This is a genomic window from Pseudomonadota bacterium (genome assembly GCA_030859565.1).
Classification (GTDB): domain Bacteria; phylum Pseudomonadota; class Gammaproteobacteria; order JACCXJ01; family JACCXJ01; genus USCg-Taylor.
This window is the reverse complement of sequence record JALZJW010000007.1, coordinates 1-52,386: the sequence shown is the minus strand read 5'-3', so window position 1 is coordinate 52,386 and position 52,386 is coordinate 1. Positions and strand designations below refer to the sequence as shown.

At 56.4% G+C, this 52,386-nt stretch carries 38 protein-coding genes and 2 pseudogenes; 31 read left to right on the top strand and 9 right to left on the bottom strand.

Annotated elements, in window-relative coordinates; all coding sequences use genetic code 11:
• From M3436_02285 to M3436_02260, 6 genes are all read left to right on the top strand, one after another.
• The coding region (locus tag M3436_02285; protein ID MDQ3562997.1) for a hypothetical protein at window positions 1-282 on the top strand (282 nt) is incomplete at its 5' end.
• A 197-nt stretch (window positions 283-479) separates the two neighbouring features.
• Window positions 480-1,526, top strand: coding sequence for a nitrogen regulation protein NR(II) (gene glnL / locus M3436_02280; protein MDQ3562996.1), 1,047 nt, complete (start codon window positions 480-482; stop codon window positions 1,524-1,526).
• Window positions 1,523-2,920, top strand: coding sequence for a nitrogen regulation protein NR(I) (ntrC, locus tag M3436_02275; GenBank protein MDQ3562995.1), 1,398 nt, complete (start codon window positions 1,523-1,525; stop codon window positions 2,918-2,920). The genes glnL and ntrC overlap by 4 nt, the downstream gene beginning before the upstream one ends.
• Before the next feature lie 95 nt (window positions 2,921-3,015).
• Window positions 3,016-3,723, top strand: coding sequence for a DUF2442 domain-containing protein (locus M3436_02270; protein MDQ3562994.1), 708 nt, complete (start codon window positions 3,016-3,018; stop codon window positions 3,721-3,723).
• Window positions 3,724-3,821: 98 nt separating this feature from the next.
• Window positions 3,822-4,631 carry a hypothetical protein gene (locus M3436_02265; GenBank protein MDQ3562993.1) on the top strand — a complete coding sequence of 270 codons (810 nt, stop codon included), beginning with the start codon at window positions 3,822-3,824 and terminating at the stop codon, window positions 4,629-4,631.
• Window positions 4,618-5,127, top strand: coding sequence for a PIN domain-containing protein (locus tag M3436_02260; protein MDQ3562992.1), 510 nt, complete (start codon window positions 4,618-4,620; stop codon window positions 5,125-5,127). Before M3436_02265 ends, M3436_02260 begins: the two co-directional genes overlap by 14 nt.
• Before the next feature lie 523 nt (window positions 5,128-5,650).
• On the opposite strand, the gene hemB is transcribed toward M3436_02260, so the two are convergent.
• Both hemB and aas read right to left on the bottom strand, forming a co-directional pair.
• Complete coding sequence (hemB, locus tag M3436_02255; GenBank protein MDQ3562991.1) at window positions 5,651-6,661, bottom strand: porphobilinogen synthase; 1,011 nt, start codon at window positions 6,659-6,661, stop codon at window positions 5,651-5,653.
• Window positions 6,661-8,787, bottom strand: a complete 2,127-nt coding sequence (gene aas, locus M3436_02250) for a bifunctional acyl-ACP--phospholipid O-acyltransferase/long-chain-fatty-acid--ACP ligase (GenBank protein MDQ3562990.1) — start codon at window positions 8,785-8,787, stop codon at window positions 6,661-6,663. Before aas ends, hemB begins: the two co-directional genes overlap by 1 nt.
• Window positions 8,788-9,008: 221 nt before the next feature.
• Here aas and M3436_02245 point away from each other — a divergent pair, with 221 nt between their 5' ends.
• Both M3436_02245 and M3436_02240 read left to right on the top strand, forming a co-directional pair.
• Window positions 9,009-9,725 (top strand): VWA domain-containing protein, encoded by a 717-nt coding sequence (locus tag M3436_02245; protein MDQ3562989.1) that lies wholly within the window; start codon window positions 9,009-9,011, stop codon window positions 9,723-9,725.
• A 5-nt stretch (window positions 9,726-9,730) separates the two neighbouring features.
• Window positions 9,731-10,477: a DnaJ domain-containing protein gene (locus M3436_02240; protein MDQ3562988.1), complete on the top strand. Its 747-nt coding sequence runs from the start codon at window positions 9,731-9,733 to the stop codon at window positions 10,475-10,477.
• 180 nt (window positions 10,478-10,657) lie between these two features.
• Here M3436_02240 and M3436_02235 read toward each other — a convergent pair whose 3' ends face one another.
• Complete coding sequence (locus M3436_02235) at window positions 10,658-10,840, bottom strand: hypothetical protein (protein MDQ3562987.1); 183 nt, start codon at window positions 10,838-10,840, stop codon at window positions 10,658-10,660.
• Between the two features lie 265 nt (window positions 10,841-11,105).
• Entirely contained in the window at window positions 11,106-12,659 is a 1,554-nt protein-coding gene (locus M3436_02230) for an AbiV family abortive infection protein (GenBank protein MDQ3562986.1), read from the bottom strand.
• A 638-nt stretch (window positions 12,660-13,297) separates the two neighbouring features.
• On the opposite strand from M3436_02230, the gene M3436_02225 reads away from it, so the two are divergent.
• Window positions 13,298-16,195 (top strand): UvrD-helicase domain-containing protein, encoded by a 2,898-nt coding sequence (locus M3436_02225; GenBank protein ID MDQ3562985.1) that lies wholly within the window; start codon window positions 13,298-13,300, stop codon window positions 16,193-16,195.
• A gap of 134 nt (window positions 16,196-16,329) precedes the next feature.
• Here M3436_02225 and M3436_02220 read toward each other — a convergent pair whose 3' ends face one another.
• The 5 genes from M3436_02220 to M3436_02200 all read right to left on the bottom strand — a co-directional run bounded on the left by M3436_02220 (window position 16,330) and on the right by M3436_02200 (window position 23,356).
• Window positions 16,330-19,521 carry a CusA/CzcA family heavy metal efflux RND transporter gene (locus M3436_02220; protein MDQ3562984.1) on the bottom strand — a complete coding sequence of 1,064 codons (3,192 nt, stop codon included), beginning with the start codon at window positions 19,519-19,521 and terminating at the stop codon, window positions 16,330-16,332.
• Window positions 19,522-19,567: 46 nt separating this feature from the next.
• A complete protein-coding gene (locus M3436_02215) occupies window positions 19,568-21,154 on the bottom strand; it encodes a FixH family protein (protein MDQ3562983.1) in 1,587 nt (528 codons plus the stop codon).
• Between the two features lie 7 nt (window positions 21,155-21,161).
• A complete protein-coding gene (locus M3436_02210; GenBank protein ID MDQ3562982.1) occupies window positions 21,162-22,625 on the bottom strand; it encodes a TolC family protein in 1,464 nt (487 codons plus the stop codon).
• Complete coding sequence (locus M3436_02205) at window positions 22,622-22,831, bottom strand: hypothetical protein (GenBank protein MDQ3562981.1); 210 nt, start codon at window positions 22,829-22,831, stop codon at window positions 22,622-22,624. The genes M3436_02210 and M3436_02205 overlap by 4 nt, the downstream gene beginning before the upstream one ends.
• Before the next feature lie 84 nt (window positions 22,832-22,915).
• A complete protein-coding gene (locus M3436_02200; protein MDQ3562980.1) occupies window positions 22,916-23,356 on the bottom strand; it encodes a hypothetical protein in 441 nt (146 codons plus the stop codon).
• A gap of 762 nt (window positions 23,357-24,118) precedes the next feature.
• Between M3436_02200 and M3436_02195 the strand changes: the two genes are divergently transcribed.
• From M3436_02195 to M3436_02090, 22 genes and pseudogenes are all read left to right on the top strand, one after another.
• Complete coding sequence (locus M3436_02195) at window positions 24,119-25,486, top strand: TIGR03013 family PEP-CTERM/XrtA system glycosyltransferase (GenBank protein MDQ3562979.1); 1,368 nt, start codon at window positions 24,119-24,121, stop codon at window positions 25,484-25,486.
• Between the two features lie 7 nt (window positions 25,487-25,493).
• Complete coding sequence (gene rfaH / locus M3436_02190; GenBank protein ID MDQ3562978.1) at window positions 25,494-26,042, top strand: transcription/translation regulatory transformer protein RfaH; 549 nt, start codon at window positions 25,494-25,496, stop codon at window positions 26,040-26,042.
• Window positions 26,043-26,512: 470 nt separating this feature from the next.
• Complete coding sequence (locus M3436_02185) at window positions 26,513-27,808, top strand: glycosyltransferase family 4 protein (protein ID MDQ3562977.1); 1,296 nt, start codon at window positions 26,513-26,515, stop codon at window positions 27,806-27,808.
• A gap of 32 nt (window positions 27,809-27,840) precedes the next feature.
• On the top strand, window positions 27,841-29,733 hold the full coding sequence (gene asnB, locus M3436_02180) for an asparagine synthase (glutamine-hydrolyzing) (GenBank protein MDQ3562976.1): 1,893 nt from the start codon (window positions 27,841-27,843) through the stop codon (window positions 29,731-29,733).
• Window positions 29,734-29,898: 165 nt separating this feature from the next.
• On the top strand, window positions 29,899-31,059 hold the full coding sequence (locus tag M3436_02175) for a glycosyltransferase family 2 protein (protein ID MDQ3562975.1): 1,161 nt from the start codon (window positions 29,899-29,901) through the stop codon (window positions 31,057-31,059).
• A 2-nt stretch (window positions 31,060-31,061) separates the two neighbouring features.
• Window positions 31,062-32,258: a glycosyltransferase gene (locus M3436_02170; protein ID MDQ3562974.1), complete on the top strand. Its 1,197-nt coding sequence runs from the start codon at window positions 31,062-31,064 to the stop codon at window positions 32,256-32,258.
• Between the two features lie 63 nt (window positions 32,259-32,321).
• Window positions 32,322-33,578: a class I SAM-dependent methyltransferase gene (locus M3436_02165; protein MDQ3562973.1), complete on the top strand. Its 1,257-nt coding sequence runs from the start codon at window positions 32,322-32,324 to the stop codon at window positions 33,576-33,578.
• An 87-nt stretch (window positions 33,579-33,665) separates the two neighbouring features.
• On the top strand, window positions 33,666-34,751 hold the full coding sequence (locus M3436_02160) for an SDR family oxidoreductase (GenBank protein MDQ3562972.1): 1,086 nt from the start codon (window positions 33,666-33,668) through the stop codon (window positions 34,749-34,751).
• Window positions 34,752-34,815: 64 nt separating this feature from the next.
• Window positions 34,816-35,094 (top strand): annotated as a pseudogene (locus M3436_02155) (IS3 family transposase).
• Between the two features lie 146 nt (window positions 35,095-35,240).
• The gene (locus M3436_02150; GenBank protein MDQ3562971.1) at window positions 35,241-36,062 is read left to right on the top strand and encodes a sugar phosphate nucleotidyltransferase; all 822 of its coding nucleotides are present in this window, start codon (window positions 35,241-35,243) and stop codon (window positions 36,060-36,062) included.
• Window positions 36,050-36,703, top strand: coding sequence for a PIG-L family deacetylase (locus M3436_02145; protein MDQ3562970.1), 654 nt, complete (start codon window positions 36,050-36,052; stop codon window positions 36,701-36,703). Before M3436_02150 ends, M3436_02145 begins: the two co-directional genes overlap by 13 nt.
• 71 nt (window positions 36,704-36,774) lie before the next feature.
• Window positions 36,775-38,082 carry a glutamate-1-semialdehyde 2,1-aminomutase gene (locus M3436_02140; protein MDQ3562969.1) on the top strand — a complete coding sequence of 436 codons (1,308 nt, stop codon included), beginning with the start codon at window positions 36,775-36,777 and terminating at the stop codon, window positions 38,080-38,082.
• Between the two features lie 324 nt (window positions 38,083-38,406).
• Window positions 38,407-39,891: a DUF4038 domain-containing protein gene (locus M3436_02135; protein ID MDQ3562968.1), complete on the top strand. Its 1,485-nt coding sequence runs from the start codon at window positions 38,407-38,409 to the stop codon at window positions 39,889-39,891.
• 428 nt (window positions 39,892-40,319) lie between these two features.
• Window positions 40,320-41,648 carry a polysaccharide pyruvyl transferase family protein gene (locus tag M3436_02130; protein ID MDQ3562967.1) on the top strand — a complete coding sequence of 443 codons (1,329 nt, stop codon included), beginning with the start codon at window positions 40,320-40,322 and terminating at the stop codon, window positions 41,646-41,648.
• Complete coding sequence (locus tag M3436_02125) at window positions 41,649-42,632, top strand: glycosyltransferase family 2 protein (GenBank protein ID MDQ3562966.1); 984 nt, start codon at window positions 41,649-41,651, stop codon at window positions 42,630-42,632.
• Between the two features lie 151 nt (window positions 42,633-42,783).
• Window positions 42,784-44,139, top strand: a complete 1,356-nt coding sequence (locus M3436_02120) for a hypothetical protein (GenBank protein MDQ3562965.1) — start codon at window positions 42,784-42,786, stop codon at window positions 44,137-44,139.
• Window positions 44,140-44,257: 118 nt separating this feature from the next.
• Window positions 44,258-44,444 (top strand): annotated as a pseudogene (locus M3436_02115) (hypothetical protein).
• Window positions 44,445-44,493: 49 nt separating this feature from the next.
• Window positions 44,494-45,357, top strand: coding sequence for an ABC transporter permease (locus tag M3436_02110; protein MDQ3562964.1), 864 nt, complete (start codon window positions 44,494-44,496; stop codon window positions 45,355-45,357).
• A gap of 5 nt (window positions 45,358-45,362) precedes the next feature.
• Window positions 45,363-46,622, top strand: a complete 1,260-nt coding sequence (locus M3436_02105) for an ABC transporter ATP-binding protein (GenBank protein MDQ3562963.1) — start codon at window positions 45,363-45,365, stop codon at window positions 46,620-46,622.
• Between the two features lie 330 nt (window positions 46,623-46,952).
• Entirely contained in the window at window positions 46,953-47,975 is a 1,023-nt protein-coding gene (locus tag M3436_02100) for a hypothetical protein (GenBank protein ID MDQ3562962.1), read from the top strand.
• 879 nt (window positions 47,976-48,854) lie between these two features.
• A complete protein-coding gene (locus tag M3436_02095; protein MDQ3562961.1) occupies window positions 48,855-49,904 on the top strand; it encodes a hypothetical protein in 1,050 nt (349 codons plus the stop codon).
• 3 nt (window positions 49,905-49,907) lie between these two features.
• Window positions 49,908-52,386 (top strand): DUF1929 domain-containing protein (locus M3436_02090; GenBank protein ID MDQ3562960.1); only part of this gene is annotated, 2,479 nt, incomplete at its 3' end.

The window sequence follows — 52,386 nt, the reverse complement described above, 5'->3', positions numbered from 1 at the left end:
GCGCCGGCCAATGACGAGACGATTTGGGACAATATTGGCACTGTCCGTGTCGAAGTGGGACTGGCGCCCGAACTGGAGGTCGCTCTCGGGCATAAAGTCGTGCTGTCGGTTGATGGAAATCCGTCTGAGGGGGCTGCGGCGACTGACTTCACGCTCCCGAAGATGAATCGTGGCGCACACAGCGTTCAGGCAACCGTCGTCGACAAAAGTGGCGCCGCATTATCCACCTCGCCCACGGTGACCTTTCATTTAAAGAAGCACTCCGTCCTGCTCGGCAATTAAAAGGCGGCGCGGCGCGCGCCGTTCCTTTTTAGAAATTGGTCTGGAAGTTGCCGGGCTTCTATGGTCAGGCCGGAAACCTGCAGCGTTTCATCGGACCTGGCGTAGATTCTTGGGGACATGTTGTTAAGCACTCGACTTTAGGAGTCGGGGGGTGCACTATAATGGTGCGTAGTCACGCGGGATCGCCGCCGACGTCCGTGACCGCGGGTTGGATCGTAGAAAACCTATCCACCGCGATACTGCTGTTTGACAGCAAGCTGCGGCTGCAGCTCGTCAACTCGGCGGGCGAAAACCTTTTATCCGCAAGCGTTAAGAAAATGGCTGGCCAACGCGTCGACCAGATATTCGGTAACGACGCGTTGGCCAAGGCGTTGCAACATGCACTCGACGCCGGCCAGGTGGTCACCGAATGGGATCTCGAAATTGTATCCGCCAACCACATAACGCAATGTGTTGATTGCACGCTCACCCCGTGCGGTAACGGCCACGGGGAGACCGGCGTTCTCGTCGAGATGTCAAGCAGCGACGGACTACGCCGCGTACTCCGCGATGAAGCGGCGGTCGGGCAGCAGAATGTCTTGCGCACGCTATTAAAGGAGATGGCGCACGAAATTAAGAACCCGCTGGGCGGGATCCGCGGCGCGGCGCAGCTCCTTGAATGCGAATTGGCCTCGCCGGCCCACAAGGAATACACCCGGCTCATCGTCGGTGAGGTGGACCGGTTGCGTAAGCTGATGGACCGGATGCTGGTGCCAAACGCGGACCCGCGCGTGACGGCGGTCAATATTCACGAGGTGTTAGAGCACGTGAGCTCGCTGTTGGACGCGGGCACGGACCCTGCGCTGACCATCGTCCGCGATTACGACCCGAGCCTGCCCGATCTTCTGGCCGATCGCGACTATTTGATCCAAGCCTTCTTGAATATCGCCCAGAATGCCGCCCAAGCAGTCTCCTATCAGGGCACGGTCAGCTTTCGTACGCGCGCGCAACGGCAATGCACCATCGGGCTCAAACGCCACCGTTTGGTCATTCGCGTAGATATTATCGATGACGGTCCGGGTGTGCCCGCGAAAATTGCCGAAGACATTTTTTTTCCGATGATCAGCGGCCGATCCAACGGGACCGGCCTGGGACTCTCGATTGCCCGTTCGCTGGTGCATGGCCACGGCGGGCAGATCATTTATTCCTCCAAACCGGGCGAAACCGTATTCAGCGTATGGTTACCGGTTGAGAACGGAACATGAGCGAACAAGAATACATTTGGGTGGTGGATGACGACCGCGCCATCCGCTGGGTATTGGAAAAGGCGCTCACCCGAGCCAGTATGCGAACCCGGTGTTTCGATAACGCCGACACTGCCTTGCACAGTCTCGAACGCGAGGTTCCCGATGCCATCGTCTCGGATATCCGCATGCCTGGGACGGATGGCTTCAGTTTGCTGGAACGGGTCCGCCACAATTTTCCCGGCCTGCCGGTCATCGTCATGACCGGCTATGCCGATCTCGACCGCGCCGTGGCGGCCTTCCAAGGCGGCGCCTTCGAATACCTCGCGAAACCCTTCGACGTTGAGGAAGCGGTCGCGATTATTCGCCGCGCGGTGCGCGGACGGGCCAATAAATCACGCGAGGATGTCGGATTAGAACCGGTGCAAGGCTCGGAGATCGTCGGCTCGGCCCCGGCGATGCAGGAGGTTTTTCGCGCCATCGGCCGCTTGTCACGCTCGAATATCACCGTCCTCCTGACCGGTGAATCGGGCACCGGCAAGGAACTCATCGCGTGCGCTTTGCACCGCCATAGCCCACGGGCGAATAAGACCTTTATCGCGCTCAACACGGCCGCGATTCCAAGAGAGCTCCTCGAGTCCGACCTCTTCGGGCATGAACGGGGGGCGTTTACAGGCGCCGCGACCCAGCGGCAGGGCCGCTTTGAACAAGCGCATGGCGGCACCCTGTTCCTCGATGAGATCGGGGACATGCCGGCCGAGTTGCAAACGCGCTTTTTGCGGGTGCTGGCGGATGGGCAGTTTTATCGCGTGGGCGGTCACGAGTCCATCAAGGTCGATGTACGCGTCATCGCCGCTACCCACCAGGACTTGGAGCAGCGGGTAAAGGAAGGAACGTTTCGCGAGGACCTGTTTCATCGGCTCAACGTCATACGCTTGCGCGTCCCGCCGCTGCGAGAGCGAAAGACCGATATCGGAATACTGGCCAACCACTTCCTCACCACGGCCGCCCATGATTTGGATGTCGATCCCAAGGCCTTACACCCCGATGCCCTGGCCGTGATGAGCGCGTATTCTTGGCCGGGAAACGTCCGCCAGCTCGAGAACGTCTGCCGCTGGCTTACGGTCATGGCCGCGGCCCAGGAAATCCATGTGGACGATCTGCCGCCCGAGCTCAAGGAGTCCAGCCTGGAGGGTGGCGCCGAGGACTGGGAAGCCACGCTACGCCGCTGGGCCGAACGCCATTTGGCCATGGGCGAATACAATTTAGTCCCGAAAGCCTTGGAGACGTTCGAACGGGCAATGATCGAGACAGCTTTATCCAAAACCGCCGGACGGCGGCAGGACGCGGCCAAGCTCCTCGGGTGGGGGCGCAATACCCTGACGCGGAAGATCCAAGAACTAGGGATGGAATAGATTCTCACACATCCAATGTCGTACAGCCCGTAGCCCGTAGATGGGTTGAGCGTAGCGATACCCATCACACCCACGAGCCTTGATATGATGCGCCAATGGTTAACTATCGTCGCAGCCGTCTCGCGGGCGGGAGCTATTTCGTCACTTTCAATCTCGCCGAGCGTCGCTTGCGGCTGTTGACCGAATCACATCGATCCCTTACGCGCCGCCTTTCGGCATGGGCGGGCGCGGCACCCGTTTACGGTACCGTGCGTACGGTGGAATCGGTACCAAGCCAGGGCGGAACCGTCCATGGAAAATGTCAGGGACGCGAGTCCAAAGCGGAGATAATTATACTGGACGGCATCGTAACCGATATTCGCTATTCCGAAGTGGCCGGAAGAGTGCCATTGGATTTCCGCGAAATGCAGCATTTTACGGACATCGTCAGCGCCCGCGGCAACGATATTGTGCAGAAATGGATTGATTTCTTCGTCTTGCACAAATCAGTAAAAACCAGAACGCATCACCAGGAGATTGAAATGAGCCAGATCCCTATCAATATTATTACGGCGAAACCAGTGGGCGATTACTGCCTGCACCTGACATTCGACGATGGCAAGGAACAGACGGTCGATTTCAAACCATTCTTGATCAGCGCACACGTGGATCGCACGCGCGAGAACGCTGTTGCGTTCATGGGCGATCTTTCTGAGCGTCTCGTTAACCGCGTGCAGATTTCGTCTGACTCCCTGCGCTCCTACATGGACACCGTTGAAAAGGCGTTCGGCGCGGATGTGGACTACGGCCAGATTGTTCAATAGGATAGCGAGCGCATGACCAAATCCATTAAAGGGATTGTAGGAAAGCGCTTGACTTACTTGGACTCATCGCCAAAGACGTTGAGCTAAGCAACGTCAAAATGGCATACAAGCGGATAACCATACATCTCAAGGGCGATCCGTCCGACGATGATCATCTTCGGTTATCCGATTTTACATCTCAACTCGACGCGATTCGGGGCGCCCTGAATCGTCTCGAAGAAACCATCACCGATGATGATAAGCGGGCGATTTATTATCGCGTCATTGATCTTCGTCATTCCAGTCCCGCAGCGGTGGTGCTCGATGCAATTCCTACCGATGATTCCAAAGACGACATTACGGCTTTGGTGGTAGATAAATTTGTCGGTGGCATCAAACTAATTCAGCAAGGTATCTCTCCGCCTGGATTTACTTACGATTTGTTTGAGTCGTTCAAGAAAATTGCCGGACCCCTTCGCAAAAGAGTAAGCGAACTCAGCATATCGACGGATAGCGAGACAATAGAAGTTACGAAAGAGATTGAAACGTATATTGACAAGATTGTTGGCCCCGATGAACTTACTCGCGGGTCCATTTCTGGGACGCTTGAGTACTTTAATGTCCACGCCGGGGCGAATCTCTTTCGTATTTATCCGATAGTCGGGCCAAAGAAAGTTGAGTGCCACTTTCCGAATGAATTACTTTCTAAAGCCATTGCGGGTGTAACCAAGTATGTCAACGTAGAGGGGGAGCTTCGTTATAAAAGCAGAGAGCCATTTGCATACGCGATCAACGTCATAGACATTGAGATCTTCCCTGACGATCAGCAATTACCGAGTATCTTGGATTTACGCGGTATAGCCCCATCCGCTACCGGCAACCTAACCTCTGAGGAGTTTGTTGGGTTGATTAGAAATGCGCAGTGGTAAGCCGCTTTTATATTGGGATACGAGCGTATTGCTTGCTTGGATCAAGGATGAGCCCAATGAGATGGAAGGGGTCAACGATATTGCTCATGGCATTCACAAGAATCATTACATTTTATTGACCTCAGCTATTACACTGACAGAAGTATTGGAATCGACGCTTACTGACGAAGCAAGAATTAAATTCAACGATTTATTCAAACGCAAAAATTGTCAGATGGTGGCCGCTGATCTACGTATTACTCAATTGGCTAGTCAAATTCGAGACTACTATCAGAGGCAGAAAAGTGTTGACGGGCTTCCATCGTTGAGCACCCCAGACGCGATACATTTGGCAACAGCTATCCACTACGCCGTGAAGGAATTTCATACGTTCGACGAGAAAGATGATCCAAAGAAACGGCGAGCGCTAATCCCGTTAAGTGGGAATGTCGCGGGTCATCCGCTGGTCATATGCAAACCGCCAATTCCGGCACAGCTAGATCTCTTTGCGCAGTAACAAACGCAATGACAAAGCAGCGCTTAAAGGGTCAGGTGGAATTTCGTCCAGATGGTTGGGAGCGCTTCAAGCGAGCTGCGGGCCAAGGGTCGGGCGCTGCCGCCGCCGAATTGCGCCTATTGCCAAACGAGCCTGTAGGCCGCTCCACGCCCACCGCCGCCCGTAGGCGTCAGGCATCCCTTTTCAACCAGGTCCGCAAGTTCACGGGTAGCGGTGGGGTTCGACATGCTGTTTATGCCGCAACGCACCGACTCGGCCCGCGCAGCGAGCCTCCTTTTCCAAGCCGTACTCCAAGGTGTCGGCCTGCGGCCGACGGCTTGGCGGGTTACGGCGCAAAAAGCGACGCCCAACCCGCCCTACATCTAAGTCGTAGCGAGAGAGGGCGTGTGAGTTTATTGTAGTCGTTTTGTTCAACATTCAAGATGTGAGCATCTAGACTTCTCGGAGACTACACTCCGAAAAGGGGCCCCTGTCGGGGCAGTAGATATCGACAATATTTTATCGATATTGCTTTTGTAAACGCCTATTTCAATAACACAGCAGCACGCTTCGCGAAATAGCTCAAGATCGCATCGGCGCCGGCGCGCTTAAACGCCGTTAACGACTCGAGGATCACGGCGTTTTCGTCCAGCCATCCGTTGCGCGCGGCGGCCATGATCATCGCGTACTCGCCGCTGACCTGGTAGGCGAAGGTCGGGGCGCCGAACGCCTGTTTGACGCGGTACAGGATATCGAGGTAGGGCATGCCGGGTTTGACCATCACCATATCGGCGCCTTCGGAGATATCCAGCGCCACTTCGCGCAGCGCCTCCTCAGCGTTGGCCGGATCCATCTGGTAACCGCGCTTATCCCCGCCGCCTAGATTGGCGGCGGAACCCACCGCCTCGCGGAAGGGAGCGTAAAAGTGAGACGCGTACTTGGCGGCGTAGGCGAGGATCTTGGTATTGACATAGCCGCCCGTTTCGAGCGCCTCGCGTATCGCTTTGACGCGGCCGTCCATCATATCGGAAGGCGCCACCACATCCGCCCCGGCCTCGGCGTGCGACAGGGCCTGCCGGATCAACACCTCGACGGTCGCATCGTTCACGACGTAACCGTTCGCGTCGATCAACCCGTCCTGGCCGTGGCTCGTGAAGGGGTCCAGCGCGACATCGGTAATGACGCCGAGATCGGGACAGTGCCGTTTCAGCGCCCGCACCGCACGCGGCACCAGGCCCTCGGGGTTGTACGCCTCGCCTCCGTCCGGGGATTTTTTCTCCGAGGGAGGTACCGGGAACAATGCAACCGCGGGAATACCGAGTTGCTCGCTTTCCCCGGCCTCCCTAAGCAACTCGTCGATGCTCAGCCGCTCGATCCCCGGCATCGAAAGGATGGCCTCGCGCCGCCCGCTCCCTTCGATGACGAATAGTGGATAGATCAAATCATCCACGGATAATCGGTGCTCGCGCAGCAGCCGGCGCGAAAACTCTGCGCTCCGCATGCGCCGCGGGCGTGTGAGCGGGAATCGCGTCCCATGACCCAGCCCTTTCGGCATCACGCGGATTCGGCCATACGCCGTAGGCTTACATGGTCGATCTTGCCGCTACCGAGCAGCGGCACGGCGTCGAGGTGCACGACCCGTCGCGGGACCGCCAGCTCGGTTTGCCCGCAACGGCGCGCCTCTTCCTGCAGGCGCTCGCGCGTAAGCGCCCCATCCGTGGAGAACAGCACGATCACCTCCCCGCGCTTGGCATCGGGCTGCACCGCGGCCGCGATTCTCTCGACCACCTCGAGCGAGACCATCTCGCCCGCCACCTTGGCGAAACGCCTCAAACGCCCGGTGATCTTCACGAAACCGTCGGCGTCGATCTCGACGATGTCACCGGTGTCATACCAACCCTCTCCTGCCTCCGACCGGGGCGGCTCGATGATCCCCGGTCTCGGATCACGGTAGTAACCGCTCATCAGGTTCGGGCCGCGCACGTGGAGTTGGCCACCGCGCTCGATTCCGGGCACCGGTTGGAGGACGGCGTCGATGCCGGGCAAGAGTTGGCCGACGGTCCCGCTGAGATATGCCATGAGGGTGTTCAGCGCCAGGACCGGCGCGGTTTCCGTGGCGCCATAGCCTTCCAAGATCCGGATCCCGAATTTCTCGAACCAGGCTATCCGCACCGGCTCGCTGAGCCGCTCGGCCCCGGCGATCACATAGCGCAGCCGGAAAAAATCGTAAGGATGGGCAAAGCGGGCATAGTGATTTAGAAAGGTCGGGGTCCCGAACAAGACCGTGCAGGCGCGGTCGTAGATAAGCTCCGGGATCACGCGGTAGTGGAGCGGTGTCGGATAAATAAAGATGCGCGTGCCGGTTAACAGCGGCAACAACGCGCCCATCGTCAATCCAAAGGAATGGAACATGGGCAGAGCATTGAAAATCTTATCTTCGCCTCCCAGATCGATAACGGCCCGGACCTGAGCGATATTCGATAGCAGGGCGCGATTAGAAAGCACGACGCCCTTGGGTTTGGCCTCGGACCCCGAGGTAAACAAAACCACGGCGGGATCCTCGGCGCCGGCGACGGCGCCCACCCAACGCGGGAACCACAGCGCATAGCCGGCGAGCCACAAACGATCCGCGAGACCGAACGCGCGCCGGAGATCCTCGAGATAGACCACCTTCACATCCCGCAGCGCTTCGACGACACCTCCGAGGCGCGCCGTCTCGATAAAGGCTTTCGAGGTCAAGACGGTGTGGATAGCCGCGATCTCGCACGCGTTTTTTAGCCCCTCGGCGCCGGCGGTATAGTTGAGCATCGCGGGGACGCGGCGAAACGCGCTCATGCCGAACACCAGGGCGACGGTAGAGACGACATTCGGCAACAGGATGCCGACGTTTTCTCCCTCCCCGGTGATGCGGGCGCACAAGCGGCCCAGGGTGAGCGTTTGCATCAAGAACTTGCCGTAGCTGTATTCGATGCCCTTGATGTCTTCCGCGATCAAGTGACGCCGGCCGAAGATCTCGACGGCATCAATGAGCCCGGCGTAGAGCGTATGGATGGGATGCGAGCTGAAGATCATCCCTTGCATGAGCTTGCGCATACCCTCGCCCGCCTTGCGGCGCCGTTGTTTGGCGCTGGCGCCTTCGGGAATATCGAGGCGCGCCGGGTCGAGGATCGACACCGTGACCCGCGGTAGCAGCCGCCTCGGATGACGCCCGGACACGCGGCTGAAAAAGGAGCGGGCCGGGCCGTCCAAGCGCACCGGAATAATCGTGGCGCCGCTACGCGCGGCGGCGAAGGCCGGACCGTCGTAGACTTTCATCAGGCTCCCGGTAATGGTGATTCTGCCCTCCGGAAAGATCAGCACCGGCCGGCCCGCTTCCAGCAGTCTCACCACCCTTTTCATGGCGTAGGGGCTGGTAGGGTCCACGGTCAGGAAATCGACGAGGTTTAACGCCAGCCGGAACCACGGATTCTCTGCCACGTGGGTGTGAATGACGAACACCGGATCCAAAGGCAAAAACAAGGCTAAGATCAAGCCGTCCAAAAACGATTGATGGTTGGCGATGATAAGCAGTCGCTGTGGGTTTAAAGCGCTGATCTTCCCTGTTACCTCGACCCGAAACAGCAGCCCGACGACCCGCCGCAAAACGGGGCGAAGAACGGATTTCAGTAGCTTAGTGCTCACGATCCCCCACCTCATTTAAGACCGAGCCACGGCGAGTGGCGTGTGCGCCATTTCGATGAGCGCGTAGCAACCCATTAAATACTATACTCCGGCGCCCGCGCAACGCTTGGCGGGACGCCCACGGGTTGAAATTGGAACCGAGATCGCGCATATAAGGTCGCACAGGGCGATCATCGGCGATCGGTTAATCAAGATATATCGCCTGCGGGGTGAGTGAACCAATGAAAGATAAAGATCCCTCCCGGCTCCCGGAAAAATCCTCGCGCCGAGCCATCGACAGCTTTCTGCGCCAAGTCGCCGGTCTCCCGACGCTCAAGCCTGGCGGGCAGCGCGGACGGCTGATCTTTGCCATGGATGCCACCGCGAGCCGGGAACCCACCTGGGATCAAGCTTGCCGGATCCAGGCACGGATGTTCACCGAAACCGCCTCTCTCGGCGGGTTGGATATCCAGTTATGCTATTACCGCGGCTTCCAGGAGTTCGAGGCGACGGCCTGGCTGCATGAGCCGATTGCTTTATTGCGGCACATGACGGCCGTACATTGCCTGGGGGGATACACCCAGATCGATAAGGTGCTAAGCCACGCTGTCCGGGAAGGCCGCGGCACCCGCGTGCATGCCCTGGTCTTCGTGGGCGATTGCATGGAGGAAGACAGCGACCGCTTGTGCCACCGCGCCGGAGAGCTGGGGATCCTCGGCATTCCCGCATTCGTATTTCAGGAGGGCGACGATCCGGTCGCGGAGCGCGTCTTCAGACAGATCGCGCGCCTCTCGAACGGAGCCTACTGCCGTTTCGACTCGAGCAGTCCGCGGCAACTGCACGACCTGCTGAGCGCCGTCGCCGTGTATGCCGCCGGCGGGCGCGCCGCGCTGGAGGATTTTAGCCGGCAGCGCGGCGGCATCGTCCTGCAACTGCCCCATCAAGTTCGCAAAGGTTAGCGCCCGTGCGTCTTGTGCTCCTCGCGCTAGGCGCGACCCTCGTTGTGATCGTCGCGTGGCGTTGGTTTCTTCGCACCCCGCCCGCGGTCATCGCCAAGCATCTGCGGCAAGTCCTCCTCGCCCTCGGGGCCGTGGCGTTATTATTCGTGGCGACCACCGGCCACCTGAATTGGCTGTTGGCGCTATTCGGTGCGTTGCTGGCGGTGGCCATCCGGCTACTCCCCTTGCTCCACTTCGCCCCGCTATTACAGCGCCTATGGCGGCAGATCCGGCCCCAAGTCGGCGCTGGCGGCGATGCCCGCCGATCGACGGTCGATGCCCGCTACGTGCGCATGTGGCTGGAGCACGGTAGCGGTGAAATCGACGGCGAGGTCTTGGCGGGCCCTTTCGCGGGTACAAGGCTGAGCGCGCTAGGCCTAGCGGATCTTGTGAATATTTACCGTCATTGCCGGGCTAACGATGCCGACTCGGCCGCGTTACTGCAAAGCTACCTCGAACGGGTCTATAGCGAGGAATGGAAGACCACGGCGAGCACTGAGGCGGGCCGTGAATCGCAGCCCGGCCGCGCTTCCATGACACCCGAGGAGGCCTACGCAGTCCTGGCTTTAGTTCCCGGGGCGAGCAAAGATGAGATCATCGCCGCCCATCGGCGGCTTATTCTGCGTTTCCATCCCGACCGCGGCGGGTCCGACTATTTGGCCGCCAAGATCAATCAAGCGAAAGACTTCCTGATTAAGGAACCTAGCGCGTGATCCGCCGTGCGGTATGGAAAGATCTCACGCCGATTCAGCGAGCTTAGCCGCTTGTTATTCATAAAAATTCAAGAAAATGATGCAACTTACGATAACCATTCACGTTTCCTTTGGGAACGCGAACGCGGGACCTGATCCCGCACTTGGGCCTGCCGCACAAGTTACCGCGGCAGGGTCTTCCTAACACGAGTCGATGGGAGTGATATAGACAATGGCAACGAAAGTGAAAAAGATGGTAAAGGCGGCTTCTAAGACGGTCAAGCGGCCCGCCCCCGCCCGCAGGAAAGCGGTCGCAACGAGCGCCGAGCGCCCGGTCTCCGCCAGCAGAAAGGCGCCGGCCAAGCGCGCTTCCGCCAAATCCAAGTAATAAATCTACTTCGGCGTCTCCGGTTCTATTCGGAACCGGAGACGCTGGGTTGAGGGACGGGCGTGCGGTCCAGGTCTCTTATCCGCCCTTCGGCTACTCTTGCTTCCTACCACTGAATGAGGGCTTGCCGCCATCAAGGCGGGAAGCGATCGTTTTTTTCGGTAATGTTGCTGTTTGAATTTTGGCTATCGGCTACCAGCAGCGGACATTCTCCACGTACTGGATCAGGTGACGACGTCCTCTTCCCCCCTTATCCCGACGCTACTCCACCTTGATGTCCCGAAAAGTCTTCAAATAAAAGGCATCACAAAGCAGCTTCATCATCGTCGCTTCGCTTAGCGTGATCTTAGGTTCCGCCTCTTTACCTGTGCTCAGCTGATCGCCTAGGCTGAAGTATTTATCTCTCTCGTCGAACTCTGGCAATACTTCATCAAGAAACTTGTCGAAGCCTCGTCTGAATTGGTCCTCTTTCTCCCAGTATCCGTACTGGTGTAGCCCAGCTTTGAGCGAATGGAAAAAGTTACCGAATACGTTATGTTCGCACTGCCAGTGAACATCATTGAGCGAGAGGAAGGTCAGCCCGCCAACGTAGTAGTCGAAGGGTTTATGCTTCTCGCGGTCTCCAAATTGTGGTAGTTTTGCAAAACACATCGCGGTGTTCTTCAAATCTGCCGCCGTCAGCGCCCTCTTTCCCCAATCAATCTGAAGTGCTGGCGACCGTTCAACGCCGATCTCCACGTTCCCTTCTAGGTCGGTGATCTTCTCGTAATAGCGACTTACTTGCTCAGGAATTCTCCACCAGAAGAAACCCATTGACCCGATATTTAGTGCAACCGCGAAGCGACGTGCCAGACCCCATCCATGCCACCATAGGGCACTAACAGGCACATTTTTGGGCAACGTGAAGTCGACGAAGAGTTGGTTCTTTTTCTTGTCAACTGGATGAATCTGAATCCAATTCGAGACTCTATTCCATTGCGCGAGAGGCTTAGGGCGTATCGAATGTGAAGCTGACAAAATTCTTATTCTGAGCCGCCACTTGTCCTCTAACGCATCAGCCCCCTTTGGGAGTTTGCGCCGCAGTTCCTTTTGAGCTAGGGCGTAATTTTCGGCTTCATTCGCGTCGAATACCTCTTTCAACCATGTCATCCATTCCCTAGAGGCTCCGTCCTTCTCGGCAAGTTTCTCCATCGATTTTTTCCCAAACATTAACTTCAGCTTGTCCGGATCTTCACTCGCGCTGACAAACCAATTGAGAAGGTCTTGCGCATGTGCCTCCAGGGGCTTCAGCTTTACGGCCTTCGCCATCTCCAGGCGGGTGCTTGCCATGCGGATGAGATTGTGCGCGTCGTCCTTGGTTACGGCTTCTGATGGAACACTGAGGCCTCTGTTAGACAAGTCTACATACAAGCCGCGGACTCGCGTTTCGTGGATGGAGGTAGCCATCAAGTTGAGGTCGTCGAAGAACCTCTTATCGATGACCTTTTGACCAAAGAGCGCTCCGAAAAATGACCAGAAAATCTTTTTCGTATGGTCTAGAGCATGTTTCGCTGCCCAGGACGGTGTTTCTTCTCGTGTCCGCCCCATCGCCTCAAGACCGATGAGTTCAGCCTTACCGATCTCCTCCAACGCGAGGGTCGCAAGATGGTAGGCGATGTTGGGCAAGCATTCCTTTTGGACAGCTCTGGCGCCGCGGAGGAGGTCAGAAGCGTGCGCAAGGCAAGCATCGCGCCCGGGCTCGATTCGGGTCAAAAATCCCGGTTCCGAAACCTTCGCCGAGCCGTCACCATCGGATTCGGACGCTTCTGCCTTCACGTTGACGAGTTCCCGCTTATAGTACGTTGCGATATTTTAAGGGACAAAAAGGGCGACAACGAATTGTTTCTCTCGCCCCTCCGGTACCTCGAACGGGTTGATGAGTACGGCCTATGCCATGGCTTGTACCGCTCGAATGACTGCTCAGGGTTGGAAGCCGAAATTCAAACTGAGACACTACCTTTTTTTCAGCCACCCCCTCTGTCGAGCGATACGTGGACGTCATGCCGGTCACATCTCCGAGATCTGAGATTGAAATAGTGCCCGATCGGCGTATCCTCGTTCAATGCCGGTAGCCCGCAACCTGTAACACGGTTCGTGGTCGCCGAGCAGCAGATTGAGTCCTCCCTAGGGTTCTGTACCTCAAATAAGCCAAAAAATACCGTCGGCGTCGAAACCCAGATTCGTCATTCCCGCGGAAGCGGGAATCCAGCGCCAACCTATGCTCCGTATGGATTCCGGCTCGCGTCCGCTGCGCGGACTTGGCCGGAATGACGGGTCTGTGTTATGCGACGTGTTTTGTGACACTCCACTAGGCATGCCATCGATATGAGGACCTGCGGTACTGCTCGGGAGACTGTACCATACCGGCCACCGGATTGAGTTAAAAACTAAATCACTACCACCACTTTCCGCCTATGAAAATCCTGGAATACAGCGATTTGGACATCTCCGGCGTCGAGCCGCAATACCGCAAGCTCATCGGCATGATCGAGCACGGCGACTTCTACTCCGCCGAGACCAAGAAGCTTACCCCGAGCGAGTACTATCGGGCGAAGCTCGATCACAGCAATCGCCTGCTGTTCACGCTTCGCCGCCACAACGGCGAGCGCTACGCCCTCATCCTTGAGGTCATCCGTAACCACGCCTACGAGCATTCCCGCTTCCTGCGCGGGGCTCGGATCGAAGAGGACAAGATCCCACCTTTCAAGCCCGAGGATCTCAACGAGAATACGCTACCCGCACTCGCCTACGTGAACCCGGCCCGCGCGCGCTTTCACCTCCTTGACAAAGTCATTTCGTTTGACGATGCGCAGGACGCGCTGTTCCGATTGCCACCGCCCCTTATCGTCATCGGTTCGGCCGGCAGCGGCAAGACGGCCTTGACCCTCGAGCGGATGAAGCTTCTGCAGGGCGAGGTTCTCTACGTGACTCTGTCGCCCTTCCTCGCCCAGAACGCCCGCAATCTCTACTACGCGCACGCTTACGAGAACGAAGAGCAGAACATCGACTTCCTCTCGTTCCAGGAGCTCCTGGAGACCCTGCGGGTGCCGGCGGGCCGCGAAGTGACTTATGGCGTCTTCAGGGGCTGGTTCAGCCGCCATCGGCAGCACTGCAAATTCGCCGATGCCCATAAGCTGTTCGAGGAATTGAAGGGGGTGCTGAGCGGCGCGGATGTGGAAACACCGTACCTCTCGCGCGCCGAATACCTCGACCTCGGGGTCCGCCAGTCCATCTTCCTGCCCGAGGAGCGGCCCCTAGTATATGAGCTCTTCGAGAAGTACCTCCTCTATCTCAAGGAGAACGGTCTCTTCGACAGTAATTTGCTTGCCCACCAGTACCTGGGCCTGTGCCAGCCGCGCTACGACTTCGCGGTGGTGGACGAGGTGCAGGACCTCACTAATGTCCAGCTCGCCCTTATCCTGCGCAGCTTGAAGGGCGCGGGCAATTTCATCCTGTGCGGCGACTCCAACCAGATCGTGCATCCCAATTTCTTCTCCTGGGCCAAGGTGAAGAGTCTGTTTTACCGGGACGACGCGCTCGACGCGAAGCGGGCATTGCACCTGCTGCGCACCAACTACCGCAACTCGCAAGCCATCACGGTCATCGCCAACCGTTTGCTCAAGGTGAAGCAGCGGCGCTTCGGCTCCATCGACCGGGAGAGCAATTATTTGATAGACAGCGTCCCCGGCAACACCGGCTCGGTGGAGCTACTCCCCGACACGGACACGCCCATCAAGGATCTCGACGAGAAGACCCGCAAGTCCACCCGCTTCGCGGTGCTGGTGATGCGCGAGGAGGACAAACTCAGAGCGCGCGAGCGCTTCCGTACGCCGCTGCTCTTTGCCGTCCATGAAGCCAAGGGGCTGGAATACGAAAACGTCATCCTGTACAACTTCCTCACCCACGACCGCGGGTCCTTCAACCACGTCGCCGCGGGCGTGAGCGCCGCGGACCTCGACGCCGACCTCGCCTACGTCCGCGCCAAGGACAAGGCCGACAAGTCACTGGAGATCTATAAGTTCTTCGTCAATAGCCTCTATGTCGCCCTCACGCGGGCGGTGAAGAACCTCTATGTCATCGAATCCGACACCCGCCATGCGCTCTTGCAGCTCATGGGCCTCGAAGACGGGCGGGACCGCCTGGACATGGCGGCGCAAAGCTCATCGCTCGATGAATGGCAGCGGGAGGCGCGGCGGCTCGCGCTACACGGCAAGGATGAGCAGGCCGAGGCCATTCGGCGCGAGATCCTGCACGCCCGCGCCGTCCCTTGGGAGGTGCTAGTCCGCGAGCGCTACCTGCAAACACTGGATCGCGCCTTCAACCCAAAGGAGGTCTCCACCAAGCCCCGCCAGCGCCTCATGGAATATGGCGCCGTGTTGGGCGACTCGAGCCTCCTCGGGCGGCTGGCCAGCGCCGGCTATCTCCAGGCCGAGGACGGGGAGAGGCTCGCGTCCCGACTCCGCAACAAACATCTGAGGTCTTACGAAGGCAAGAGTTTCAAGGACGTGCTGGCCGACGCGGACGCCTACGGCGTGGACTTCCGCACTCCCTTCAACCTCACACCGCTGATGTGCGCCGCCATCCAGGGTAATGCGGTGTTGGTGAAAGCCCTGCTCGACAAGGGCGCCAACCCCGATCTTACCGATAACCACGGGCGAACGGCCCTCCACCACGCGCTGCTGCGCGCCTATACCACGCCGGACTTCGCTAGCGCACGCCTTGGGGATCTCTACCCTCTGCTAGCGCCCGCGAGCGTAAGCGTCAAGGTGCAGGACCGTCTGGTCAAGATCGACGGCCACACCGTCGAGTTTTTCCTGTTCCACTCCATGGTGGCGCTGCTCCTGCGCAAGATCGGCGAAGCCGCGTACGTCGTGGCCGGCTTCAGCACGGCCGATTTCTTGGAAGCGATTCAGGCATTCCCGGAGAACGTGTTGCCCGCCTACCGCAAGCGGCGCGCCTACCTGAGCGGCGTGCTCGCCCGTAACGAGGTGGCGCGGGACTATCCGTACAACCGCCGGATCTTCGTGCGTCTTCGACAAGGTTATTATGCGCTCAACCCGCGGCTTTCCTTGCGCGTGGGTGAGGAATGGGTGGACCTTTACGAGCACTTGGGCCGGCCGTTGCTAGAGGCGCATGGCCTGCCACCCGTACGCTTCTTCTTCGAGCAGCTTGCGGGTGCGTCGGCGCGCTCGGAAAGCGCGAACGATCCGCAGCGCGCCGGGGCGTCTCCGGCTAACCCACCGTCTAGCCCGGTCGGCGATCGTGACCTCGCGCATCCTGCCTCGTCGCAGCTAGACCTGTTTGGCGACTGATCGCGGTCGCGAGGGGAGATCATGTCCCTTCCACAAGGCATAAATAGCCGGGAAGACGACCAGCACGATCACCAGCGACGGGAATCGGTCCCAGGTGCCACACAGGATACCAGTGAACCTCAATCGCCAGTTCCTCACAGCGTCATGCCGGACGCCTTCAGGCGGCCCTTCCGGAGCGCCCGCACCTTCATGATGTAGAAGATGACAGGGATGTTAATGAGCACGTGGATCGTCGAGGTGATCATCCCGCCGATGATCGGCGCCGCGATCGGCTGCATGACGTCGGAACCGACCCCGCTGCTCCACATGATCGGCACAAGCGATGCCATGACGACGCTCACCGTCATCAGCTTCGGCCGCAGCCGGAGCACCGACCCGCCGATCGTCGCTTCCAGGACGTCACGCTCGGTGATCTCGCCGCCGCGGTGAAGACGCTTGTCCAATGCTTCGTGGAGGTATACCACCATGATGACGCCGGTCTGGACCGCCACGCCGTAGAGCGCGATGTAACCCACCCAGACCGCGACCGAGAAGTTGTAGCCGAGCAGCCACTGGAGAATGACGCCACCGGTCATCGCATAGACCACCGATAGCATCACGATGCTGGCCTCGGACGCCGAACGGAACGTCATGTAGAGCAGCATGAAGATGATGAAGAACACGATGGGGATGAGAATCTTCAACCGCTCCCGGGCCCGCACCTGGAATTCGTACTGGCCGGTCCACTGCAGCGTGTAGCCGGGCGGGAGCTTGAGCTGCGTGTCGATGGCGCGCCTTGCGCTGTCGACATAGCCGCCGATGTCCCGCGTCGAGGCATCGAGGTACACGTAGCCCGCGAGCTGCGCGTTCTCGTCGCGGATCATCGCAGGCCCGGTCGTCAGCGTGATGTCGGCGAGCTGCCCGAGCGGCACGTGCGCCCCCATCGGCGTCTTGACCAGCACGCGCTGGAGCACCGACAGGTTATCGCGAAACTCCCTTTGGTAGCGGACATTTACCGGATACCGCTCCCGGCCTTCGATGGTGAGCGTCACGTTCTCGCCGCCGAGCGCGGATTGAATGACGTCCTGCACGTCCTCGATCGTCAGGCCGTGCCTGGCGATCGCGTCTCGGTCGATGCGGATGTCAGTGAAGTACCCCTGGGCGACGCGTTCGGCATACACGCTGCGGGTCCCCGGGAGATCCTTCAAAATCCTCTCGATCTGCTCGCCGAGACGCTGGATGACCTCCAGGTCGGCGCCGAAGATCTTGATCCCGACGGTGGTCTTGATGCCGGTCAGCAGCATGTCCAGCCGGTTGCGAATGGGCTGCGTCCAGACGTTGGGGAAGCCCGGGAACTGCATGGCCGCGTCCATGTCTGCCTGCAGACGCTCCATCGTCATGCCGGGGCGCCACAGCTCCTGCGGCTTGAGCGTGATGGTAGTGTTCACCATTCCCATTGGGGTGTTGTCCGTGGATGTGGTGCCGCGTCCGACCGTCCCGAACACCCGTTCGACCTCCGGGAACTGGCGGAGAATCTTGTCCTGTACCTGGAGCAGACGCGTCGCCCCGGTGATCGACAGCCCCGGCGGCGACGTCGGCATATAGAGCATCGACCCCTCGTAGAGCGGCGGCATGAACTCGCTGCCGATTAGGAACAGCAAAGGGATCGTCAGCGGCACAACGGCGAAGTTGATGAGCAGCGCCGTCCACTTCCACCGCAGAGCGAGGCGGATGATCGGGTCGTAGAGCCAGGTGAAGAACCGCGACACGGGGTTCTGCGACTCTGGCTTCAGGCGCTTACCGCGGATGAAGATGGTCATCAGCACCGGGACCAGCGTGATCGCCAGCAGTGAGGCGAAGATCATCACGGACGTTTTCGTGAACGCTAGGGGGCGAAACATGCGCCCCTCCTGCGCCTCGAGCAGGAAGACCGGCACGAACGAAATGATGATGATCGCCAGCGCGAAGAGGATGGGGCGGGCGACCTGTTTGGCCGCCCGGATGATGACGCGTGGCTGCTCCTCATAGGGGACCGAGCCTTGTCCGTGTGGCTCGCCCTCGCCACCGGCCTCGACGGCACGTTCGGGCTCTGACACATTGCGGTAGGCGTTCTCCACCATGACGATCGACGCGTCGACGAGCACGCCGATGGCAAGCGCGATCCCCCCCAACGACATAATGTTGGAGCTGACGTCGAGATAATACATCGGGATGAACGAGGCGACGACGGCGATCGGCAGGGCCAGGATCGGAATCAGCGCCGACCGGAAGTGGAACAGGAAGAGGATGATCACGAGCGAAACGACGATCGATTCCTCGATCAGCGTGCGGCGCAACGTGCCGATCGATTCGCCGATCAGCCAGGATCGGTCGTACGTCGGGACGATCTTGACGCCGGCCGGCATGGCGCCCTGAACCTCCCGCAGCTTGGCCTTCACTCGGTCGATGACCTTGAGCGCGTTCTCCCCGAAGCGCATGACGATGATGCCGCCGACAACCTCGCCCTTGCCGTCCAGCTCGGCAACGCCGCGGCGGATGTCAGGGCCGAGGCGTACCTGCGCCACGTCTCCCACTCGGATCGGGGTGCCTCTTGGATCGGCGCCGAGTGAAACCTTCTCGATGTCCGACGTCGACTTGAGGTAGCCGCGGCTGCGCACCATGTACTCGCGTCCCGCTAATTCGAGCACGCGCCCCTCGACGTCGTTATTGCTCGCCTTGATCGCCTGGACGACATCTTTCACCGACATGTCGTACGCGGCGAGCTTGTTCGGATCGAGATTGACCTGGTACTGCTTCACGAACCCGCCGATGCTCGCCACTTCGGCCACGCCCGGGATCGACGCGAGCCAGTACCGGAGATACCAGTCCTGGAAGCCGCGCAGCTCTGCCAGGTTGTGCCGGCCGGTCTCGTCGACCAGCGCGTACTCGAACACCCAGCCGACGGCGGTCGCGTCAGGTCCGATGACCGGGTTCACTCCTTCGGGCAGCTTTCCGCGAATGCCCTGCAGATACTCCACGACGCGACTGCGCGCCCAGTAGATGTCGGTGCCGTCCTCAAAGATGACGTAGACGTAGGAGATCCCGAAGTCGGTAAACCCCCGGACCGCCTTGACGCGCGGCGTCGAGATCAGCGTGCTGACGATCGGATAGGTAATCTGGTCTTCGATCAGATCGGGACTCCTGCCCATCCACTCCGTCGAGACGATGACCTGGACATCCGAGATGTCGGGTACCGCGTCGAGCGGCGTGGAGGTCATTGTCCAGATCCCCCAGAACGTCAGCACCAGGGTCCCGGTGAAAACCAGAAACCGATTCCCTGCGCACCAATCGATGATTCGTTCGATCATGACTTTTCAGTCTTGCGGCATTCCGCCCGTTGACGGGCCGTGCCGCTCATCGCGCCACCGCCGTCAACTGCTTGCTGCCGAGCCGCCGGCCCGCGCGCGTGACGTTGATCGTCACGTTCCAGCGGCCGGCCATCATCACCTGCCCGGGTCCGCGATACACGCCGCCGCCGGCCGGCGGCAACGTGGCTTCATTCCGCATCGCCGGCATGTTCATGGAGGGCATGGCCGCCATGTAGAAGATGATGGAGACGTCCGCATCGGCAACCGGCTGACCCGACGGGTCCTTCACCGTCACCTCGAAGACATTGTCGCCGGTCTGCGGGGGATCGGGTTGCGATCGAAAGAGGATGTCCAGGCGCTCCCGTTCCCCGCCGCCCGGCGCCGCGGCCGGCGCCGCCTCGAAGCCCTGGAGCGCCGCGCTAAGCTGGCTCTCGGAGTCGAGGAAGAACGTGGCTCCCGTCGCGACCTGTTCCCCTTCGTTCAAGCCCTTGAGGATTTCGACCGTGTCACCCAGGCGGCGACCGATCGTGACGCGACGCGGCTCGAAGTACCCGTCGCCTTGAGCGACGAAGACGACCTGCTGCTTGCCGGAATCGAGCACGGCGTTGACCGGGACGGTCAGGCCTGTGCCGGCCCGACCGCGCAGCTCGACGTTCGCGTACATGCCCGGCTTGAGGCGTCCGCCCCGGTTCGCGAACTCTAAGCGGGCCTTGACCGTACGCGTCTTCTCTTCAACGTACGGGTAGATGTAGATGACGCGCCCGTGGAACAGCTCGCCCTGATAGGCATCCAGCGTCACGATCGCCGGCTGACCCACGCCCACAAGCGGCACCTCCTGCTCGTAGATGTCCGCTTCGACCCACACCACCGACAGGTCGGCAATCTTGTAGAGGGTCTGCCCCGGCATGACGTGCATGCCTTGGCGCGCCTGCTTCTCGATCACGAATCCATTGACCGGCGACCGAAACGCCATCGCCGTCTGCGGCTTCCGCGTCCGCTGGAGCTGCGCAAATTGATCGGGCGGCAGATCCCACAGGTCGAGGCGCTGGCGCGCCAATTCCACGAGACGTTCGGAGGACTCGCGCGCGTCCGGGATCTGCGACTGCTTGATCTGATCGCGCGTCTTCAACGCGAGCAGGTACTCGTTCTGTGTGTTCAGCAGTTCCGGGCTGTAGAGGGTAAAGAGCGGTTGTCCCTTGCGGACGTAGTGGCCCGTGTAATCCACGTAGAGATCGCGGATCCAGCCTTCGAGCTTCAGATTCACATCAGCCAGCCGGGTTTCGTCGTACCGCACCAGCCCGATCCCCCGTATGGTTGGAGACACGCTCGTGCGTTTGACGGGCACCGTGCGGACTCCGATCAGTTGCTGCCGCCTCGGGTCGATGGTGATTTCGGCCCGGGCTTCACTCGCGTCCGGCGCGGGCGCTGCGCCATCCGCACCGGCGGGAGCTGGCGCTGGCGGCTGGGCGGCGCCCGCGGCCGGAGTTTCAACCTGCGCCCGGCCAATCACCGAGCCAATGAACGGCGCCGCTGCCAACCGCCCGCGCAACGCATAGAGGGTGCCTCCGAGCGCTCCTAGCGCAAGCAGAACGATCAGCAGCAGGGCGGCGCGAGGCCGGCTCGAGATCCGCATGGTCAGTTCACCTCTCCCGTGTTGACGGCCGTCGTCCCGGCCAAAGGGTGTGGACTCCTAACGAGGAGTCCGTACCTGCGGGGCTAGCTCCGCTGCCCGGTTTTGCTCCCGGTACAACGGGCCTGGGCAATTCTTGTCCCACGGCCCGCTCCAACTCTGCCCAGGCCCGCTCAAAATTTGCCGCGGCCATGAGGTGCTCAAGATGAATCTGCTCAATAGCCCGCACGCTGTCGATAAGCGAGAGGAAGTCGAGGGTGTCGGTCTGGTAGCCGATCTGCGAGGCCTGCAGAGCCTGCTCGGCCTGGGGGATGTGGGTGTAGCGGAAAAGGTTAAGCTGCTCTAGAGCGGTCTGCGCTTCCACTAACGCCTGTTTGACCTCAAAGAGCGCCAAATCCTTAAGACGCCGAAGCTCACCCTGCTCAGCCTGAAGTTTAGCCGTGGCCTGGTCCACTCCGGCGTCGTACTTGTACTTGAACGCCAGGGGAATCGAGGTGGAAACCGAAATCCCAAAGCCGTCCCGCTCATCGAAGTTCACAAAGCGGTTGATAGAAATCTCGAAGTCCGGATAATAAGCCTTGCGGGCCAAGGCCAGGGCCAGGCGTTCCTTATCCAAGGCTCGGGTCTGGGCCAGGAACTCCGGCCGGATCCTGAGCGTTAGCTTCTCGAGCTCGGTCATCGAATATGGTACAGCCGGAGCGGGAGGATTTTGGGGCGCCCCCAGAGGGGCTTCTGGAGGGCGGCTGAAGAGCGCATTGAGCCGCGCTTGCGCCTTACCGAGCGCCAGGGTCTCGGTGGTTAACCGGTTGATCATGCGCGTGAGTTCCACGTGGGCACGCAGGACATCGGACTGAGAGACCTGGCCCACCGCGTACTTTTGCTCGGCGATGCGCGCAAACTGGGTCACCAGCTCCTGATCCCGGCGGTAGACTTCGAGGTTCCGGTAGACCAGCCAGAGAGCGTAGTAGGCTTTCTTGACCTGCGCCACGGTGTCGATCTCCTCGGCCTTAAGCTCGGCCTCTGTCTTCTCTGCGTCCTTGGAGGCCATTTCACCTTTCAACCGGAGCTTGCCCGGAAAGGGGACCTTTTGCGATAGCTTGAAGATATTGTTACCCGCCTCGTCGATGCGGAAGTTCTCAGGAGCATTCCAGGCCTCCCAGGTCACCATCGGGTCCTCATAGGCCGATGCCTGGGCAGGTACCTTCTGCGCAGCCTGGACGCGGCTCCTGGCCGACCCGATGGCCGGGTTATGGTGCCGGGCATAGGCCAGAGCCGCTTCAACCGTTAACACCTCACCTGTCAAGGATGCTGCCCCCTCTGTTTCATCCGCTGTTTCGTCTACTCCGACTTGCGGAGGGTATTGGCCTTCGCCTGTCAGACCAGGGTTGGAGAAAACCAGCGCCGGCCTCAGCAACCACAGGCAAAGGCCAATGATAAGCGGCGCCCACACCCTCTTGCTTCGTATCGTGCTCATTCTTTCCCCCTCGTCCTCGCCCCTCGCCAAGCGGCTTCCCGCGCTGGCAACGTGGGGTTGGCGGCAAGAGTCGCCGCCACGAATTGTTCCGCGGAGACTTCCGTGAGCCCGACAAACGGCGCGTCATCCGCGCCCAGGAGCGGCCTCGATAGGCCATAAAGAATCAGGGCCAGCGAACCTGGCCAACGATAGCAATCGTGCACCACTTCACATCCTCCTTCAGCAGGTTGGCAGACGCGCGACCCTGAGTAGCGCGGCCGCGCACCGACAAAGTCAGCAACGAAGGAGTCTTATATTCGGAAGCGGTTTGTGAAGAGGTAGGTCTGTACGCCTGGTAGCCAGAATGGCGTGTAGGCGCGCGGGAGTCCAGCGATACCGGCATGTGGGTGCGGAGAGATCCCCGCGGGCGGCGGCGAAATGGGCGGGACCTGCGCCGCAGCGATCAGCGTGAGGAGCTGACCCTGCGATGTAGAAGTCATCGGCGTGAGATCCGCCGCAGGCGCCAGCGTGATCTCGCAACAACCTTGCGCCGCGGCCGCGGCGTGCGTCACGCAACCGCCGCCGCTCTCACAGCCGTCAGCCGGCGCTTCCGTGTCGCAGCAGCAGACGAGCTTCGGGGCGCCGTCCATGACCTCGCAAGCGAACAGCAATTGCATGTGCGCGCCAAGCCCGGCGAGAAGCAACACCCCGGTGACACCCCAGCATAATCGGCGATGACGAAATGCGCGCATGAGACGGATTGTATGGCGCGATGACTAAGCCTGCAACCCAGAGGTCATATACAGGCTACCGAGTTAAGAGTCGTCAAGTTCGGGGAAAGATTCGTTGCCGAGTAGTGACAATGTGCTGGTAACGGGTTGAAGGTTTCAAATCCAACGGTACGCAAGGGTTAGCGGTCGCGAGAAGCGAATTTGGCAAAATTTTTAAAATCCTGGCTCTTCTGGAAATCGAGTGGGTGTATTTGGACCATTTTAGAGCACCGGCAACATGCAGGTCAGGACTTTCAGGCGTAGGTATTCCTCGTCTCGCAGTCCGTAGACACGTCGCTGTCGCTTCGCTGACTTTGCTATCCGAACATGATTTCAATTTCGAGCAACGTTGGAAATGCGAGGAAGCCAATATCCATGCGGTTTTCAGCCACCTTCACCCCCTCAAATCACCCACTCGATTTCCAGAAGTGCCAAAATCCTGTCGTTATGGTCCGACAGTAAACAACTAGCCCACGCCAACCAACGCGTGCCGTTTATATCGCGGTGCCTTAGTAGTACGCGAAGTTAGATGCCATGGTATACCGCTTGCTTGGTGCACGTCCCAGCAACGCGGGCTCTTCCTAAAAAAATAGCCCCTCCATTAGGGCTGAAATCATTCCGAGGCCACGCGCAAGAGGAGTTACTTGCGACGCTGCTTTTAAGGGCGATAAAGACATTCAAGGGACGATAAAGGAAATGGGTACGGTTCGAATATTTCGACACTTCATACGCCTCGAATTGTTCATGCTCATGGTAGTTGAGGTCCTGATCCTAGTCCTCACGCTTTACGCGGGAGCGCTGCTGCGCTTCGCCGGGGAATTCGCTATCGCGACGGAGACAATCGGGTCGTTGTTACCACGTGCCCTCGTTTTTGCCGTGGTGATGGAGCTTGGTATGGCGGCCATGGGTATGTACGCCCCAAGTCAAAGGGAAGGGCTCCGCGGAACACTGTTCCGGTTAGTCGTGGGCCTGATGTTGGGCGCGGTTGCCATGATGGTAAGTGTTTATATATTTCCGAATCTCTATTTGGGCCAAGGCGCGCTGGTGCTCGCCACAGCCGTGGCGTTTATAGGGATCGGTACGATCCGCGCCCTAGGTTTTACTTCCACGGGTAACAGGATCTTTAACCGGATCTTTAGTCGACGGGTACTGGTGATGGGTACGGGTAATGAGGCCAGATCGATTTTAGAAATGCGGCGTCGTGCGGATTGGCGAAGCTCTGAATTGCTGGGTTTTTCTAGAGTGGAAGATCAGGACTGTGCCATTCCCCAAGACAAAATCGTGGCGATCAATAAGCCCTTGGCAGAATTTGCTACGGAACGAGATATCGATGTAATCGTGGTTTCCCTGGATGAACGGCGGAACAGGTGCCCTATCGATCAGTTGCTTGAGTGTAAGATGATAGGAATTGACGTGATTGACACGGCCACCTTCTTCGAGCGTCAATTCGGGCAGGTGAGGCTCGACCTTCTTCGTCCGAGCCATTTTATATTCTCGGACGGGTTCCAGGTGAGCAGCTTCTCCGAGTTCATTAAGCGCTGCATCGATGTCGTGACGAGCGTAGTTTTGATTTCTATAACCTGGCCTATCATGCTGCTCACTGCACTGGCGATATTGGTGGAAAGCGGATGGGGAAGTCCCATCTTTTATCAGCAAATCCGCATAACGCAGTACGGTAAGCCCTTCAACATATTTAAATTTCGCAGTATGCGCGTTGATGCAGAGGGCGCGCAAGGCGCGCGCTGGGCGCAGGCAAATGACAAGCGTGTCACTTGGGTAGGGGCAATTATCCGAAAGCTTCGCGCTGATGAATTGCCGCAGATTTTTAATGTCTTGCGCGGTGAGATGAGCTTCGTTGGCCCACGACCGGAGCGTCCAGAGTTTGTGACCGAGCTTGAAAAGACGCTACCGTTCTATGCGAACCGGCATCGGGTTAAGGCAGGTATCAGTGGTTGGGCCCAGCTCTGCTATCCGTACGGCTCCTCGGAGAAAGACGCACGGCAGAAACTCCAGTACGATTTGTATTACATTAAAAACAATAGCGTTTTTCTATACTTATTGATATTGTTGCAGACGGTGGAAGCAGTACTGTTTGGAAAAGGGGCGAGGTAGGCGCGCCGTGAAAAAAACCTGGCATGAGGCAAGGAACAACGAGAGAATAGATATTGTTAGAAATTGGTATCTTGTCCACACAAAACCGAGAAAGGAATCGGTTGCCGAGGAAAACCTCGAACGCCAGGGATACGAAGTCTATTTGCCTTTAATCCATCAACAACGCCGACGATATGAACGCTGGGTACAGATCATCGAACCTTTGTTCCCTCGTTATTTGTTCATACGCCTCCGGCCCGGCTACGACAATATGGCGCCGGTACGCTATACCAGCGGGGTACAGAATTTCGTGCGTTTCACAGAGGAGCCGGCCATTGTTCCCGGCATAGTAGTTGACTCTATTATGCGGACCGCCGATGCGAGTACCGGCCTGCATTCCCCAAAGCGACTAGCGTTCCAGAGAGGCGATACCGTGATGATTGAACAGGGACCGCTCGCTCATCTGCAGGCGATCGTATGGGGTGAATCGGGAGAAGAGCGCGTGATGATCCTGCTTAAGATCTTGGGGCGGGAAACGGTTGTGACGGTCTCGCGGAACCTGTTAGGATTGGCTTAGTTAAGGGGTGTCCGAGGCGTTTCTTTCCGCCTCAACCGTCGACGCGGTAGCTCAGAAGCGTCGACAACCGTAGTAAAGAACGACTTGCCATACGAAGCGCGTAGGCGTTTTGTAGGGCGGTAGCGTGCTTGAACCGGGAAGGCGTCGCTGCGTCTGGTGAGCTGTTTCAAGAATGTTTAATCATTGGTTCGAAGGTCGCCTACCTGTACAGAGGTAAGGGAAGTTTTGATGGGCCTTGCTAATAAGAATCTGTCTGGTTAAACATTAGGCAAGTCTGGGGAGTCTGATCCAGCACGGCGATACGGTCTTTCGATGATCGTCTGTAATTGCCCAGCGAGATGTCGATGGCTTTGTTGGGTAGCCTCTCTGGTCTACAGCCTCTTGGTGCGACTTGGATGCGGATGTCTTCTTCTACGAGCAACAAGCCAGTAAATGCGACCGTATTGTGTCGGCGTAGCTAGGGGTATGCCATGAGGGTGCTGGTACTGGACGAGGAGTTTCCCTACCCAACCAATACCGGCAAGCGTACGCGGAGCTTCAATCTTTATCGGCGGCTCGCGACGCAGTTCCCTATCCGCTATGTCGGCTACGGAGAGGCTGGTTCGGCAGCGGCGGAAGCACTCAGCAGGGTAGGTATTGAGCCGGTGGCAGTCCCGGTAAGGCTTGCTCCAAAGCATGGGCCAGCGTTTTATCTGCGATTGCTCTCCAATCTTTTTTCGCCGCTGCCGTATATCGTTACTAGTCACTACTCGTGCGTCTATCAAGATGCCGTACAGGACAATCTGGCGCAATTCCGGCCAGACCTAGTGCTCTGCGAGTGGACCCCCTACGCGGTTTATGTAAAAGGGATTTCGTTGGTTAAGAAACTGGTGTCGACACACAACATCGAGGCGGATATCTGGCAGCGGTATTACGAGAACGAAACCAACTTGCTTCGCAGCTGGTACATCCGCGAGCAGTGGCGGAAGGTCGAACGGTTCGAACGTGCGGCGCTAGGTTGGGTGGACGGCGCCGTCGCCGTCTCCGACCGGGACCACATCCGGTTAGCCCGATGGCAGCCCCGGCTGCCAATGACGGTAGTACCAAACGGTGCGGACCTGGACTACTTTCGCTCGGCGCCCCAGCCCGAGCTCCGGCGACACCTAGTCTTCAGCGGGTCCATGGACTGGCGCCCGAATCAGGACGCGGCGCGGTATTTCGTCCGGGCGATTCTGCCGCTGTTACGACAGGCTCGCCCCGATCTGGAATGTACATTTGTAGGCCGCAGTCCGCCGGTAGATATCCAGGCATTAGGGAAAGTGCCGGGTGTGCACGTCACTGGGACGGTGCATGACGTCAGGCCGTATGTGCAAGGCGCAGCCGTGTATGTAGTCCCACTACGGATTGGAGGTGGTTCCCGCTTGAAAATACTGGAGGCGCTGGCAATGGGGCGCGCCGTGGTGTCGACTTCGGTCGGTGCGGAGGGGCTTGATGTCGTCCACGATCGGCACGTACTTCTGGCGGATGATCCCCGCAGCTTCGCCGAGTCCGTGTTGCGGCTCCTGGACGATCCGGAGCGGTGCCGAAGGCTTGCCGCGGAAGGCAGATGTCTGGTCGAACAGCGTTATGGATGGGATGCCCTGGCTGAAAAATTCCGCAGTTTCATCCACGAAGTCGCCGAGAAGGCAGTGCCACCGATTTTGGTCGGAGAGGTGGCGCGCCCGACGACCAACGCGGGGCGCCGTGCATTTGCTCCGGGCGATGGAAGGGGCGCGCACCGACCATAGCCTCAGCTTACAGCGAATATAGGACAAGGCTAATGTGCGGGATATGCGGATTCTTCGGAGAGCATGCCGCGATTTCCAACGACACCTTGGAACGCATGAATCACACACTCGCGCGGCGCGGGCCCGACGAGGGCGGTGTATTCCGGGAACCCGGGGTCGGGCTGGCCATGAGGCGTTTGAGCATCATCGATCTGGATGGCGGACGCCAGCCGATTCACAATGAGGACGGCTCGGTATGGGTGGTCTACAACGGTGAGATCTATAACTACCGTGAACTACGCGCCGCGTTGCAGCAGCGCGGTCACCGTTTCCAGACCAACACCGACACAGAGGTCATCGTACACCTTTACGAGGAATACGGCGATGACGTAGTTCAGCACCTGCGGGGCATGTTCGCCTTTGCCCTATGGGACACAAGCAGAAGTCGCGGTCTGCTCGTGCGGGACAGACTCGGGATCAAACCATTGTTTTATACGCGGGTCGGCGCTACGTTGGTGTTCGGCTCGGAGATGAAAGCCGTCCTTGCCTCGGGCATCGTCGACCGGGAACTGGACTACCAAGCACTCGACGCCTTCGTAACCTTCACTTACATACCTGCCCCGCTCACCATCTATCGCGCGGTGCATAAGCTAGAGCCTGGCCATCTGCTGGTGTACGAACGCGGACGGGTTGAGAAGCGCCGCTATTGGGATCTGGACTTCGCCCACCCCGAACAGGGACTCGACGGCCGGGAGTGGCTGGAGCGCTTCGACGGGGCCATCAAGGATGCTGTAACCTCGCATCTGGTGAGCGATGTACCGGTTGGGGCTTTCCTATCCGGCGGCATTGACAGCAGCCTGGTGGTAGCACTTATGAGCCAGCGCCTCGATGAGCCGGTACAGACCTTTACCATGGGGTTTGACAGCGAGCGCAACCCGCTAATCGATGAGCGCCCGTTAGCAGCTATGGTGGCAGCACGTTACGGCTGTGAATTCCACGAGTACTCAGTTCAGCCCGATTTCCGCGCGATTGTAGGTGATATCGTCAATGCTTTCGACGAACCGTTCTCGGACGACTCCGTTATACCCAGCTACTATATCTCTAAACTTACCAGGCAACAGGTCAAGGTGGCGCTATCCGGGCTTGGTGGTGACGAGCTATTCGCGGGCTACGAACGTTACTCCGGGGTCCTTTTGAGTCAATACTACTCCTGTCTGGTGCCACGCCCTCTGCATCGGCAGGTGATTCTGCCAGCGATTCAGCTATTGCCCGAGCCAGAACATGGCGGAGACCGCGTAGACCATGCCAAACGATTTGTCGCCGCCGCGCTACTGTCGCCGGCCGAGCGCTATCTAAGTTATGTCTCGACCATCTCTTCGCAAGAGCGCCGTCAACTGTTCTCGTACGACATCGCTAAGCAGATCGACTTCGATGCAACGGATCGGATGATCACGGATCTGTACGAGCACTGCAATGCTCCGGATGATCTGAGTAGGGCGCTCTATGTCGACATGAAGACCTATCTAGCGGAAGACATTCTTGCGCTGTCGGACCGGCTTAGTATGTGGCATTCTCTCGAAGTTCGCGTACCGTTGGTGGACCATCATCTGGTCGAATTGAGTGCGCGCCTGCCGGCCCGATACAAGCTTAACTGGCGCCGCAAGAAGATCCTGCTGAAGCAGATCGCCGCGCGTTGCTTACCGGCCGCAGTGGTGGGGCATCGGAAGCAAGGGTTCGAGTCGCCAATGGCCGCGTGGTTGCGCACGGACCTTGCGAATTACGCCCGCGACATCTTGGGCCAAGGCCGTCTGGGTGGTGCCGGGCTGTTCGATGGCAGTTATGTCTGCGCCAAGCTGGAGGAACATCTGGCCGGCCGTCACAAGAACAACAAGCTGCTTTTCTCTCTGATAATGTTTCAGGAGTGGTACGAGCGTCATGCGGCATGAGCAGACCACTGCGGTCTGGATTCAACATAGGGGCCATTCTAGCAGCCTGTCGGACTTAGCGTGGAGCTTTTCATGGGCAAGGTGACCGGGTTCGGTAAGGGTTTGACGGACAGGTAGGCAAGGCTCGAATAGTTGCGGTGTGAAGAGACGATAAGGAACAAGCGAATGCCCGTGGAAGTTGGATTTTGGGTTTGTCTAGGATTGGTTGGCTATGTCTATGCGGGCTATCCAGCGGCAGTTTTCTTTCTGTCTCGCATCCTTGGCCGCGACCTTCGCAAGGCCGACATCGAACCCATGGTAACCGTCCTCATCTCCGCGTTTAATGAGGAACGGGAGATCGAGCGCACTGTGGTCAACAAGCTTTCCCAAAACTACCCGCAAGACCGCCTTGAAGTAATTGTGACCTCGGACGGATCGACGGATCGGACCGATGAGATCGTTCGAAAACTCGCCGAGCGCAACGGGGGGCGGCTCAGACTCCTGCGTCAGGAACCCCGGCAGGGAAAAACGCAGGCCCTTAATCTGGCAGTAACCCGCGCCTCTGGAGATATCCTTCTATTCGCCGATGCCAACTCGATGTATACGCCAGACACCTTACGTTTACTGGTCCGCAGCTTTGCGGATCCATCCGTGGGCTATGTAACCGGCCGAATGATTTATACGAATCCGGACGGATCTGGGATCGGCGAAGGGTCCGGTGCGTATATGCGCTACGAAAACCTGTTGCGTGCTTGGGAGACACGGCTCGGCTCCGTCGTCGGCGTGGTCGGCGGGATTGATGCGGTCCGCCGTGACCTCTACGTACCGATGCGCCCCGATCACTTGCCGGACTTCGTCTTGCCGCTCGGTGTGGTCGAGCAAGGCAAGCGTGTTGTGTACGAGCCCGACGCATTGTTGTACGAGCCCGCACTATCCCGTGCGGCTGATGAGTTCCGCATGCGGGTGCGAGTCTCGCTGCGCGCACTCTGGGCGCTGTACGACAAACGGAAGTTGCTTAACCCTTTCTGTTTTCCCTTGTTCGCTTGGCAGATGCTCTCCCACAAAGTGCTCCGGTACGGGGCGTTTCTGCTACTCATGGGGCTTCTGCTGTTCAATGCCTTGGCGATCGGCGGGAAGCCGTTCTACCTCTGGTTTTTTATCCTGCAACTGGTGGCCTATGCGTTCGCAGCGCTAGGGCACTTGCTCAGACACATGCCCACTGGGGCGTCTAAGCTGCTTGCGCCTTACTATTTCGTTATGCTAAACACCGCGTGTGCGGTTGCGTTCTGGGAGTTCGTAAACGGGCGGAAAATGGTTCTCTGGAAACCCAGAGGAGGGACCTATTAGGCATGGTGACGAAGATCATGTATCTCGTGGACTATTACGAGGGACCCGAAGGCGGAACTGAGGGGCAGCTTTTGCAGCTCATCCAACACCTCGACCGGTCCCGGTACGAGCCGGCCGTGACGGTGCTCCGTAGCAGTTCATATATAGAGCGTAACCAACTTCCTTGTCCGGTGACGGTACTCGGTGTCACCAAGTTGGCTAGCATGCGATCGATTCTCAAGGTCCTAGGTTACGCGTTGAGACTGCGCCGGGAGAACTACGAGCTAGTACACTGTTTCTTTAATGACGCGTCGTTGATCGCGCCTCCGCTACTTAGGATCTTCGGCATTCGCGTGGTGGTATCCCGTCGCGATTTGGGCTTCTGGTACACGTTGTGGAATCTTGCCGTGCTCAGACTGGTCGCACCATTTGTTGAGCGCTATGTAGCGAACGGTCAGGCAGTAAAGCGCATGGTCCAACAACGAGAGTGGGTGCCCAGTGGGAAGATTACCGTCATCTCTAACGGTTACATTCCCCGCGCCGAAAACTCCGCCGAGGCTGTATCTGCTAAGAGGCTATCCGGAGTTCCGGATCGTGTCTCCGTGGTCGGAATCGTCGCGAATCTTCGGCCGATTAAGCGCATCGACACTCTCATCGAAGCGTTTGCTCTCATTAACCGTGAATATCCCGATGCCCGCCTGGTGATCGTCGGAGGTGACGGCCCGTCGCAAGGCGGTAAAAGCATACGCGAAGAGTTGGAGGGGCTGGCCCGTCTTCTTAGAATTCGCGAGCGGGTAATATTCACGGGGCGTGTGGAGGACCCAGGGCCGTACATTAGACGTTTCAACGTGGCTGTCCTTTGCTCTGAATCGGAAGGTTTCTCCAACTCCGTCATGGAGTACATGCAGGCCGGGCGTCCGATCGTCTGCACCGACACCGGAGGCAATCCGGAGCTAGTGCACGATAATTGTAATGGCCTTCTTGTTCCTGTCGGGGATGTCAGGGCACTCGCTGACCGCCTTATTCGGCTGCTTTCTGACAGTGAGCTGGCGCGCCGGTTGGGCGAGGCTGCGCGTGAGACTGTCCGGTCCAGCTACACCCATACGCGCATGGTCACCGAGCAGATGGCCTGCTACGACGAGGTCCTGTCGGTTGGGCTATCCGGGTGTAGATTTAGCCGGGTGTCAGAGAGGGTGCGACCCCCGGTGCGAGATTCCTGACTGGTGCGGGTTCGGTGGAAGATGGTGCCCGTTGTCACCTACATTTAAATAAAGGATATATGAATGCAACAGAATGATAGGATCCGCATACACGCAAGCTGCCGGTTCTGCGAAACAAAGCTACAGCATACCTTCGTCGATCTTGGCATGTCACCACTTTGCGAGAGCTTTTTAAGTCACGACAAGCTGAATCAGATGGAGCCGTTCTATCCCCTCCATGCTCATGTTTGTGATGGTTGTTTTCTTGTCCAGTTGGAGCAATACGTGAGCCCCGAGGAAATATTCACCGAATACGCGTATTTTTCCTCGTACTCTGATACTTGGTTGGAGCACGCTAAGAACTACACTGAGATGGTCGTTAAGCGGTTTAGTCTCACCGAGCAAAGCAGGGTCATGGAGTTAGCGAGCAACGATGGCTATCTGCTTCAGTACTTCGTTCAAAAGGGAATTCCCGCGCTCGGCGTAGAGCCCGCAGCTAACGTTGCAGCCGTCGCAAAGAAAAGAGGTGTGACGACACTTGTTAAGTTCTTTGGACGAGACACAGCCCGCGAACTGGTTAGCGAGTACGGTCAAGTCGATCTCGTCATAGGAAACAACGTTTTGGCACAAGTGCCCGATCTGAACGATTTTGTGAGCGGCATAAAGATAGTACTCAAGCCAGGCGGAATAATAACAATGGAATTCCCGCATCTGATGCGGCTAATGAATGAGAACCAATTCGATACAATCTATCATGAGCACTTCTCGTATTTCTCCCTTCTGACGACCGAAAAGATTCTATCGAGGCACGGCCTTACATTATTTGATGTCGAGGAAATACCCACTCATGGCGGATCGCTAAGGGTCTACGCACGGCACGCGGACGATATCGCTAAGCCTATCAGCGATCGGGCAGTCGAATTGAGGAAAAGAGAAGAGAACACCGGGTTTGGCTGTCTTGAGCACTATCTTACGTTTGGTGACAGAGTTAAGGAGACAAAGAGAAACCTCCTGGAATTTCTCATTAAAGCTAAGCGAGAAGGTCATACGCTTGCAGGATATGGGGCACCGGGAAAGGGAAATACGCTCTTGAATTACTGCGGCATTCGCACCGACTTCATCGAGTACACCGTCGATCGCAACCCGTATAAACATGGGAAATACTTGCCAGGAACACACATTCCCATTTTTGATCCCCAAAAGATCAGCGAAACAAAACCGGATTACCTGTTTATTCTGCCGTGGAACTTTAAGGGCGAGATCATGGCGCAAATGGCTAGCATTCGAGAGTGGGGAGGTAAGTTTGTTGTGCCTATTCCAGAGGTAACAGTCTACACTTAATGGAGCAACGGTAATCGATGTTATCGAACGGTGACCGGGTGACAACAAGATGGATATTCGGAGAACACTCATGAGTGAATGGGTGATATGAAGACACTGATTACAGGCAATATGGGTTATGTTGGCCCGAGCGTCGTGAGGCGACTCCGGCAATCCTACCCGCAGGCGACATTGGTAGGACTTGATACAGGTTACTTTGCACACTGCCTAACCAATGCCGATATTCTTCCCGAGTGCAGAGTCGATGTTCAGTACTTCACGGACGTTCGTCGGCCGCCGTGGGAAGCATTAAGTGAAGTGGACATCATTGCGCATCTGGCGGCAATATCGAATGACCCTATGGGTAACACGTTCGAGGAAGTAACATCTGATATCAATTATCGCGCGAGTGTTGAACTGGCGAAAGAGGCCAAAAAAAGAGGCGTAAAAGCCTTCGTTTTCGCTTCAAGTTGCAGTATATATGGTTTGGCTGATGACAGTCCCAGAAAAGAGACCTCTCCGCTGAATCCACTCACCGCATACGCTAAATCAAAGGTACACACTGAAGTCGAACTTCAGAATCTCGCGGATAGTAATTTCCAAGTAACTTGTCTGAGATTTGCGACAGCCTGTGGAATGAGTGACCGGCTTCGGCTGGACCTCGTTGTAAATGACTTCGTGGCTTGTGCACTGACCTCTAAGAACATCACCATTCTAAGTGATGGGACTCCATGGAGACCTCTGATCCATCTTGAGGATATGGCTCGAGCGTTTGATTGGGCAATACAGAGGGATCGTGATCACGGCGGTGACTTTCTGGTTGTTAATGTGGGCCGTAGCGCTTGGAATCACCAGGTGAAAGAACTAGCGGATGCGGTCGCAAGGGTTATCCCCGGTGTAACCATCTCGGTAAACAAGAACGCCCCACCGGACAGTCGTTCTTATAGGGTAGACTTCGCCTTATTTGAGCGGCTTGCGCCCGGATATCAGCCGCAAATAGATCTGCACAGGGCCATACGGGAGCTCGAGGGCGGACTGAACGCAATGGGGTTTAAGGACTCGAACTTCCGGACTTCCAAGTTTATGAGGCTTGAGGTTCTCAGACACCTAACAAATGAAGGTCTGTTAGACAAAAATCTGGAGTGGACCCACGCGAAACCGTCAACAAGAAATCGTCAAGGGGAAACAAGTTGATTTTCATGGGATCACGACTCAGGGATGCTTTTGTAATCGCTCTCTAGCGTTCGGATGATGAGCCTTGTATCTGGTCGCCATTATGGACTGGTACAGTCGTAAGGTGCCCGTCTTCCGGCTACCTAATATTCGAACAGCCACCTTTGTGTCGAGGCCTTGAGAGGCGCTCAGTCGCTACGGCACCCCTGAGATTTTCAACACCGACTAGGGGTTTACCAGCGACGCTTTCACACGTGTACTCAAGGACGGGGGGAGTATGGAAACAGGCCATTGGGTCAAAAATGTCTTCGTCGAGCGCCCCTGGCGGCGCCTCGAGTATGAAGACATCTACCTCCGAGCTTATGAAACCGCCATCGAGGCAAAGCGCGGCATCGAGCGGTATTTTACCCCCGATGCGCTTTACTTCGGTGGCCAGAACTTGCCCAACGCGGCATGATATGGTGCGAAAACTGCATTTAAGCCTGGGTCAAAATTTCGGGGTCCATTTCTATGAAAGTGGTCTTGTTTTGTGGAGGGTTGGGAACAAGGTTGGGAGGACTTACTGAGGACGTTCCCAAGCCGCTGGTAAAGATTGGCTACAGACCAATTTTGTGGCACTTAATGAAATATTACGCACATTTTTTGCACAAAGACTTTGTCTTGTGTCTAGGATATAGGGCGGACAAAATCAAGGATTATTTTCTGAATTACAACGAGTACCATTCCAATGATTTCACCATGGTAAACGGTGGAAAGGATATACAGTTACAGAAGAGTGATATTGCCGAATGGACCATCACGTTCGCCGATACGGGATTGAGAGCAAACATCGGCCAGCGCCTCAAAGCGGTAGAAAAATATATAAGCGGCGACGAGATTTTCATGGCCAACTATTCCGATGGTTTGACCAATCTCCCCTTGCCTAAATTGATCGACGATTTCAAAAGAAGCGGTAAGGTCGCGTGCTTCTTATCGGTCAAGCCTTCTCAAAGTTTCCACGTTATTACAATGGAAGAGGGCAATATGGTCAGTAACATCCAGGGTGTACGGACTACGAATATTCTTATCAATGGCGGATTCTTTGTGTTCAGAAAAGAAATATTCGACTACATTAAACCCGGTGAGGATTTGGTTGAGGAGCCGTTTAAGCGACTGATCGGGGATAAACAACTAATTGCGTACAAATACGACCAATTTTGGTGTATGGATACCTTCAAGGAACACCAAGAACTAACGGATATGTACAATCTCGGCAAGGCGCCGTGGGAAGTGTGGAAATCGCCACAGGCCATGTCTGACCAGGATAATGGGTCAGGCGGATGCTCAAAGTAAGCTTCGACAGAGGTGAGGATTCGGATCTTAAACTTCTATGCTTAGGCGCACACAGTGATGACATCGAAATTGGCTGTGGGGGTACAGTTCTAAGATTGCTTGAAGAAAAGCCTAATGTGGAAGTATATTGGGTTGTATTGGGGGCAACTGGGCAGAGAGCGATCGAAGCGACGGGAAGCGCGAATATTCTCTTAGCCGGTGCGAAACGAAAGAAGATAATCGTCAGGGGATTTAGAGACGGGTTTTTCCCTTATATAGGGGCAGACATAAAGGACTTTTTTGAGGAACTCAAACGAGAGTACTCTCCCGATCTGATTCTGACGCATTACCGCCAAGACCTTCATCAAGATCACCGTCTCGTATCGGAGTTGACCTGGAACACATTCAGGAATCACCTGATCCTGGAGTATGAGATCGTAAAATACGATGGAGATATTGGGGCGCCCAATTATTTCGTTCATTTAAATGATTCTACCAGCCGCAAAAAAATTCAACATCTCATCGAGTGCTTCGGAAGTCAGCGAGACAAGAACTGGTTTACTGAAGATTCTTTTTTTTCGATTCTGCGACTTCGCGGACTCGAATCTAATGCTCCCGACAAATATGCCGAGGGTTACTACTGTCGTAAGGTGATTTACTGAGCGACTGGCGGGGCTAGATCGATCAACATAAGGCTGGGCGGCAGACTTTGGCATACGAAGACAAATTGGTTATGGAGTTCGGAAAGTCAAAGCAATTACAGGAAATAAGCCATCGCTTAATCCCCGGAGGCTGTCATACGTATGCTAAAGGGGACGACCAGTATCCTGTTCTTGCCCCAGGGTTCATCGTCAGGGGAGAGGGTTGTCATGTCTGGGACGCAGACGATAACGAGTTCATCGAATACGGCATGGGGCTGCGCTCCGTAACGCTTGGACATGGCTATAAGCCTGTGATAGAAGCGGCGTATCAACAAATGCTGTTAGGTACCAATTTCACCAGACCATCGCCTATCGAACTGCAATGTGCGGAGGAGCTACTTGGCCTGATAAAAGGCGCTGAGATGGTCAAATTCGCAAAAAATGGCTCCGATATAACGACTGCGGCAGTAAAGCTCGCTCGCGCCTTTACCGGGCGTGACATGGTGGCAATCTGTGCTGAACACCCGTTTTTCTCGACCGATGACTGGTTCATAGGATCGACCGCTATGGCCGCAGGGATACCCGCCGCAATTCGGGAGTTGACCGTAAAATTCCACTATAACGACATAGGAAGTCTCCTCGCGTTGCATGACCGACATCCTGACAAGATCGCCTGCGTCATGATGGAGGCGGAAACAACTATACCGCCGGCCAACGATTTCTTACACGAAGTTCAGAATCTGTGCAGGGAAAAGGGTTCTTTGTTGATTCTTGATGAGACGATCACTGGATTCAGATGGCACTTGGGCGGTGCACAGCAGGTATATGGAATTGCTCCGGATCTTTCCACTTTCGGAAAGGGGATCGGGAACGGATTCGCTATCTCTGCCCTTGTCGGCAGAAGGGACATCATGGAATTGGGAGGGCTCTACCATGATAAGGAAAGAGTTTTCCTCCTATCGACAACGTTTGGTGCTGAAACTCACGCCTTGGCAGCGGCGATTAAAACGATGGAATTATACAAAGCAGAAAAGGTAGTCGACTATATGTGGGAGAAAGGGGCAAAACTCGCGACGCAATTGAATACGCTGAGTGGCGAATTGGGACTCGGCGATTTCTTCCAGGTCATTGGTCGGCCATGTAATCTGGTATATGTAACGAGGGATCAGCAAAAAATGCCTTCTCAGGCGTTTAGAACCCTTTTTCTACAGGAAACAATAAAACGCGGTTTGCTTATGCCGTCATTGGTAATCAGCTTTTCACATAGCGACGAAGATATCGACAAGACTATTCAGTGCGTCGGGGGAGCACTGCTCGTGTACAAGAAGGCACTGGAAGATGGGGTGGAAAAATATTTGGTGGGAAGACCGGTGAAACCGGTTTTCAGGACTTACAACTAAAATCCAGTTTCCAAGACAAGTTTAAGGCGAAGACTATACGCGCCTATGAATCGGGATATCCTCGAACGGCAGCTGCAGAGGGCTTCATTCAGATCCCTGGCGAGCGCTGGCTAGTATACCTCCGCAGCCATTCTACGTCGCGATGGGACAAGTGGCCTTTGCAGAAAAGTACATCAATGATCAAGAAAGCCTCAGCAAGACTGCACTAATTTCCAGAGCGGCCCCAGACTACCTCAACCGAGGATTAATTGATAACGAAAGGGTTTGGCCGAAACAAATAACACAAGGTAATCTGGCCGACAAAGAATGTGGTGGAGTGAGAAGATGGCAAATGATGTCAACAAAACCCTACTTTGTGGGCAGAAACTGTCAATTATCCTTTCAGGTACTCTTATTTTGTTCGCATGTAACATAAACGGGCGCCATCCCGCTCAGGCAGCGGGACCTCTGAAGGTGCACCCACTGAATCCGCGGTATTTTACCGATGGAACCGGAAAAGCAGTTTACCTGACGGGGTCGCACACGTGGGCAAACTTTCAGGACGCCGGAACGACTGATCCACCGTCGGCCTTCGATTACACAGCCTATCTCGACTTCCTCGAAGATCACAACCACAACTTTTTCCGGCTGTGGACATGGGAACAGGCGAAGTGGACCAATGAAACGAGGCAACCCTACTGGATCGCCCCGGTGCCCTACCAGCGGACAGGACCGCGGACGGATCCCGACGGAGAGCCAAGGTTCGATCTGACCAAGTTCAATGAGGCATACTTCAAAAGGCTCCGATCACGGGTCATTGAGGCGGGACCGCGGGGAATGTATGTTGCCATCATGCTATTCAACGGTTGGAGTTTAGAACGCGCTAAAGGAGCCTCCGCATTCTCCGCGCAAAACAACCCGTGGGCTGGCCACCCCTTTAACCGGGACAATAATAGCAACGGTATAGATGGCGACCCGAATGGTGATGGCAAGGGGGACGAGATTCACACACTGCGAGTGCCCGAAATTACGGCAATGCAAGAAGCCTATGTCCGCAAGGTCATTGACACCGTTAACGACCTTGACAATATCCTTTTTGAAATAAGCAACGAGAGCCCCAGCAATTCCCAGGACTGGCAGTATTATATGATCAACTACATAAAGCGCTACGAGGCTTCTAGACCCAAGCAGCACCCAGTCGGCATGACAGTCGAGTACCCCAATGGCTCGAACGAAGACCTCTTCACTAGTCCTGCTGACTGGATATCTCCAAACCAAGGCAGTGAGACCTATCTAAAAAACCCTCTGGCGTCAAACGGTAGTAAGGTGATCCTGTCAGACACTGACCATCTCTGTGGCATATGTGGTAACAGATCCTGGGTTTGGAAGAGCTTTACCCGGGGTATGAACCCAATCTTCATGGACGTCTATGACCGCGTCGCAGCTGGTGTCGCTGGGTTAGATTTTGACGAAAACAACGAGAATTGGGTGAGCGTCAGGAAAAACCTCGGGTATACGCGTGACTACGCAAATAGAATGAACCTCGCTAAAATGTCGCCGCACGACAGCCTGTCCTCAAGCGGTTATTGTCTTGCTAATCCGGCGGGAACTAGCGCGGAGTACCTTGTGTACTTGCCGGATGGGGGCGCTACTACTATCAACCTTTCCGGAATTTCGGGACATCTTACTGTGGAGTGGTTCAACCCGGCCGCAGGTGTCACTGTGCCGGGAGGCACGACGACAGGGGGGGCCACACGCTCGTTCACATCTCCCTTTGGCGGCGATGCCGTCCTGTACATATGGTCGGTCCCTACCAATGCCGCCACGTAACTTATATATACCCTAGCGTTGCAGAAAATCCGGTTGTTCGGCGAACTCATACGGCTTTCAAAGCCTCCAGGTAATGCAACAGCTCATCGCGATCGACTTGGTTTACAGACATACTGAGGGTGAGCTGTCCCTGCGGTCGTGGTGAACAAGCGCTGAACACAAGATGTTGGGGACAGTGGAGCTAAGTGGATAGCCAATCGTGATCATCCGAGCCTTAGGATCACCAATGATGCCACCCACCCTGGCCTGTGGGCGGAAACCAGGAAAGGTGTATGCATCGACCAACCGCCGTGGTCGTTTACGAATAGCCATCGCGCTATCCTGCCAGAATTCCAAGCCACCTCAACATAACTTAAACCCGGCATCCGCTTAGCTTGTGGCATGATCACAACCACGTTTTTACCCGCACGCCTTCACGAAGATCTCAAATGAAAATAGCTCTCTTGACCCCGTACACGGGTGGCAATCTAGGCGACGCGGCTATCCAGGAGGCGGTGATTAGTAATATCAGGAGGCGCCACCCGAACGCGGATATATGTCTCATCACACTGTGTCCCGAGGTCACCGCCAAACTGCATGGCGTTCCGTCTTTCCCCATTACCTCATTTGCGCTCAAGAATTATTCACCAGGTCCTTTGGTCAGAACTAGGCATGGTAACGACGCCAACGCTTCTCCCACGGTGACACAAGGACTGCTGAGTCGAGTCAAAGCAACTACAAAAAAATCGTCATTGCTCTATTCCGTACTAAAGCGTGGGTATCAAACGCTTGCCGCAGTCGGGAGAGGGGCATCGTTGATCCGTGAAGAGTTGCTGCATTTCATCAGAGCCTATGGGCTCATGAAAGGTGTCAGCCTGTTACTTGTTTCGGGGGGGGGGCAGCTCGACGACTTTTGGGGAGGACCTTGGGGTCATCCCTATGCCCTCTTCAAATGGGGACTCATCGCGAGGGCGGCAGGCGCCAAGTGTGTCTTTCTCAGCGTTGGCACCTGTTCACTCGAGTCGAGGTTGAGCGCTTTCTTCATCCGCCTGGCTCTCAGGTTTGCGGCCTACCGATCGTATCGTGACCAAACCTCGAAAAGACTTCTGAAGCACTTGGCTTTTACTGGCAACGACGCAGTATATCCAGACTTGGCGTTCAGCTACGCGAATGTGGGGTCGATGCATAGCCCGAGCAGCAGAAAAGTCGAAAGAGTGGTGGGTGTGAGCCCGATAGCGCACCTTTCACAATATTACTGGCCTAAGAAAGACCTACCCGTATATGAATGTTACTTCAAAAATTTGATCGAGTTTATCTCTGACCTTATTCGGCAGGGATACTCGATTGTCCTCTTCTCGACCGGTATACCCGATCGTAAAGTTATCAGCGACATCGTTGATAAGCTTGCAATGGACGTGACCCTCGACGTGACCGGCAGAATACACGAACCACGTACAGACACCCTCAATGAACTCTTTGCCCAGCTACTCAATGTAGATTATGTTGTAGCCAGTAGGCTTCACGGCGTGTTGCTTTCTCATCTTCTCTGCATACCCGTTCTCGCGATTTCCTGTGACTGCAAAGTGGACACACACATGGCAGACATGGAGCTGTCACAATACTGTCTCGATATACACAATTGTGAGAAGGCGTCCCTTGCTCAAGCATTGGAATCGCTAACTGCGAATGCAGATTTCATCAAGTCGAGATTGAAGGAGAGATGTGCCGACTATGCTCGTGCCCTAGAGTGTCAATACGATGTTGTACTGGGAACTTAAATGAGTGCGGATACCGAGCCGTTGGTGAGCGTGGTCACTCCGTTCTACAACACCGAAAACTATTTGGTCGAGTGTATCGAGAGCGTTTTTGCGCAAACATACCAAAACTGGGAGTATATTCTTGTAAACAATTGCAGCACTGACAAGTCTTCCGAGATTGCGCACCAGTATGCGAAAAAGGATCAAAGGGTCCGAGTGATCCACACCGGGAGATTCTTGACGCAAGTGGGAAACTATAATTACGCTTTGCGCCAGATTTCACCTGAGAGTATGTACTGCAAGATCGTGCAGGCCGACGATTGGATATTTCCGGAATGTATCTCACGGATGGCGACCGTTGCCGAGACTGATCCGAGCATTGGCTTGGTCAGTTCGTACCGGCTGGATGACAGCCGGATTAGCTGCCTTGGTCTACCGAAGAATAGAGAAGTCTTCGACGGCCGTGAGATTTGCAAGGGGACACTCAGCGGCGGTTCTTTCGTTTTCGGCACCTCGACCACTGTTTTATACCGTTCGAGACTCGTCCGGGAGAGAACACCCTTCTTCTCCGAAACCAGCCTTCACGAGGACACCGAGGTCTGCTACGAGATTCTCGAACACCATGATTTTGGATTCGTCCATCAGGTCCTCTCCTTCACGCGGAGGGAGAACGAGTCCATGTCTTCCCATGTCCGCGGATACAATCCGGACCTACTCGATTTTTTCATTGTCCTTAGCAAATACGGAAAGATCTATTTTGAAGAGCAGGAATACAGGCGCAGACTTAATGAAGTGAGGTATTCGTATTACGACTTTCTTGCCGACAATCTTAAGACCTGCAGGGAACGAAGCTTCTGGGAGTATCACAGACGAGGGTTGGCTACGATCGGCGAGAAGCTCAGTTTCTCTGAGATTGCCGGATTTCTCCTAAAAAGAAAGGTGAAAAGCATGGTCCGATCACGCCGGGACACAGCCATTCGGATGTTTAAGAGACCGTTGGGATGAGCTTGGTCCCCGCCGCGAATACTTATCCCAAGGGGGTCAAGCGACGTAGCGAACTACGCTCTTTGAACGCTTCGAGAAACTGCGTGATTAGAGGCAAATCCTTAGCCATCTTCTACAAGGCTTTGCGCGATACCTCAGCTCCGCGAGTCACATGGAAAACAGAAAACTACTGTACATAAACCATGATTTCCCACCAATGGGAGGACCAGGTGTGTGGAGAGCCCTCTGGTTCACGAAGTACTTGATAGAATCTGGTTATGACGTGACAGTTGTGTGCTCCGACAGATCGAACTGGTGCAGTAGGTATGACGATACCCTTTTGAAACTTATACCATCAAACGTGAAGATCATTCGGATCAAAAGTATATTTTTAACGGACTTATTCAGCAAGGTTGAAAAGCTTTTGAAAATACACAAAAAAAACCTAATCAACAACTTTTACATGAAAATCAAATGGCGGGTTTTCCAATACTATCCTGAGCCCAACCTTTGGTGGTTCCTCAAGGCTTCCCTACACGGCATCTATCTCTCTATATTCAGAAGATTTAATTGTATTATCACCAGCGGCCCCCCACACATCAGTCATGTAGCAGGCTTGCTCATTAGCAAGTTCTCATCGACCCTTTGGATCATGGACTATCGTGACCTTTGGACGGATGACCCGGGCCAATCTCCCACAACAGGGTACCAGAGGAGGTTATTCGAGATACTTGAAAGAGAAGCCATTAAAAATTCCAACGTCGTCGTAACAGTCTCTCCCTCCTGGAAAGACCAGTTAACCGCTAAGTATAGAGAGGAGAAAGACGAGAGTAAATTTCATTTGATTAGAAATGGACACAATATCGGCAACGATCTCGATACAGATTTCGTTAGCAGCAAACCGAAGGAGAGACTACACATACATTTTAATGGCACACCACAAGGTTTATCCAGAACCACACATCTTCTTGATGCTCTGTGTAGACTAAAATTGATGGGAATTTCAGACGATCGTCTGCCGGTTATTACATACACTGGCACCACCGGTCCATTTAAGGATGAGATCCAGGAAAGGGGGTTGGAAAGCATAGTGCACGACGTTCAAAGTATGTCGTACCAACAGAGTATCGAATACAGCAAGAAAGCAGATGTGCTGCTCGTTATCGTGAACAACCAACATCCGTCTAGACGCGGTACAATTCCTGCGAAAACCTATGAGGCCATGGCGTTGGGCAGTCACGTTTTCGCTCTTATTCCATCCCAAAGCGACGTCAGGGAACTTCTCGAGGAGTACGGCAATGCTTCCATTTGTAACGTTGATGACATAGACGAAATTTACAGAAGTTTACTGGTGCTCATCACATCACACAACAACGGGTTAGACAAAAATATCGATCTCGATAAGAAAAATGAGAATTTGAAGAAATACTCGAGAAGAACACAGGCCGATCAGTTGATTTCCTTAATCGAGACCTTGATTTCTGAAAATAAAAATTCTACCGGGTTTTCACGAGACTACGCTGCCTAACGGTTCTCAAAAGCTGTCTGGGAAAAATTTATGATAAATGAGATGGCTTCGCTTCCTTGAACGGTGGAATCTGGAAATAAGATGATGAACTACGGTGTAGGGTTTTCCACGGCCGCCCGCCGAGCTTACCCGTGATGCCCTTACCATGGCGCTGTGGCGAAGAAAGCCCGCGCCCGGCCTTCTCCATCACTCCGATCGCGGGGTGCAGGACGCGACCACCCAGGATGATTCCACTGACCGAAGTGTTCTACAATCGGCAACGTCGTCACTCCATGCTCGGCTATCGTTCACCCCACCCACCTTAGCCGAACCGAAAAATGATTCTAGAACGGCTCGGGACTTTTCGTCGGAACGATGTTTGCTTGGGCTAAACAAGAGAAAGCTGATTTACTGACTTCCGAGAGAACAACAGTAGGGTGTAAATTTAATATTATGATTTCATGGTTTCGTGAACTGGTAGCGTATCGGGAACTGCTGTACATCATCGTTTGGCGAGACATCAGAATCAAATATAAACAAACGGTGATGGGATTCTTATGGGCCCTTTTCATGCCGATGTTTATTATCGTTGCCGGAATCATGGTTCGATTAGCCATGTCCACGATATCGGGAAAACCTATGGAAACGGCGGAAGTCGTGTCCGTCTCCATTAAGGCCATACCATGGGCGTTTTTAATTTCTTCTATCCGCTTTGGCTCAAATAGTCTGATCGCCAACACAAGTCTCATAACCAAGATCTATTTTCCCAAAGAAATCTTGCCGATTTCGGCCGTTCTTTCGCAGTTATTTGATTTTTTGGTGGCGTCATGCATATTAGCCGTCGTGTTGATACTGTTTCAAATAGAAGTGAGTATTCATGTTCTCTGGATTCCAATATTATTCTTCCTGCTAGTTACTCTGGCAATGGCGACTGGTCTAATTCTAGCTGCGGCCAATCTCTTCTTCCGTGACGTGAAATACATCGTTGAAGTCTTAGTAAACATGGCGATCTTTTTCACACCGGTCTTTTATGAGGCAGAACTTGCAGGGCGATGGAAATGGATTCTGATGATCAATCCAGTAGCCCCGATTCTCGAAGGGCTAAATTCAACTATCGTACTCCACATGGTGCCGGATATCGGATGGATCCTCTATAGCACCACGGTGTCATTTGGGATGATGGTTTTGGCGATCAGCCTTTTTAAAAGGCTTGAATCAAAATTTGCCGAGTACGTCTAATCACGATGGTGGACATAGCGCTTGAATTGAGTCGCGTCTACAAGAAATTCAGTAGGGGCGAAATGTATGATTCGTTGCGTGACCTTGTTCCTGCACTGGTGCGTATGGGCTTCTCCAAGCACAGCCAGAATCACCTTGAAAAGCGGGAATTCTGGGCGATTGATAACGTAGACTTCCAGGTAAATAAAGGCGAGGCTTTTGGTATTATTGGCGATAACGGCGCAGGGAAGAGCACTATTCTCAAGCTTCTTAGCCGAATTATACAGCCGACCAGTGGACAGATCTCAGTTTATGGAAAACTATCGGCGCTGATCGAGGTCGGCGCGGGGTTTCATCCTGACCTCACCGGGAGAGAGAATATCTATCTCTATGGGGCGATTCTCGGGATGAAGAGGGAAGAGATTAGAAGCAAGTTCGACGAAATTGTTGAGTTCTCGGAGTTGAGCGATTTCATCGATACGCCCGTGAAGCGTTACTCGTCTGGGATGTACGCCCGACTGGGCTTCGCGGTAGCGGCCCACGTTGACCCGGAAATATTGGTGGTGGATGAGGCGCTAAGCGTGGGTGATTTTCTCTTTCAGAAGAAGTGCCTAGAAAAAATGGGATCCATAAGACGAAAAGGCGCGACGGTGATTTTCGTTTCTCACAACTTAAAGGCAGTTTCAGAGCTGTGTGACAGAACGCTTCTTCTCGATAAGGGTAAGGTCGTTACGATCGGGCCGACCGGCGAGGTGTTCAACACCTATATGGACCGGGCTCTCGCGAAAAGCAAGATTACGTCCGGGAAAGCTGCTTCGCTATTAAACGTGACGATCCGTAGCGAACAGGGCAAATGCGTCCAGTTTAACTCCGGCCAAAAGGCGTGGGTGGACATTGAGGTTATTGCCCATGAGGAGTGTAAGAGCTTGGGATTAGCTATAGAGTTTAAAGATGAATACTACTATACGGTATTCCTTACCTCGGCGCGCCGGCTTGGCAAGGATGCCTTTGCCTTGGGTGCGGGCGACCTGTTTAGGTGCACCGTAGAATTAGATTTACACCTCGCGAAAGGGATTTTTCATCTGGGGGTAACACTTTACCGCTACGATATAATGGCGCCTTGCGATGAGACGTTTCCTGCTGCGACTGTATTTATAGAACCTGACAGGGATGTTCTTGGATCTGTAAATCTGTACCCTCAGATCGTTTGCTACGAGTCCATCGGGTCTCGCGGATGCATTCAGGCTAACGAAGTAGAGCGCCCAGATGGACATCGGAAATTGTAATCGATGTCATACACAGGTCCATGCTAAGGTTAACTTTAACCAATCACCAAACCTCGATTGGAGCGCAACCGTTAGCCATCCGCCCCGTCCAAGTGGGCGGACAACTATCGGAGGTCACAAATTCGCCCGGCGGTAGCCCCCGCGAAGCGCTTGGATCACGGCCCTCGAATGCTCTGATCGCAGCACGCGGCTGTCGCCCGGAGCCCCATTGGGTGCGCGGCGACGCTTTCTGTGAGCGCACATAACGTGCGGGAAGCATAGTCAATTTGTATCCCTCGGCGCGCTAGGCATGGAGCCGATGAGTTCGCCCTTCATTACGTGGTGTCTTTTATGTTCAAACGGCTGAGCTACGTGTTCCGGCGGCTGCAGTTGCGCGCGCTGGGCCGCGAGTTGGGAGACGCCTGGGCTTTTGTTTTGCACAGAAATGTGTTGGTGCCCGCAGCCGATTTTTTGCCGCGCGGCGGCGCCATGTTGGTCGCGCGGGGTTTAGCGTGGCTCATCACTATTGGGACTATGCGCGGTCTGCGAGCTCGGCGCAGCAGGCGGCGCTCCTTTGGTGGGTCGAATACCGATGCGTTACGGGCCGCCCGAGCCTGGATTGAAACGCCCCTGCGCGACTTCGTCTATGAGCGGCGCGTGTTTCGCGGTCGGGAGGCGATGCCCGGTCCGAAATTCGTTGAAACGGGCTCAGAGCACGCACGGCGGCTTCGTGCCGAGGGCGGCCCCCTCATCTTTGCGACGGGACATTTCGTCCGGCAGGCTATGCACGCCTTATATACGCCGCAAGCCACGCCCGGGCTGCTTGGATTTGTCGTCGCACCGATGCCGCAGCCGTCCTGGAGGCCGAGCGTGATGCGAACGCGCCTAGTATTTGGCCAAATCCTGGAATGTATACGCAAGACCCGTGCTGGTGTGCTCTGCGAAGTGGTCGCAGGCGGCGGGAAGCACGCTACGAGGAGCCTGATCAGACATCTCAAGGATGACCGGCAAATCGTGATTGTGCATGTGGATGCCCCGTGGAAGGCAGAACGCTCGTGGTATAAGCGGCCATTCGCCGGGCACGCTCAACGGGTGTTCTCCGTCGGTATTGCACGACTTGCGCGGATCACGCAGACGCCTATCGTGGTCTGCATTCCGTACCAGACCGTGGAAGGTCATACCGTGCTGGAATGGCACGATCCGATCCTGCCACCGCCGCCCACGGAAACCGAAGCCGACGAGCGAGTCACTGACCAAATGCTCGATGCCATCGAATCGGCCGTTGGTCGACGCCCCGAGCAATATGTACTGGATGTCTTTGGTACTCGACACTGGAACGCATCGGCCGAGCGATGGCAGGTGGTCGATCTATAGTGTTTTAGCATTGTCGCCTGACATAGCCAAAACTTCGTGCGAAATTCTCGCGCAACAACTTTCCCGGATCCTCAGGAAGACATAGGCTGTAGCTCGCTTGGGAACAAGTCAAGCCGGCCCGTTATTTATTTACAACCCTACTGAAAAAACTCATTCATCATCGTCAGATACAGCGCTGCGTCGGTTAGTGCTTGCCGTGAGATGTTATTGTCCTTGCTCGTCACTTTTTCTCCCGCTGTCACGTTGGCTGAAGTATTTAACGACGCTAGATTCGCGTCCGAGATGGTTAACAGTTCCATTCCTCCCTGTCGGGATTACGTGGGGCCAAGTACGGCCGCATGTGGATCTTCAAGACAGAACGCTTTTGCCGGCCCCGGTTCCTTGACATTCCCCTGTGCCAATGCCTATGGGTCGCAAGGGAAGCCCCTACGCCGGTTGTGTGGGAAGCCGTTGCGGACGGTGGTGGAACGATTACCCAAAAAGACCCCGGTAGTAGACCTCGATGTAGGTTGGCAGAATGTACAGTGCCAAGTCTTCTGTCGCCTGGTAGCTACAATCCGAAGACCCGTGAGTTCCGCTACCTCCTCACCAACCTCCCCCGCACCCGATACGCGGCTGAGCAGATTGCTTTGGCCTACAAGCTTCGCTGGCAGATAGGAGAATTCAAAGAGAACAAGAGGCACAAATCATGCAATCCCTAACCAAGGCTACGAGAACACCATTAGAAGCACATTGTTGATTTTCAAACCGCCACTTTTCACATAGTTTCAGAACGCTGCTGACAGTTAATACACTGTGTTTAACATCCAACAACCATCGCGATTCGCTAAGAAGTCATCGTACGTTGATCACGGCGAGGACCCCGGCCCGTCGTGGCTCATGCCTTTTTTAGTCACTCTTCTGCTCTGCGGGGGGCTTGCGTCAATTCCTGCGCGGGCCGAGACCGTCTATGCGGCCATAAGGTTGGCGACTCTTCCCGAGGGGTCGAGCCCCGCCGTGCGAGGGTTGAACGACGCCGGCGAGATCGTGGGGAGCGTCCCGCGTGGTGGTGGTCACCGGGGGTTCCTTCTGAACGCTGGCGGACTGCAGGGAATCGGTGGGCTGCCAGGTAGCGATTACAGCGCCGCGTTCGGCATCAACAACCTCGGCGAAGTTGTAGGTTCGGCGAACACCGCCACCGGAGTGCGAGCCTTCCGCTCCCAGCGGACGAAAGGGGCCGTGGCCCTCGGCACGCTCCCAGGCGACAGCGGCAGCGTAGCGTTGGCCATCAACCAGTCGGGACAAGCTGTCGGCTATTCGAGCGGACCCACGAGCGTTCGGGCTGTCGTCTGGACCCGCTCGGGCGCCATCCAGGCGCTACCGATGCTTCGGGGCAGCGACTCAAGCCGGGCCCTCGCAAACAACGATCGCGGGGATGTCGTCGGAGTCTCCGACACCGCCTCGGGACCGTGCGCAGTACTCTGGGCGGGGGGCGCCGCGCGGGATCTGGGAGCGCTCCCGGGCCACAGCGCAAGCGAGGCGCTGAGCATTAATGACAGCGGCGAAATCGTTGGGTCCTCTGGGGACCCCGCACAGCGCCACGCCGTGCTCTGGACGCCGGACGCCGACATCCAGGATCTGGGCACCCTCCCGGGCGGCACGTGGAGCCGGGCGCACGGCGTCAATAATCTCAGCGAGGTGGTCGGCACCTCGGAGACGAGCGCCGGGAATCACGCGTTCCTGTGGACGCAGCGAGCCGGTATGCAGGATCTAAACAAGCTGGTGAAATCTCGCTTCGGGTTCGTGCTGACCCACGCAATGGCGATCAGTGCCGAGGGCCTCATCCTCGCAATCGGCCGGGACGAAGTCACGGACCCCGCCGACGCCGTGGGGCGCGGGCACGATAACCACGAACTCCCGATAATCTTTCGCCTGGATCCAGTGCCCTAGCTCATGCCGCGCCGATACCCGAACTTTGCACTCACCGTCGCCGTCCTGATCGCGTTGTGCCTCGGCACGACGCCGGGCGCCGCGCAGACATCGCCAGATATTGTTGGGGCTTGGTCGTTAGTCAACCCGCTGCCCTATTTCCCCATCCATACCCACTTGCTGCCCACGGGGAAAGTGATGATCTGGACGGGCGACGGCGGGGTGTCCGGCGACGATCCCCGATCCTGGGATCCCGCCGACGAGAGCGTGTCGAGCCTTAGTACGCCGGGCTACGACACCTTCTGCAGCGGCCACTCGTTTCTGGCTGACGGCACACTCTTCGTAGCCGGCGGCCACATCCAGGGTCACGTAGGTCTGTCGAGGGCGAGCACGTATAACCCCTTCAGCGACACGTGGAGCATCTTGCCCAACATGAACGCCGGCCGCTGGTACCCGACCACCACCGTTCTGGCCAACGGCGACGTTCTGGTGGTCTCCGGTGATATCGACCTCACGAGCGGCATCAACACGCTGCCTCAGGTGTTCCAGGTATCGACGGGGACGTGGCGGGACCTCACGAACGCGCAGCTCGGGCAGGACCTTTACCCCATGATGCTGCTGGCGCCGAACGGCAAGGTCTTCAATGCAGGACCGACGGCGACGACCCGCTATCTTGACACGGCGGGGAGCGGTACTTGGAACATCGTGGGGACTCGGGCCGGCGGATACCGTGGCTACGGGTCAGCGGTGATGTACGCGCCTGGCAAGGTCTTGGTGATGGGCGGCGGCCAAACCCCGCCGACGAATACCGCCGAGGTCATCGACCTCAACGAGGAGTCGCCGCAATGGCGCTTCGTCGGCTCCATGGATTTCGCCCGGCGCCACCTCAACGCGACGCTGTTGCCCGACGGCAAGGTGCTGGTCACCGGCGGCACCGCCACGCCCGGCTTCAACGAACCCAGCGGCGCCGTGCATGCAGCAGAGCTTTGGGATCCGGCGACCGAAAACTGGACGACGCTCGCCAGCAGCTCGGGAATTCCCCGCGTGTACCACTCTACGGCGCTCCTGCTGCCGGACGGCCGGGTCTTGAGCACGGGCGGCAACGGGTATCCGGACACTGAGATCTATTCGCCGCCGTATCTCTTCAAGGGAACCAGGCCGACAATCACCTCGGCGCCGCCCAGCGTCGTCTATGGGCAGTCCTTCTTCGTCGAGACGCCGGACGCCGCAACGATCTCCAAGATCACAATGCTGAGACTCTCCTCGACGACTCATGCTTTCAACATGAGCCAGCATATCAGCGACCCGAGCTTTGCGCAGGCCACGGGCGGCCTCAGCGTCACGGCCCCTCCCAGCGGCAATGTTGCGCCTCCCGGCGACTACCTGCTCTTCATCCTGAACGGGAGCGGCGTCCCGTCCGTCGCCAAGATCCTCCGCATCGGCGCCCCTGCGGATACTACCCCTCCGACAGTTCCGGGGAGTCTCTCGGCGACTGCGTCAGGAGCTAACCGGATCGATCTGTCATGGATTGCATCGACGGACGACGTTGGGGTGACGGGGTATCAGGTCGAGCGGTGCCAGGGCACGGGCTGCACGAACTTTGCGCAAGTGACGACCGTGACGACGACGAGCTACAGCGATATAGGGCTTTTAGCCGCTACCACCTATCGCTACCGCGTGCGGGCGACGGATGCCTCGGGGAAGTTGAGCGCCTATTCCAATACGGCGACGGCGGCCACAACTGCGGGTGGTTCCCCTGCTGGCCTGGTGGCGGCGTATGGGTTTAGCGAGGGGAGTGGGACGGCGGTGGCGGATGCCTCGGGAAACGGCAATGCGGGGACGACGATCGGGGCAACGTGGTCGGCGCAGGGCAAGTATGGAAGTGCGCTGGTATTCAATGGGACGAGCGCGCGGGTGAATGTGCCGGATGCGCCCACGCTGGATATAACGGCGGCGATGACGCTGGAAGCCTGGGTGTACCCGACGGCCACCTCAACGATCTGGCGGACTATCCTCGCGAAGGAACAGACCGAGGATCTGGCGTATGCGCTATTTGCGCAAGCGCCAACGCTACCGGTGGCGGGATACAACACATCAACTACCTCGGCGAACAGGCAAGGCGCGATCGGGCCGTCAGCCTTGCCGCTGAACACGTGGACGCACTTGGCGGGTACCTATGACGGGAATACGGTGCGGCTATATGTGAATGGGGCGGAGGTGGCGAATCAGCCGGCGACAGGAGCCATCATCACTTCAACGCACCCTTTGTCGATCGGTAGCAATACAGTGTGGGGGCAGTACTTCACTGGGCGGTTGGATGAGATCCGCGTCTACGGTCGGGCGCTGAGTCCAGCAGAGATTCAGGTGGATATGAATACGCCGATTACGGCAGGTGCGGATACTACCCCTCCGACAGTTCCGGGGAGTCTCTCGGCGACTGCGTCAGGAGCTAACCGGATCGATCTGTCATGGATTGCATCGACGGACGACGTTGGGGTGACGG

Excerpts from the sequence above, each read along its gene's own strand:
- ntrC (MDQ3562995.1), top strand. The coding sequence starts at position 1,523 with ATGAGCGAACAAGAATACATTTGGGTGGTGGATGACGACCGCGCCATC.
- M3436_02270 (MDQ3562994.1), top strand. The coding sequence starts at position 3,016 with ATGGTTAACTATCGTCGCAGCCGTCTCGCGGGCGGGAGCTATTTCGTC.
- M3436_02265 (MDQ3562993.1), top strand. The coding sequence starts at position 3,822 with ATGGCATACAAGCGGATAACCATACATCTCAAGGGCGATCCGTCCGAC.
- M3436_02260 (MDQ3562992.1), top strand. The coding sequence starts at position 4,618 with ATGCGCAGTGGTAAGCCGCTTTTATATTGGGATACGAGCGTATTGCTT.
- hemB (MDQ3562991.1), bottom strand. The coding sequence starts at position 6,661 with ATGCCGAAAGGGCTGGGTCATGGGACGCGATTCCCGCTCACACGCCCG.
- M3436_02245 (MDQ3562989.1), top strand. The coding sequence starts at position 9,009 with ATGAAAGATAAAGATCCCTCCCGGCTCCCGGAAAAATCCTCGCGCCGA.
- M3436_02225 (MDQ3562985.1), top strand. The coding sequence starts at position 13,298 with ATGAAAATCCTGGAATACAGCGATTTGGACATCTCCGGCGTCGAGCCG.
- M3436_02220 (MDQ3562984.1), bottom strand. The coding sequence starts at position 19,521 with ATGATCGAACGAATCATCGATTGGTGCGCAGGGAATCGGTTTCTGGTT.
- M3436_02215 (MDQ3562983.1), bottom strand. The coding sequence starts at position 21,154 with ATGCGGATCTCGAGCCGGCCTCGCGCCGCCCTGCTGCTGATCGTTCTG.
- M3436_02210 (MDQ3562982.1), bottom strand. The coding sequence starts at position 22,625 with ATGAGCACGATACGAAGCAAGAGGGTGTGGGCGCCGCTTATCATTGGC.
- M3436_02200 (MDQ3562980.1), bottom strand. The coding sequence starts at position 23,356 with ATGCGCGCATTTCGTCATCGCCGATTATGCTGGGGTGTCACCGGGGTG.
- M3436_02195 (MDQ3562979.1), top strand. The coding sequence starts at position 24,119 with ATGCTCATGGTAGTTGAGGTCCTGATCCTAGTCCTCACGCTTTACGCG.
- M3436_02185 (MDQ3562977.1), top strand. The coding sequence starts at position 26,513 with ATGAGGGTGCTGGTACTGGACGAGGAGTTTCCCTACCCAACCAATACC.
- asnB (MDQ3562976.1), top strand. The coding sequence starts at position 27,841 with ATGTGCGGGATATGCGGATTCTTCGGAGAGCATGCCGCGATTTCCAAC.
- M3436_02175 (MDQ3562975.1), top strand. The coding sequence starts at position 29,899 with ATGCCCGTGGAAGTTGGATTTTGGGTTTGTCTAGGATTGGTTGGCTAT.
- M3436_02170 (MDQ3562974.1), top strand. The coding sequence starts at position 31,062 with ATGGTGACGAAGATCATGTATCTCGTGGACTATTACGAGGGACCCGAA.
- M3436_02165 (MDQ3562973.1), top strand. The coding sequence starts at position 32,322 with ATGCAACAGAATGATAGGATCCGCATACACGCAAGCTGCCGGTTCTGC.
- M3436_02160 (MDQ3562972.1), top strand. The coding sequence starts at position 33,666 with ATGAAGACACTGATTACAGGCAATATGGGTTATGTTGGCCCGAGCGTC.
- M3436_02150 (MDQ3562971.1), top strand. The coding sequence starts at position 35,241 with ATGAAAGTGGTCTTGTTTTGTGGAGGGTTGGGAACAAGGTTGGGAGGA.
- M3436_02145 (MDQ3562970.1), top strand. The coding sequence starts at position 36,050 with ATGCTCAAAGTAAGCTTCGACAGAGGTGAGGATTCGGATCTTAAACTT.
- M3436_02140 (MDQ3562969.1), top strand. The coding sequence starts at position 36,775 with ATGGAGTTCGGAAAGTCAAAGCAATTACAGGAAATAAGCCATCGCTTA.
- M3436_02135 (MDQ3562968.1), top strand. The coding sequence starts at position 38,407 with ATGGCAAATGATGTCAACAAAACCCTACTTTGTGGGCAGAAACTGTCA.
- M3436_02130 (MDQ3562967.1), top strand. The coding sequence starts at position 40,320 with ATGAAAATAGCTCTCTTGACCCCGTACACGGGTGGCAATCTAGGCGAC.
- M3436_02125 (MDQ3562966.1), top strand. The coding sequence starts at position 41,649 with ATGAGTGCGGATACCGAGCCGTTGGTGAGCGTGGTCACTCCGTTCTAC.
- M3436_02120 (MDQ3562965.1), top strand. The coding sequence starts at position 42,784 with ATGGAAAACAGAAAACTACTGTACATAAACCATGATTTCCCACCAATG.
- M3436_02110 (MDQ3562964.1), top strand. The coding sequence starts at position 44,494 with ATGTTTGCTTGGGCTAAACAAGAGAAAGCTGATTTACTGACTTCCGAG.
- M3436_02105 (MDQ3562963.1), top strand. The coding sequence starts at position 45,363 with ATGGTGGACATAGCGCTTGAATTGAGTCGCGTCTACAAGAAATTCAGT.
- M3436_02100 (MDQ3562962.1), top strand. The coding sequence starts at position 46,953 with ATGTTCAAACGGCTGAGCTACGTGTTCCGGCGGCTGCAGTTGCGCGCG.
- M3436_02095 (MDQ3562961.1), top strand. The coding sequence starts at position 48,855 with ATGCCTTTTTTAGTCACTCTTCTGCTCTGCGGGGGGCTTGCGTCAATT.